This is a genomic window from Pannonibacter phragmitetus DSM 14782 (assembly GCF_000382365.1).
In the GTDB taxonomy this organism is placed as follows: domain Bacteria; phylum Pseudomonadota; class Alphaproteobacteria; order Rhizobiales; family Stappiaceae; genus Pannonibacter; species Pannonibacter phragmitetus.
In genome coordinates, this window is the sequence record NZ_KB908233.1 from 1 (window position 1) to 56,649 (window position 56,649).

A 56,649-nucleotide genomic window follows, 5' to 3' on the forward strand; every position below is an offset into this window, starting at 1 on the left:
ATCCGTCGGAAGCGTCGGTGATAGTTACGACAACGCCTTGGCCGAGACGATCAATGGCCTCTACAAGGCCGAGGTCATCTGGCGCCAGCGGTCATGGCCGAGCGCGTCGGCCGTCGAAATGGCGACCCTGCGCTGGGTCGATTGGTTCAACAACAACCGCCTGTTCGGCCCCATCGGGCACATCCCGCCCGCAGAGGCCGAAGCCAAATACCATGCAGCCCAAAAGACCCTCGATATGGTTGCATGACTCAAATGAAACTGCCTCCGGAAAACCCGGGACGGTTCAAGAGTGCAGATAAGAGAGATGAAAGTCTCACCCAGTTTTGAAATTTTTCAAAATTTCTCCGCCATTCTTGAATGCTTGGGGCAATGCGTCTGACGTCAGGCCCTGAAGCATGGAAAAGTGTCGCAGGCGTTGTTCCCAGCGTTGCATGTCGAGCTTGATGTTCACTACAACATGCCACAGGCACAAAAGACCAATAAATATCATTAATTTCAGTGTGATGATCTTTGAAGCGCGCATAAGCAAAGCTTCTCGGAAACCAACTATTCCATCGATCGAATCTCTGCATTATTGCGCACGCCTCCTTTGCAGATTTTAGAATTCAATCATATAAATTGCCTGAATTTGGAAATTTAGATTATAAATATTTATATGGCTTTAATTTGAGAAACAGGTAAGTTAGAGGAGAAATCATTTTTACACTAGATAATATTATCTAATACTTAGCCCTCCCGCTCACACCACCAGCACATCCACCTCCGCGCCTGCGTCCAGCGCCGGGGCATGCGGGGGGCGGAGGATGAGGGCGCCGGAGGCGGCGAGGAGCGAGAGCATGGAGCTGTCCTGCCGGGTGAAGGGCGTCACGCTGCGGGTGCCGTCCGGGTGGGTGGTGAGGCTGGCGCGCAGATAGTCCTGGCGCTGGTCGTTGGCTGGAACCGGGCCGGTGAGGGTGGCGGTGGTGCGCTTGCCCTTCATGGCGGCCTCAAGGCTTGTGCCCGTCATCACCGCCATCAGCGGGCGCAGAAACAGGAGGGCGCAGACGAGGCTGGAGACCGGGTTGCCGGGCAGGCCCAGAACCTTGGTGCGGCCAAGGTTGCCCGCCATCAGCGGCTTGCCGGGGCGCATGGCGATGCGCCAGAAATCCAGCTTCATGCCTTCCCCGCCCAGCACCGCCTGCACAAGGTCATGATCGCCGACGGAAGCCCCGCCGAGGGTGACGAGAATGTCGGCCTCTGCCGCCAGCCCCTCGCGCACGCGGGCGGCGATATCGGCGGGATCATCACTGGCAAGGCCGAGGTCCAGCGGAATGCCGCCGCAATCTTCGACGAGGGCCGCAATGCCGCAGTGGTTGGAGGCGATGATCTGGTCCGGCCCCGGCGTGCCGCCCGGCAGAACCAGTTCATCGCCCGTGGCGATGATGGCCACCTTCGGCTGGCGCCAGACGGGCAGGGCGGCGTGGTTCATGGCGGCCGCCAGCGCAAGGCTGCGGTAGTCGAGCTTCAGCCCTGCCTTCAGAAGCACATCGCCTTGCGCAAAGTCGAGCCCGGCGGGGCGGACGAACTGGCCGGGGCGCACTGGCTCCAGCGCGGTGAGGCGGTCGCCCTCGCGGGTGGCGTTTTCCTGAATGAGGATGGCATCCGCGCCATCGGGAACAGGTGCGCCCGTGAAGATGCGCACGGCCTCGCCTGCGCCGACCTTGCCGGAAAAGGCATGGCCCGCAGGAGCTTCGCCGATGACGGTGAGCACGGCACCGGCTGCGGCGCAATCGGCAGCGCGCAGGGCATAGCCATCCATGGAGGAGGCGGGGAAGGGCGGCTGGGTGCGGGTGGCGGCAAGGTCCATCGCCAGAATGCGGCCATTGGCCCGCGCCAGCGGAACGTTCTCGAGGCCCGGCGGCGCAACGCCGGTGAGAAGCTGCCGCAGCGCATCGTCAACCGGCATCAACGCCATGTCAGGGCTCCTTTGGTGCGTTTTCCGGTCCGGCAACATAATGGCCGGAGCGTCCGCCGAGCTTTTCGGCAAGGTGGATGCGGCCGATTTCCATGCCCCGGTCCACGGCCTTGGCCATGTCATAAATGGTGAGGCAGGCGACGGAACAGGCGGTCATCGCTTCCATCTCCACGCCCGTCTGGCCGGTAACGGTGGCGGTGGCGCTGACTTTCAGGCCGGGCAAGGCGTGATCGGGCTCGATATCGACGCTGATCTTCGACAGAAGCAGCGGATGGCAGAGCGGGATCAGCTCATGGGTGCGCTTGGCGGCCATGATGCCGGCAATGCGGGCGGTGGCGATGACATCGCCTTTCTTCGCATTGCCCGACAGGATCAGCGCCAGCGTGTCCGCATGCATCTTCACCTCGCCGGTGACAGTGGCGCTGCGGCGGGTGACGGCCTTGTCCCCCACGTCCACCATCGAGGCGCTGCCGCTGGAATCCAGATGCGTCAGGTGGTCCTGATCCCGTTCGGGGCCGCCGCCAGCCATGGCTCAGGCTCCGCTGCGGGAGAGCAGGGCGCGGGTGGCGCTTTCCACATCTGCCTGCCGCATCAGGCTTTCGCCGATGAGGAAGGTGGAGATGTTGCAGGCTTCCATGCGGGCGAGATCCGCCGGGGTGAAGAGGCCCGATTCGCCAACGATGATCCGTTCCGCCGGGATCATCGGCGCCAGCCGCTCGCTCGTCGTCAGCGACACGTCAAAGGTCTTGAGATTGCGGTTGTTGATGCCGAGCAGCGGCGAGGCGAGTTTCAGCGCCCGCTCCAGCTCCGCCTCGTCATGCACCTCCAGCAGAACGTCCATGCCAAGGCCGAAGGCGGCGTCTTCAAGATCCTTCGCCAGCGCATCATCAACGGCGGCGAGGATGATCAGGATGCAATCCGCGCCCCAGGCGCGGGCCTCGGCCACCTGATAGGTGTCGTAGAGAAAATCCTTGCGCAGGGCCGGCAGGCTGACGGCATCACGTGCGGCGGTCAGAAACTCCGGCTTGCCCTGAAACGACGGTGTGTCGGTCAGCACGGACAGGCAGGCCGCACCGCCTGCCTCATAGGCGCGGGCAAGGGCGGGGGGATCGAAGTCGGCGCGGATCAGCCCCTTGGACGGGCTCGCCTTCTTGATCTCGGCAATCAGCGCATAGTCCCCGGCGGCATGCTTGGCGCGGATGGCCCGCTCGAAACCACGCGGTGCCTCGACGGATTTTGCCGCCTCCAGCAGGCTGGCAAGCGTGCGTTCAGCCTTTGCAGCGGCGATTTCCTCGCGCTTGTAGGCTTCGATGCGGGTGAGAATGTCTGCCATGGCTTATCCGTTCGAAACTGCCACCAGCCGTTCCAGCCGGTCGAGGGCATCGCCCGTGTCGATGGAGCGGGCGGCCTGCGCCACCCCGTCCTTGAGGTCTGCCGCCTTGCCCGCAACGATCAGCGAGGCGGCGGCGTTGAACAGCACCACGTCCCGGTAGGCGTTCTTCGCGCCGGAGAGCACGGCGCGCAGGGCGGCAGCGTTCTCTTCCGGCGTGCCGCCCTTGAGATCCTCGAAACGGGCGCGGGGCAGGCCTGCGTCTTCCGGCGTGATCTCGAATGTGCGGATGGTGCCATCCTTCAGCTCGGCAACCTTCGTTGGGCCGGTGGTGGTGATCTCGTCCATGCCATCGCTGCCATGGACGATCCAGACGGCTTCCGAGCCAAGATTCTTCAACACCTGTGCAATCGGCTCCACCCAGCGGCCATCGAACACGCCGGTCATCTGGCGCTTGACGCGCGCCGGGCTCGACAGGGGGCCAAGCAGGTTGAAGATGGTGCGGGTGCCAAGTTCCATGCGGGTCGGGCCGACGTGTTTCATCGCCGCATGATGGAGCGGGGCAAACATGAATCCGATCCCGGCTTTATCCACGCAGGCGGCAATCTTGTCCGGGCCGATGTCGATGTTGACGCCGAGCTGCGCCAGAGCTTCGGAAGAGCCGGACTTGGACGACAGCGACCGGTTGCCATGCTTGGCAACGGGCACGCCGCAACCGGCGACAACCAGCGCGGCACAGGTGGAAATGTTGTAGGAGCCCGTGGCGTCACCACCGGTGCCGACGATATCGATGGCGTCAGAGGTGACCTCGACGGGCAGCATCCGGGCGCGCATGGAGGCAACGGCGCCGGTCACTTCGTCGACGCTCTCGCCGCGCATGCGCAGCGCCATCAGGAAGCCGCCGAGCTGGGAAGGCGTTGCCGCGCCGGACAGGATCACGTCAAAAGCCGCAAGCGCTTCCTCGAAATCCAGAGAAGCGCCTTCAGCCACCTTGGCGATAAAGGGTTTGAGCCCGCTCATGCCTGTCCCTCTTCCCGTTTTTCACGCGGCCTGCAGAAAGGCCTGCCGCAGTCCGGCTTGTGACTGTCCCGGCAGATTGCGGCCGGGACAGTGTTCTTTCATGCCATCAGTTCTGCGCAGGGGTGCCGATCACCATCTGCAGCGCCTGCTGGTTGATCTGGACGCCCTTGTCCGCCTCGACCTTGTTGATCACAAGATTGAGGAGCGAGGCGGAGAGCTGTTCGCTGATCTGGGTGTCGATCTGCTGGATGCTCTCTTCCTCGCGGAAGAAGGCAGGGGCAGACACGCTGTCGACCATCATCACCAGACGGCCGCTGTCCGCGCCCATGGTGTCCAGAACGGTGCCGGAGGGGCCGCTGAAGGCTTCCTCGACGGCTTCCTGCGGCAGGCCGGCCGGCTGGCCGTTGCGCTTGAAGCTGTCGGAGGTCTTGACTTCAAGACCTGCGGCAGCGGCTACGGCTTCCAGCGTTTCTCCGCCGCGCACTTGGGCCGCCATGCTTGCCGAAAGATCCAGCAGCTTCTGGTCACGCTCCTTCGCCGTCCAGGCCTGGACAACGGCATCGCGCACTTCGGACAGCTCGCGGTCGCGGGGCGGCGTGACCTTGGTCACGTCGAACCAGACGAAGCCGCGCTGGCCCAGCGGCAGCGGGTTGTTCTCGATGCCAACGTCGCTCTCGAATGCCTCGCGCAGCAGGCCGTCAGCCTCAGGCAGCGTGACCGGCTGACCGGCCTCATCGCGGCCATTGCTGTCCACTGCCGGGATTTCGGTGGTGGTCAGCGAGAAGCGTCCTGCGACTTCGGCAAGGGCGGCACCGCCTGCGCGGGCGTCCTCGATCTCGTCATGCAGATCCTGCACCTCCTGTTCGGCCTTCTGCAGGGCGATCTCCTGCTTCAGCTCCGCCTTGACCTCGTCGAAAGGACGCACGGCTTCCGGCTGGATCTGGGCAACTTCCAGAATGACGGTGGTGAACCGGCCCTGCACGGCACCGCTCACGCCACCCTCAGGCAGCGCAAAGGCAGCTTCCGCAATGGCCGGATCGAGGAACTTGTCTTTTTCCAGGAGGCCAAGGTCCACGTCGCTTTCCTTCAGGCCGCGCTCTTCCATCAGCTGGGCAAAGGTTTTGGCCCCGGAGGCAAGCTCGGCGGCGGCTGCTTCGGCTGCAGCCGAATCGGGGAAGGGCATCTGGCGCACGCGGCGCTGCTCATCGGTCCGGTAGCGGTTGCCGGAGCGGTCATAAGCCTGCTTGGCTTCCTCGTCCGTCACCTCATCCGGCTTGGCCAGAGACTGCGGCAGCAGCTGCAGGACGGACAGGCTGCGGAACTCCGGAGCGCGGAAGTCTTCCTTGCGCGTCTCGTAGAAGCTCTGCAGATCCGCGTCCGACGGGGCCGCGATTTCACCGGCTGCCGAGGGCGGCACGGCAACGAAGCGCACGGTACGGGTCTCGTTTTCGAAGATGTTGAAGGCGCTCAGCATTGCTTCCGGCGTCTTCAGGTTGTCGGTGAGGGCGCCTGCGATCTGCTGGCGGCCGGACAGGAGGCGCTGCTCGCGCACGAAGTCATCTTCGGAAATGCCGTTGGCGCGCAGCAACTGCACCAGGCTGTTGCGGTCATAGCCGCCGCCCGGGCGCTGGAAGGCCGGGTTTTCCTGGATCATCCGGCGCAGGCCGTCATCCGAGATGCCGAGGTTCAGGTCTGCGGCCATGTCATTCATGGCGGCTTCGGCAATCATCCGGGCAAGCACCTGCTGCGGAATGCCGAACATGGCGCCTTCCGTGGTGGACAGCGGGCGGCCGACCTGGCGGCTCACGGCATTCAGTTCGCGCCGGTAGGCGAGATCGAAGTCGGCCACGGAAATTTCCGTATCACCCACCTTGGCCACGACGTTGCTGCCGAAGTTGCGGAAAATGTCGGCGATACCCCAGACGGCAAAGCTCAGGATGAGCAGGGCGATGAAGATCTTGGCAACCCAGGTGCCGGCGCCCTTGCGCAGCGCGTCGAGCATGATGTCTCCCGTAATTCCATAGGCTCATGTCCGGAGCGAAAGGTCCCGGAGCGGTGGTTCTGAATAGCGGCTCAAGGGGCGGCGGACAATAGCCGGAAACTGGCAGATGTGCGCAGACAGGCAGAAATGCGCAGGAAGGGCGGGAAAGATGCGATGCCACTTGCACTTTGAGCCGCCGCTGGGTAGCGAAGTGGCCACCAGGAACCATGCAGCTGTCCCGCCAGCCTGTGCGCCGGACAGTCCTTGAGGAGACCGCCATGAGCCACGCCACCGCAATCCGCCCGCTTGTCGCCGGAAACTGGAAGATGAACGGCCTTGCCGCAGCTTCTGCCGAGTTCGAGGCGCTGGGGCAGGGGCTTGAGGCAGCGCTGGCGTCCAAGGTGGATGTGATGATCTGCCCGCCCGCAACACTGATTGCGGTTCTCGCCAGGTCTTCCTCTGCGCCGAAGGTGGCGCTCGGCGGGCAGGACTGCCATGCCAAGGCTTCGGGCGCCCATACGGGCGACATTTCGGCTGAAATGCTCAAGGATGCAGGTGCAAGCGCCGTGCTCGCGGGTCATTCCGAACGCCGCACCGATCACGGCGAGAGCGATGCCGTGGTGAAGGCCAAGGCGGAAGCTGCCTGGCGCGCCGGACTGACGGCCATCATCTGCGTTGGCGAAACCGAAGCCGAGCGCAAGGGCGGCAAGACGCTGGATGTGGTCGGCACGCAATTGGCAGGCTCGGTTCCTGATGGCGCAACGGCGGCCAATACGGTGATTGCCTATGAGCCGGTCTGGGCCATCGGCACCGGCCTGACGCCGACTGCAGCCGACGTTGCCGAAGTGCATGCCGCCATCCGCAGCGCACTGGAAGCCCGCTTCGGCGCGGAAGGTGCTGCGATGCGCCTGCTCTACGGCGGTTCGGTGAAGCCTTCGAACGCGGCAGAGCTGATGGCCGTGCCGCATGTCAACGGCGCCCTCGTGGGCGGCGCCAGCCTCAAGGCATCCGATTTCCTCGGCATCATTTCGGCCTATGCCTGATGCGGGCCGGGCCGGATGCTGGTTGTCCGGCCCCTGATGCCCATATAGCTGTTGCAGAGTGCTGCGCCGCAGGGGACCGCCCTCACAGGGCAGGTTCCGGTGGATTGCGGCCTGTGGGATGCCTTTTGTCACAAAGGATGCCAATCTCCCGGCCTTCAAGGGTGGAAACTCCGGCAAGGCTGGTGTAGAAGGCCGCAAAACTGAAACGAGTGATCGGTCCAAAATGGAAACGGTAGTTATCGTCATTCACTTGATGGTCGTGCTGGCCCTCGTGCTTGTCGTCCTCCTGCAGCGCTCCGAAGGCGGCGCTCTCGGCATCGGCGGCGGCGGTGGCGGCGGCTTCATGTCGAGCCGCGGAACAGCCAACGTGCTGACCCGCGCCACGGCGATTCTGGCAGCCATGTTCTTTGTAACGTCGCTTGGCCTGAGCATCATCGCGCGCATGGATGGTGGCCCTGGCTCCATTCTGGACGGCAGCACGGTTGTTCCGGGTGCCGCACAGCCGGCTGACGGCTCCGCGCCCTCGACGGGGACCGGTGTTCTGGATGTCCTGAGGCAGCAGTCTCAGCCCCAGGCGCCTGCAACGGCTCCGGCTCAGCCTTCCGGCCCCCAGGTTCCGGCAGCGCAGTAAGCGCAGCAGGCTAGCAGGTTGCGGCGGGGCATTCAGCGCCGCCACAAGCCCCTATCCGGCGGATAGACCGGAAAAATCTCTCAAGTGCCCTGCGCACATCTGCTGCAGGGCATTTTTGTTGTGTTTAACCACTGGACCCCGCTGGCCGATCCGGCAGGGACCACAGTATGGTGTTGCTCCATGGCGCGATACGTTTTCATCACTGGCGGCGTGGTTTCCTCGCTCGGGAAGGGTCTGGCATCGGCTGCGCTTGGCGCCCTGCTTCAGTCCCGCGGTTACAAGGTCCGGCTTCGCAAGCTCGACCCCTATCTCAACGTCGATCCGGGCACCATGAGCCCGTATCAGCACGGCGAAGTCTTCGTCACCGACGATGGCGCCGAGGCCGATCTTGATCTTGGCCACTACGAGCGCTTCACCGGGCGCCCGGCGACCAAGCAGGACAACATCACCACCGGCCGCATCTATCAGGACATCATCGCCAAGGAACGCCGCGGCGATTATCTGGGCGGAACCGTGCAGGTGATTCCGCATGTCACGGATGCCATCAAGGCCTTCGTGCTGGACGGCAATGACGATGTGGACTTCGTGCTGGTCGAGATCGGCGGCACGGTGGGCGACATCGAGGGCCTGCCGTTCTTCGAGGCGATTCGCCAGCTCGGCAACGATCTGCCGCGCGGACAGGCGATTTACATCCACCTGACGCTGATGCCCTATATCGCCAGCGCCGGAGAGATGAAGACCAAGCCGACCCAGCATTCGGTCAAGGAGCTGCGCTCCATCGGCATCCAGCCGGATATCCTGATGATCCGCTGCGACCGCCACATTCCGGAGAACGAGCGGCGCAAGCTGTCGCAGTTCTGCAATGTGCGGGAAAGCGCCGTCATTCCGGCCTATGACGTGGCGTCGATCTATGACGTGCCGATCGCCTATCACAAGGAAGGCCTCGACGAGGAAGTCCTCAAGGCTTTCGGCATCACCGGCGCACCTGCGCCGAAGCTGGACCGCTGGGAAGAGATTTCCCGCCGCATCGCCAATCCGGAAGGCGAGGTGACCATCGCCATCGTCGGCAAGTACACCGTGCTGAAGGACGCCTACAAGTCGCTGATCGAAGCGCTTGTCCACGGCGGCATTGCCAACAACGTCAAGGTGAAGCTGCAGTGGATCGAATCCGAGACCTTCGAAAAGGAAGATCCGGCGCCCTATCTTGAGGGCGTGGCCGGCATCCTGGTGCCCGGCGGCTTCGGCGAGCGCGGGGCGGAAGGCAAGATTGCCGCTGCCCAGTTCGCCCGCACCCGCAACGTGCCTTACTTCGGCATCTGCTTCGGCATGCAGATGGCGGTGCTGGAAGCGGCCCGCAACCTTGCCGGCATCACCAAGGCAAGCTCCACCGAATTCGGCCCCGCCGAAGAGCCGGTTGTCGGCCTGATGACCGAATGGACGCGCGGCAATGAGAAAGAGCAGCGCCAGGCTGGCGATGATCTCGGCGGCACCATGCGCCTTGGCGCCTATCAGGCCGCTCTGAAGCCGGGCTCGCGCATTGCCGAAGTCTATGGCAGCACCCTCATTTCCGAGCGTCACCGCCACCGCTATGAGGTGAACATCGGTTACCGGGAGCAGCTGGAAAGCTGCGGTCTCGTCTTCGCCGGCACCTCGCCGGATGGCGTTCTGCCGGAGACGGTGGAAATCACCGGCCATCCGTGGTTCATCGGCGTACAGTACCATCCGGAACTCAAGTCCCGGCCGTTCGAGCCGCATCCGCTGTTCGCCTCCTTCGTCGAGGCGGCCATCAAGCGCAGCCGTCTGGTGTGAGGGCCAAAGGCATCCGGCAGAGCTGGGCAGGGCAGGGAGTGAGGGGCATGGCAGCGGCGGCAAAGGCACGCGGACTGGATCACGTGGTGATCGCGGTCCGGGATCTCGATCGTGCAGCAGAGGCCTTCGAGGCGCTCGGATTCACGCTGACGCCCCGCGCCCGCCACCCCTGGGGCACGGAAAACCGTCTGGTTCAGCTGGACGGTGCTTTCCTGGAACTTCTGACGGTTCCGGCCGGTGCCTCCATTGTTCCGGCCACGGGAACGGCCTTCTCGTTTGGCCGGTTCAATCAGGATTTCCTGGAAAAGCGGGAAGGGGCCTCCATGCTGGTGCTGGACAGCACCAGTGCGGCGGATGACCGTGCGGCCTTTGCTGCAGCCGGACTTCCCGTATTCGATCCCTTCTCCTTTGGCCGGGAAGCAACCGCGCCCGATGGCTCCGTGCGCAAGGTAGGCTTCGACCTGACCTTCACCCGCGATGCGGATGCGCCGGAGACGGGATTCTTCGCCTGCCACAATCTCTATCCGGAAAACTTCTGGAAGCCGGAGTTCCAGCGCCATGCTAATGGCGCAACTGCCTTGGCCGAAGTGGTTCTGGTAGCCCGGGATCCGGCAGATCACCACATCTTCCTCGAAGGTTTCACCGGCGTGCGGGAACTCAGGGCCACCAGCCTTGGCATCGAGTGCCAGACGGCCCGCGGCAAGATCTCGATCCTGTCGCCCGTCGCTTACCGCCATCTCTTCGGCGATGCGGCTGCCAATGCGCTGCCAGGCGGACTGCCCTGCATTGCGGCCCTTCGGGTGACGGGGGCAGGTGTTGCCGCAAGGTCCGTCATTCCCGCTGAAAGCCTCTGCGGTGTGACGCTGGTGCTGGAGCCGGCTTGACGCGGGATGTGTCAGGCCTGCCGGACTGTCTTCACCGGATGTTGACAGCTTCGTGGATAGTCTCAGAAAGTGTTTTTTCCGGGTTGCGCCCAGCCGCCTTCCGGCATAAACACACCGCCAGCAGACGGGCGCTCCGGCGCATCTGTTTCCCTAGCGGGAGCGAGTAGCTCAGTTGGTAGAGCAACTGACTTTTAATCAGTTGGTCCAGGGTTCGAGTCCCTGCTCGCTCACCACTCTCCTTCGATCATCGAGTCGTTTGATGCTGTGTCCCGGACACAAGGCATGCAGTGCGTTCCGCGCGCGCCTGATTGATTTCGAGAGTGCCAGTTCGTTTCAGCCGCAAGAGCCATTCTTTCTGACAGGCACCGGTGCAAGATCTGATCTCTGACAAATTACACATCGTTAGTTGTGCAGATCTACGGATAAAATTGGGTGACAAGCCTGCAAAAGAGCCATTCGGTTAAAAATTGACTGGATTGTGTACTGGCTTACTCATAAAATCCAGCCACAGTAGGTGCGGTGGGTCACAGGGCCGTGCAATCCGTTCAGGGTTGCCGATAGCCCGAGGTTACATTTTTACCTAGCGCCAGATTGAAGTCTGGCAGATTGGCTCGCTCAATGCTGGAAAACCCCGCTTCGCAATCGATGACCTCGCCGGAGTTCGACTTCGTAAAGGCCAATATCGCCGCTACGCTGACCCTTGTGAATGCACTGATCCATCAGGGGGCGGTGAACCGTGACCTGCTCGACGAGTTCCTGGCAGGGGTGATTTGCCAGCTGCCGCACAACCGTCAAACCCTCGCCTTGCGGCTGGTTCTCGATCAGTGGCGGCAGGGGCTGCGCGATGGCCGTGATGTGGGCATCGTGATACGTCCGAGCTTTGAAGTCCTGGATGGCGGGCTTCAGGACAGCTGAGGCGCACTGCTGCTTTCAGGGCAAGTCAGGTTTTTTGATCAGGGCAGCCTTGTTGCAACGGCATGGATTGCCTGTATTTCGATTTGCAAGCATCACGGTTTCCTGAAAAAGGCACTGCCTCGCGGTAAGGTGATCGGCATGAGGCTGATTGCGCACGGGATGCGCGGTTCTGCCATCTTCATTTCATCCCCTGCAATGCGGTAAGACCTGTCCATGCATGGCGCAGGTCCTGGGCGGGGCCCGCATATTCGCTGACAAGGGTGGCGGGAATGATTCAGGAAGTAACACTGGCAGGCGCTGTTTTCGCCGGAGTTCTGTCCTTCGTTTCCCCTTGCGTGCTGCCGCTTGTGCCGCCCTATCTTGGCTTCATCGCCGGAACCAGCCTGGAAGAGCTTTCTGCCGATGACCGGACAGACGAAGCCGTGCGGCGCGTGTTCTTTGCCGCGCTTGCCTTCGTGGCAGGGTTCTCGACCGTCTTCGTGCTGCTTGGCGCCAGCGCTTCCTTTCTGGGCCAGATGGTGACGCAGCATATTCAGGTCCTCGGCTATGTCGCCGGTGTACTGACCATCGTCATGGGGCTGCACTTCCTCGGGCTCTTCCGCATACCGCTGCTCTACCGGGAAGCGCGGGTGCACCTGGACCGCAAACCGGCCGGCCTTGCCGGTGCCTATGTGATCGGCCTCGCCTTTGGCTTCGGCTGGACCCCGTGCGTGGGGCCGGTTCTGGCGGCCATTCTGTTCGTCGCGGGCTCCGAGGAAACCGTTGCGCGCGGCGCCATTCTGCTCAGCGCCTATGCCATGGGCCTCGGTATTCCGTTCCTGATCGCGGCGCTCTTTGCCGGTCCGTTCCTGCGTTTCATGCAGAAGGCCCGCCGCCACATGGGCAAGGTGGAGAAGGGGATGGGCGTGGTTCTGGTGCTCACCGGGGTCATGTTCCTGACCGGCCAGATGGCTGTCTTTTCCTATTGGCTGCTCGAGACATTCCCGCAGTTTCAGGTGATCGGCTGATCCATCGGTGACCGCAGGAACCCCTCATCTGCCTACCTGAAACTCTCCAGAAGTGGTTCGCCGGAGAAAAGCGTCGGCGCGCAGGTCTTCTGTTCCAGCTCAAGACGAAGGCAGGCAACCGAAGCCGCTGCTGCATTGGCGAAAGGTCCGGCCAGCAGCCGCACGGCCTCAGAGTCATCTCCAGCCGGCTGGGTCAAGGCGCGCAAACCGCTCATCTTGTCCGTATGGGCCGATGCGAAACTTTCCCAGCTGTCGCTTGCCGCAGAGCGGGAGGCATAACGCCCGATTTCAATGGCAAAGTCGCTGCGGCCGATACGGTCTGCGCTGCCAATGGTGCGTCCGGCCGGATCAACAGGCCGTATCATCAGGTCAGCAGCGGGATCCTCAGGCGCAGTCAGTGCTTCCTCCGGCGCGGGCTCCGGAGGAATGGCCGCAGTCGTTTCCGGGGCCGGGGTGCCGGGGCCCGGCAACCCGACGATCCGCACCGGACGTACCGCTTCCGGCGCCGAGGCCAGTGCAACGCTCCGCCCCTCATAGGAACTGCCGGGCGACTCTGACACGGCTCCTGCCGGTGACATGATGGCGCTGATGTCGGAGGCGGCAAGGGGCTTTGCAGCGGAAGGATTCTTGCCCGGAAGGGCTTCCGGCGCCGGCTTCGTCTCGACAGATGCCTGCACGGTCTTGCGCGGATCGGGCTTGGGCAGGCTCACCGCCGCCTTCGGGTGTTCGGCCTCGCCGGGCTCAAGCTTCGGCAGATCTCCCGTCTCATCGAGCGGTTCGCTCCGCTGCGACGTGCCTGCAGCAATGTCAGCAAGCCTGGGCTGGGCGGGCACGGGAACATTGTTCTCTGTCGATCCGGTGACAAGCGAGCCACTGGTGCCTGTCTCGAGCGAGTTGATCCTGTTCGAATGGCCGTCGCTGAGCTCCGTCATCTGCAGGACGCGGCGGCGCAGAGAGACCACTTCGCGCTGCAGCGTCTCCAGCCGTGCCTCAAGCAGCCGCATGGATTCCGCGCCGCCTGCACCAAGAGGAGAGGGGAGAATGCCGATGGATACGGTTTCCCCATCCATCACGACGGGGCCTGTCCGGCTGATGCTTCCGGTGGGGCCGGAAACCTCGCCTGCGGGCGGCAGCACGATGCCTGCATAGTCCTGTCCGCCGGCCGGGCGCGCGGGAGCAAACCAGTATGCCGAGAGCCCGACGGTGCCGAACAGGAGCGCAAAGAGAGCCCAGGCGGCAATGTCGAGCCGTGCCCGGGCCATATATGACCCAGACGCCCCGGCACCGGCATCGTTCTTGCGGCTCTTCACGGTGGGCTATCCTGCTCCCGCTACGGCGAATCTGTTGCTATCCATGAGATATCTTGTCCCTAAACATGGTTAACGAACAGGGAATTGCAGCCGTTCCCGGTGCTCTTCTGCAGGGAACTGTGGATCGGCGGCTTGCATCTTTTGCAAAAGGGCGGGAAAAGGCTGGGCAAGGGTTCAGGGGCCTGCGAAAGCGCGGAGCGAGGTGCGCGGGCAGCCTGTGCCAACCAGCAAGACCGGCAGAAAGATCCCATGTCCAACCGCAGCCTCCTTTCCATCATCCTGGCCGCAGGCCTTGGAACACGCATGCAGTCCAGCTTGCCGAAGGTGATGCACGAGATCGGCAACCTGCCGCTGATCGGCCATGTGCTGAAGGCCGTGAGCGGTGACGGCAATCGCGTTGCCGTCGTCGTCGGGCCGGACATGCCGGCGCTGGAAGCGCTTGTAGCAAAGCTGTCGCCCGGCGCGAGCTGCCACGAGCAGACCGAACGGCTCGGTACCGCCCATGCGGCGCTTGCTGCCCGCAGTGCGCTGACGCCGGCTGCCGACGATGTGCTGGTTCTGTTTGGTGATACGCCTCTGGTGACTGCAGATGCCATCGCCCGTGTGCGGGCGGGGCTGGCGGCAGGAGCTGACGTGGCGGTTCTGGGCTTCGAGGCCGCCAATCCCTTTGGCTATGGCCGCCTCTTGATGCAGGGCAATCAGCTTCTTGCGATACGTGAGGAAAAGGACGCAAGTGATGAAGAGCGAAAGGTAACTTTCTGTAATTCTGGCATCATGGGCTTTCAGGGCGCAATTGCCGTGGAGCTGCTGTCTGCGATCGGCAACGATAACGCCAAGGGCGAGTATTATCTGACCGACGCCGTGGAGATTGCCAATGCGCGCGGGCTGAAAGTGGTTGCGGCCACCACCGGCGAAGATGATGCGCGCGGGATTAACAACCGCGCTCAACTTGCTGAATGTGAAGAGATTTTCCAGAACAGGATGCGCCGTGCCGCGCTGGAGCGCGGCGTCACGCTGCAGGCGCCTTCCACCGTGTTCTTCTCCCATGACACGGTGCTTGAGCCGGATGTTCTGGTGGAACCCAATGTGGTGTTCGGCCCCGGCGTGCGTGTTGCCTCCGGTGCCCGCATCCGCGCCTTCAGTCATCTGGAGGGGGCAACGGTTGGAGCGGATGCGACTGTCGGCCCCTATGCCCGTCTGCGCCCCGGCGCGGAACTGGCCCGCGATACCCATATCGGCAACTTCGTCGAGGTGAAGAACGGCAAGATCGGCGAAGGCGCCAAGGTCAATCACCTCAGCTACATCGGTGATGCCGTGGTGGGAGCGAAGACCAACATCGGCGCCGGAACCATCACCTGCAACTATGACGGCTTCGGCAAGCATCTGACACAGATCGGGGCAGGCAGCTTCATCGGCTCCAATTCGACACTCGTCGCGCCGGTGACGATCGGCTCGGGCGCCTATGTGGCGGCTGGCAGCACGGTGACGGAAGATGTGGCGGATGACGCCCTTGTCATCGGACGTGCCCGCCAGACTGTGAAGGAAGGCCGTGCGAAAGAGTTGCGTGCCCGCTTTGCTGCCGCGAAGGCCGCAAGCAAGAGCTGACGCAAGGCAATCTGTCATCGTCTGAAACAGGGTTTGATTTCAACAAACTGGCCCGTCTCGTCTAAGGGAGGCGGGTCAGATCGTTTCAAAGGGATTCATTTTCATGTGCGGCATCATCGGTATCGTTAGCCTGAGCGGCGTTGCTCCGCGTCTCGTGGATGCGCTGAAGCGCCTTGAGTACCGTGGCTATGACTCGGCCGGCATTGCCACGCTGGAAAACGGCATCGTCACCCGCCGCCGCGCGGAAGGCAAGCTGCGTAACCTGGAAGCCGTGCTGGAAAAGGCACCGCTGCCGGGCGTCATCGGCATCGGCCACACCCGCTGGGCCACACATGGTGCACCGACCGTTTCCAATGCCCACCCGCACCAGAGCGGTGGCGTTGCCGTCGTGCATAACGGCATCATCGAGAACTATCAGGAACTGCGGGCCGAGGCGGTTGCCAAGGACTATCACCCGGTGACCGATACCGACACGGAAGTGGTGGCGCTGCTGGTCAATGCCGCGATGGATGAAGGACTTGCGCCGAAAGAGGCGGTGGCCTCGGTTCTGCCGCGCCTGCGCGGCGCCTTTGCGCTCGCCTTCCTGTTCGAGGGCGAGGAGAACCTTCTGATCGGCGCAAGACGCGGGTCGCCGCTGGCCATTGGCCACGGTGAGGGCGAAATGTTCTTCGGATCGGATGCCATCGCGCTGGCGCCTTTCACCGACCGGATCACCTATCTGGAAGAAGGCGACTGGGCCGTCCTCACCCGTGACAGCCTGGCCATTTTCGACCGTCAGAACACACCCGTCATGCGCCCGGAAAGCAAGTCTTCCGTCGGCGCAGCCATGATCGACAAGGGCAACTACCGCCACTTCATGGCCAAGGAAATCCACGAGCAGCCGGAAGTCATCGGTCACACCCTGTCGCGCTATCTTGACCTGAGCGCCCGCAAGGTGCGCCTGCCGGACGGCATGAATGTGGACTTCAGCAATCTGACCCGGCTGGTCATGTCCGCCTGTGGCACGGCTTATTATGCCGGTCTCGTCGGCAAGTACTGGTTCGAAAAATACGCCCGCCTGCCGGTGGAAATCGACGTTGCGTCCGAGTTCCGTTACCGCGAGTTGCCGGTCTCGAAGGGCGAGATGGCGCTGTTCATCTCCCAGTCCGGCGAAACGGCGGATACGCTTGCCTCGCTGCGCTATTGCAAGCAGGAAGGCCTGACAATCGGCGCCATCGTCAACGTGCCGGAATCCACCATTGCCCGCGAGGCCGATGTGGTGTTCCCGACCGTCGCAGGCCCGGAGATCGGTGTGGCGTCCACCAAGGCCTTCACCTGCCAGCTGGCGGTTCTGGCCTCGCTTGCGATCACCGCAGGCCGTCAGCGCGGGTTCATCAGCGAAGCGGAAGAGGCCGAACTGGTCGGCGCGCTTGCCGAAGCTCCGGGGCTCGCGGTGCAGGCGCTCGGGCTTGAGCCGCGCATCGAGAAGCTGGCTCCGAGCCTCTCCCGGGCTTCGGACGTGCTCTATCTCGGCCGCAGCACCAGCTTCCCGCTGGCACTGGAAGGGGCGCTGAAGCTCAAGGAGCTGTCCTACATCCACGCCGAAGGCTATGCCGCCGGTGAACTGAAGCATGGCCCGATCGCACTCATTGACGAAAACATGCCGGTGATCGTCATTGCACCGCATGATGCAATCTATGAGAAGACCGTTTCCAACATGCAGGAAGTGGCGGCACGCGGCGGCAAGATCCTGCTCATCACCGATGAGAAGGGCGCTGCGGCCTCCGGCCTTGCGGCCAATGATCAGGTGGTGATGCCCGAACTCTCCGGCATCGTCGCGCCGATCATCTACGCCATCCCGACGCAGATGATCGCCTATCATGTGGCGGTGTTCATGGGCACGGACGTGGACCAGCCGCGCAACCTTGCCAAGTCGGTTACGGTGGAATGATCACGAGCCCCAAGCCTGCCATCGATACCTTCACCGAGGGTGACCGCCACCGCGTGGTCACCCTGTGGGGAGAGTGCGGCCTGACAAGGGCCTGGAACGATCCGGACAAGGATATCGACCGCAAGGTCGCAGACAGCCTCTGGGGCTTCCTCGTGCTGCGTCTGGGCAATGTCATCATCGGCAGCGCCATGTTCGGCTATGACGGGCACCGGGGCTCGGTGAATTATCTCAGCATTCATCCGGCCCATCGCGGCAAGGGCTATGCCCGGCTGCTGATGGAGCATGGCGAAGCGCTGCTGCTGGCACGCGGCTGTCCGAAGATCAATCTTCTGGTGCGCGCCGGCAATGAAGAGGTGCTGGGCTTCTATGAGCAGACCGGCTACAGCCCCGACCCGGTCGTGGAGCTTGGAAAGCGCCTGATCAGCGATGAATAGATAGATTCATCAATGCCTTTAAGAGGCTTGTTGAATTTATCTATGAGGTTTGGCTGCGTCAGCTGCGCGGGTAAGATGGCCGCGACAGCACATAGGCAGCGCAAGCTGCCATGAATGCCAGAACGCCGAGGGCCAGCGGCCAGCCGGGGTGGGCGCCGAGCCAGAACATGCCATATCCGAAAGCCATCCCGCCCGTGGCATAGAGCTTGGCGCGCGGCGGGATGACGCCGTGCTCGCGCCAGGCGGTGACCTGCGGCCCGATGGACGGATGGGCCAGAATGCGCGCCTCGAGTTCCGGAGAGGACTTGGCGAACATGGCGGCGGCGAGAATGAAGAAGATGGTGCCCGGCATGACCGGCAGGATGGCGCCGATCACTCCAAGGATCACACATAAAATTCCTGCTATCCGGTATGCTGCACGCCGCAAATCATCTCTCCGGTGTCCGTTTTTGCCCTATGATGCACCGCATGATGGGCGCGGTAGAAGCTAAATCCGGAACTCTGCAATCCGGTTTACGCCCCTCAAGCCAAATAGGGAAGGCCGAATTCACGGCAAGTCAGGAGACCGTCGCGCATGGAAGATCCAGCCGTTACACCATCCCCGCAGCAGGACATGCAATCGCGGGCGCACAAGGGCTTTGGTGCAAGGCTGCGCAACTCCTTTCTGGCGGGACTCGTGATTGCAGGACCCGTTGGCATTACGCTCTGGCTGACATGGTCTTTCATCCAGTGGGTGGACGGGCTCGTGAAACCTGCTTTGCCGCCTGCCTACAATCCCGACACCTATCTGCCATTCCCCGTGCCCGGTGTCGGCCTCATCATCGCCTTTACGGTGCTGTCTTTGACCGGTTTTGTCGCAGCCAACTTTCTGGGCCGGACACTCATCGGATACGGCGAGCGCGCCGTATCGCGTATGCCGCTTGTTCGTAATCTTTATAATGGCTTGAAACAGATTTTTGAGACAATACTTGATGAAAAAGGGGCTAGCTTTAAAAAGGCTGCGCTGATCGAATATCCGCGTCCGGGCCTGTATGCGATCGTGTTTGTGGCCACATCTGCGAAGGGAGAAGTGGCGCAGAAACTCCCAGGTGGGGAAACTGCGGACTATCTCGCAGTGTTCCTGCCAACCACGCCGAATCCGACCTCCGGGTTCCTGCTCTATCTGCCGCGCAAGGACGTGATCGAACTGTCCATGACTGTCGAGGAAGCTGCCAAGCTGATCATCTCTGCGGGCCTGATTTCTCCGGAGCATCCGAAAATCGCAGAAGCTCTGCCGGTAGGCTCCTCACAGCCAAAGGACTGAAAGCCTGAGTGGCTTTTCGGGCCATTCCCATCTGAGTGAAGCTCACCCCGCCCGTAACAGGCGGATCGCCTCGTCGCGGGAGAAGAGATAAAGCAGGGTGCGCAGCGCCTGGCCGCGCGGGCCTTTCAGCTCCGGGTCGGTTTCGAGGATCAGGCGGGCATCGTCGCGGGCGGTTTCCATGAGGTCTGGCCGCGCCTCTTCGCCCGCAAGGCGGAAGCCGGGGGCGCCGGACTGGCGGGTGCCGAGGATTTCGCCTTCACCGCGCAGGCGCAGGTCTTCCTCGGCAATGAGGAAGCCGTCGTTGGTCTCGCGCATCACCGCAAGGCGGGCGGCGGAGGTTTCGCCCAGCGGCCCCTTGTAGAGCAAGACGCAGGAGGACGGCCTGTCGCCGCGCCCGACACGGCCGCGCAGCTGATGCAACTGGGCAAGGCCGAAGCGCTCGGCATGCTCGATCACCATGATCGTGGCATCGGGCACATCGACGCCCACCTCGATCACGGTGGTGGCAACGAGAACGCGGGCATGGCCTTCCTTGAAGGCGGTCATCGCCACATCCTTTTCCTCGGCGCTCATGCGGCCATGGACGAGGGCGACGGGCAGTTTCAGTTCCTGCGACAGGTGGCGGTGCCGGTCCTCGACGGCAGCAAGGTCGACCTTCTCGGACTCTTCTACCAGCGGGCAGACCCAATAGACCTTCTGCCCTTCAGCCACCGCCGCTTTGATGCGCGCCACCATCTCGCCCATGCGCTCCAGTGATACGGACACGGTGGTGATGGGCTTGCGGCCGGCCGGCTTGCCGATGAGGCGGGAGACGTCCATGTCGCCGAAATAGGTCAGAACCAGCGTGCGCGGGATCGGCGTTGCCGTCATCACCAGCACATCGACGCCCTTGCCCTTGGAGGAGAGCGCCAGACGCTGATGCACGCCGAAGCGGTGCTGCTCGTCCACCACGGCGATGCCGAGGTTCTGGAACTCGACCGAGCCCTGAAACAGCGCGTGAGTGCCGACGACCAGATCGATGCTGCCATCCAGCAATCCTGCCTGCGTCTCGCGCCGTGTCTTGGCGCTGTCGCGGCCCGTCAGCAGGGCGATGCGGATGCCGGAGGCTTCGCAGAGCGGGGCCATAGAGGCGAAATGCTGGCGGGCGAGAAGCTCGGTCGGGGCCATCATCGCTGCCTGCGCGCCGGATTCGATCACGGCCGCCATGGCCAACAGGGCGACTATGGTCTTGCCCGCGCCCACGTCACCCTGCACCAGCCGCAGCATGCGGTGAGGGCTCGCAAGATCCGCCTCGATTTCGGCAACCGCCTGCGTCTGGCCATCGGTGAGGGTAAAGGGCAGGGCAGCGAAGATCTTCGCCTTCAGCGCGCCATTTGCGATACGCGGCGCGCCATCCAGCTTGCGCATGGTGGCGCGCACCAGAGCCAGTGCCAGCTGGTTGGCGAGATATTCGTCATAGGCAAGGCGGGCGCGGAAAGGGGATTCGGGGCCAAGATCGCCCGCCTTTTCCGGCCGGTGCATCCGCGCCAGTGCCTCATCGAAATCCGGCCAGCCTTTGCGGGCGGCAAATTCCGGGTCGAGCCAGTCCGGCATCACCGGCAGACGGTCCAGCCCGGCGGCAATGGCCTTCAGCAGGGTGCGCGAGGCAAGACCGGCGGTCATCGGATAGACCGGCTCCACATCCGGCATGGTTTCGGCCTCTTCGGGCGTCAGCACATAATCCGGATGCACCATCTGCGGGCGCTCGTTGAACCATTCGACCTTGCCGGAGATGATCCGCCGCCCGCCCACGGGCAGGGTCTTTTCCAGCCAGTCCCTGTGGGCATGGAAGAAGACAAGGGCGATCTCGCCCGTCGGGTCGCTGGCAATGATGCGATAGGGCGCCTTGCCCTGGCGCGGCGAGGGCAGGTGCCGCTCCACCACCACGTCCAGCGTTGCGATCTCGCCATTCTCGGAATGGGCAATGCCCGGCCGGCGGCGGCGGTCGATCACGCCGTGCGGCAGGTGGAACAGCAGATCGAGAACGCTGGCCTCACGCCCCGGCGTGCTGCCTGTCAGCCCGTCCAGCAGCTTGGCGATCTTCGGCCCGATGCCGGGCAGCACCGAAACCGGAGCAAACAGGGGATCGAGAAGAGAAGGACGCATGGCACAGGAATCCGCAGGACCGATGCTGCGTTTTGGCATGGTCTGGCGGCAAGGGCAATGAAGCCTCTTGAACCTTCAGGACATGCACACCAAAACCTTGACCTGACAGAGCCGCACAGCGGCGCTATATAGCACGGACAACGTGCTGTCCCGTTTGCGCCGGGCGCGGAAAATCCGCGGTCCGGCTGCAGGCGTCAGGGCGGCGCAAGCCAAGCGATGCGGAGAGACATGATGAGCGGCACAAGTCCAGATACGGCGGCAGCACAGGATGATGCCCTGACCCACCGCAAGAAGCGTATCCTGTTCCGCACCTGGCACCGGGGCATGAAGGAAATGGACCTTCTGTTCGGCGGTTTTGCCCAGTCCGAACTCGACAAGCTGACGGCAGCCGAGCTCGACGAGATGGAAGAACTGATCAACGTCAATGATCAGGACCTCTTCGCCTGGATCACCGGCAGCAAGCCCGTTCCGGCAGAGTGGGACCGTCCGCTTTACCGGCGCATGCTCGCCTTCCACAACATCACGTCCAGCCGCACTGCGTGATCCGGACGGATCGTCAGTCCAGAGACGCGCCTTCGCGCCGCACAGCATTTCAGGGATAAGAACCGTGTTCGAGAGCCTTCTCCGCGACAAGGGCAACATCACGCTGGCCAGCGTGCCGGATGGTGCCGAGGCGCTGGCGCTTGCACGCATTCTGGACGAGGGGCCGAAAGAGGGGCTTTGTGCCGTCTTCGTCGCCCGCGATGCCACGCGGGCACAGGGGCTGATCGAGGCGTTGAGCTTCTTCGCGCCCGATGTGGAAGCCCTGTCGCTGCCCGCCTGGGACTGTCTGCCCTATGACCGTGTGTCTCCGAACCCGGCCATCAGCGCCCGGCGGCTGCTGGTGCTGGGCGAGCTGGCGCGGGGGCTGGAAGGGTCTGGCCGCAAGGTGCTGGTCACCACGGTCAACGCCGCCGTGCAGCGCCTGCCGGAGCGCAGCTGGGTGGCGGGCCAGACCTTCTCCTTGAGCGCAGGCACGAGGGCGGATCTCACCTCCATCGCCGCCTGGCTGGAGCTCAACGGCTTTTCCCGCACGCCGACCGTGCGTGAAACCGGCGAATATGCGGTGCGCGGCGGCATTCTCGATCTCTTCGCGCCGGGTGCGGAAGCTCCCGTGCGCCTCGATTTCTTCGGCGACACGCTGGAGACCGTGCGCGCCTTTGATCCGGAGAGCCAGCGCACCTCGGCGCCGGTGAAGCGGCTGGATCTGGTGCCGATGAGCGAGGTGGTGCTGACGGAAGAGGCGATCTCCCGCTTCCGCCGCAACTATATCGGCCGCTTCGGCGCAGCGCGGCGCGAGGATATTCTCTACCAGTCGGTCAGCGAGGGCCGCCGCTACGCCGGCATGGAGCATTGGCTGCCGCTGTTCCATGAAACGCTGGAAACCCTGTTCGACTATGTGGAGGGTGTGCCGCTCGTCCTTGATTCCCGCGCAGCCGATGCCCTGCGCGAGCGGCTGGATCAGGTGGCCGAGCACTACACCGCCCGCAAGGACGCGCTCGACAATGGCCATCTGGCAGGCTCCGTGCCCTACATGCCGGTGGAAACCGGCGGGCTCTATCTGGCGCCGGAGGAATGGACCTCGCGTCTGGCTGATGCCGCCAGCTGCCAGATGGATGTGTTCACGCCGCCGCCGGGTTCTGGCCGTCAGGTGGTGGACTTTGCCGGCCGCCAGGGCCGCAACTTTGCTGCCGAGCGCGCTGCCGGGGATGTGAACATCTTCGATGCGCTGGTGCGCCATGTGCGTGCCCTTGTGGCCGAGGAGCGCCGCGTGGTGCTCTCCTGCTGGAGCGAGGGCTCGCGGGACCGGTTGGGGCAGATCCTGTTCGATCACGGGCTGGAGCTGGCCGCACCGGCTGATACTTTCGCCAACATGCAGGCGCTGCCGCCGCGCACGGTGGCGCTGAGCCTTCTCGGCCTTGAGACGGGCTTCGAGGTGGACCGGCTCGTTTTCATCTCCGAGCAGGACATTCTCGGTGACCGGCTGGTGCGCAAGGGGCGGCGCAAGGCCAAGGGGGCCAATGTCCTCACAGAGGCCACCAGCCTGTCGGAAGGCGATCTTGTCGTCCACGTGGACCACGGTATCGGCCGCTTCATTGGCCTGAAGACCATCGAGGCGCTTGGTGCGCCGCATGACTGCCTGGAACTGCAGTATCACGGCGGCGACAAGCTGTATCTGCCGGTCGAGAACATCGAGCTTCTGACGCGCTACGGTTCGGAAGAAACCGATGTGCAGCTCGACAAGCTGGGCGGCGGGGCCTGGCAGGCGCGCAAGGCGCGCATGAAGAAGCGCATCCTTGAGATTGCCGATGGCCTGATCAAGACCGCAGCCGCCCGTGCGCTCAAGACCGCGCCTGTGATCGAGACGCCGGAAGGCGTCTATGACGAGTTCGCCACCCGATTCCCCTATGACGAGACGGAAGACCAGCTGACCGCCATCGACGCGGTGTTCGAGGATCTGTCCTCTGGCCGCCCGATGGACCGGCTGGTCTGCGGTGACGTGGGCTTCGGCAAGACGGAAGTGGCCCTGCGTGCGGCCTTTGTTGCGGCCATGTCCGGCCGGCAGGTGGCGGTTGTGGTGCCGACCACATTGCTCGCCCGCCAGCATTTCCGCACCTTCTCGACGCGATTCCACGGGTTGCCGGTCAATGTCGCCCATGCCTCGCGGCTCGTCAGTCCGAAGGAGCTTTCGGCCACCAAGAAGGGGCTGGAGGATGGCTCTGTCGATATCGTCGTCGGCACCCATGCGCTGCTGGGTACGGGTGTCAAGTTCCGGGATCTGGGGCTTCTGATCATCGACGAGGAGCAGCATTTCGGCGTGAAGCACAAGGAGCGGCTGAAGGAGCTGAAGTCGGACGTGCATGTGCTGACGCTTTCGGCCACGCCCATTCCGCGCACCCTGCAGCAGGCGCTGACGGGCCTGCGCGAGTTGTCGCTGATCGCAACGCCGCCGGTGGACCGCCTCGCCGTGCGCACCTTCATCTCGCCGCTTGATCCGCTTGTGGTGCGCGAGGCGCTGCTGCGCGAGCATTACCGCGGCGGCCAGAGCTTCTATGTCTGCCCGCGCGTGTCCGACCTTGCGGAACGCGCGGAGTTCCTCGCCGAAAGCGTGCCGGAGGTAAAGGTTGCCATCGCCCATGGCCAGATGGCGGCGGGGCAGCTGGAAGACGTGATGAATGCCTTCTACGAGGGCAAGTATGACGTGCTGCTGTCCACCACCATCGTGGAATCGGGCCTCGACATCCCCACCGCCAACACGCTGATCGTGCACCGGGCCGACATGTTCGGCCTTGCCCAGCTTTACCAGATCCGGGGCCGCGTCGGCCGTTCCAAGACCCGCGCCTATGCGCTGTTCACCGTGCCTGCCGCCGGCAAGCTGACGGCAACGGCAGAGCGCCGCCTCAAGGTGCTGCAATCGCTGGAAAACCTCGGCGCCGGCTTCCAGCTGGCGAGCCATGACCTCGACATTCGCGGCGCAGGCAATCTTCTGGGCGAAGAGCAGTCCGGCCACATCAAGGAAGTCGGCTATGAGCTCTACCAGCAGATGCTGGAAGAGGCTGTGGCGCAGCTGAAGGATGGCGGGAACGAGCTTGGTGAAGACCAGTGGTCGCCGCAAATCAATGTGGGCACGCCGGTGCTCATCCCGGAAGGCTATGTGCCGGATCTCAACCTGCGCCTGTCGCTCTACCGGCGCCTCGCCGATCTGACGGAAGCGCAGGAAATCGATGCCTTCGGTGCGGAAATGATCGACCGCTTCGGACAGTTGCCGGAAGAAGTGCAGCACCTGCTGAAGATCGTCTTCATCAAGGGCCTTTGCCGCAAGGCCAATGTGGAGAAGGTGGATTCGGGGCCGAAGGGGATCGTCATTTCCTTCCGCAACAGCGAGTTTGCCAATCCGGCAGGGCTTGTCGGCTATATCGCGGAGCAGGGCGTGCTGGCCAAGATCCGCCCGGATCAGAAGGTGGTTCTGTCACGTGACTGGGAGCGCGCGGAAGACCGGCTGAAGGGAACCGCCGTCATCATGTCCAAGCTGGCAAAGCTGGCCGGAGGTGGCAAGGCGGCAGCTTGAAACGGGCAGGGCGGGGCACTGGTCCCGCCTTTTCCTTGCGGTGCGGCTGCTGCACTCCCGCAAGGCTGCCAATTCAAGGCTTCCAGGGCAAACCATGCTGCTGCAACAGATTTTCGTTGCGGCGCCACAATTGCGCAAGACTCTGTTAAGCGAGTCCCGGCACACTGCGACCAAGTAGAGACCCCACGTGTCCAGTAGGTCGTCAAGTGTCCGCAACCACCCGTCAGCGCAAAAAATCCTTTCTCGGCAGTCTCGTTATACCGGTCGCCTCTGCTGCTGTGCTTGGCTATTTCGCCTTTCATGCGGTGAATGGAGAATTCGGCATGGCCGGGCGCGAGCGTCTGGACCGTCAGGTGGCTCAGCTTGAGGCGGAACTGGCAGACATCAAGTCTGTACGTGAGCATCTGGCCACCCGTGTGGCGCTGCTGCGCCCGGAAAGCCTTGATCCGGATATGGTGGATGAGCGCGCCCGCGTTATTCTCAACGTGGTGCAGGCAGATGAGCTGATCATCATGCGCAGCAGCTCCGTTGCGGCACGGTAACCGGAAAACGGTTTATATCGCCAAAATAACCAGAATCAGGTTAAGTTGTAAAAATCAAATCATTTCAGATGGTTGGTCAGTATTACTGCGCTGCACTCAACCTCTTGGATTGACAACGGCAAGCGGTTACCTTCCGCTTGCTGTCTAGGGGAAACGCCACGCAGAGACGAGGGACATGGCCGCTACAAAACAATCTTCCGCCGGTGCACGCGCGAAGGGCGCGTCCGGTCAGGGTGGTGCGGGCAACGCTGCTGCCGCCATCGCAAAATTCACGAAGGACGAAGAGCTTCACGCCTACCGTGAAATGCTCCTGATCCGCCGCTTCGAAGAAAAGGCCGGCCAGCTTTACGGCATGGGCCTCATCGGCGGTTTCTGCCACCTTTACATTGGTCAGGAAGCTGTCGTCGTCGGCATGCAGATGGCCAAGGTGGATGGTGACCAGATGATCACCGGTTACCGCGACCACGGCCATATGCTGGCCATGGATCTTGACCCGAAGGGCGTCATGGCCGAGCTGACCGGCCGCCGTGGCGGCCTGTCGAAGGGCAAGGGCGGCTCGATGCACATGTTCTCCAAGGAGAAGCACTTCTACGGCGGTCACGGCATCGTCGGTGCGCAGGTCGCGCTCGGCACCGGTCTTGGCTTTGCCAACAAGTACCGTGGCAATGGCAATGTTGCGATGGCCTTCTTTGGTGATGGTGCGTCCAACCAGGGCCAGGTCTACGAGAGCTTCAACATGGCCCAGCTGTGGAAGCTTCCGGTCGTGTATGTGATCGAGAACAACAAGTACGGCATGGGCACGAGCGTGAACCGCGCTTCGGCCAACACCGACCTGTCCCAGCGCGGCGCCTCCTTCGGCATCCCGGGCGAACAGGTGGACGGCATGGACGTGCGCGCCGTTAAGGCAGCCTCCGATCGGGCGCTCGCCTGGTGCCGCGAGGGCAATGGCCCGTTCATTCTGGAAATGGTGACCTACCGCTACCGCGGCCACTCCATGTCCGACCCGGCGAAGTACCGCTCCAAGGAAGAAGTCGACCGCATGCGCGGCGAGCACGACCCGATCGAACAGGTCCGTGCGCGTCTGCTCGAGAACGGCTGGGCCAGCGAGGATGACCTCAAGGGCCTCGACAAGGACGTGCGCGCCATCGTTGCCGAAGCGGCAGAGTTTGCGCAGAACGATCCGGAGCCGGATGTGTCCGAGCTCTACACCGACATTCTGCTTTAAGGCCGGGGGGAATACATGCCGATCGATATTCTGATGCCGGCTCTCTCGCCGACCATGGAAGAGGGCAAGCTGTCCAAGTGGCTCAAGGCCGAGGGCGACAGCGTGAAGTCTGGCGACGTGATCGCCGAAATCGAGACCGACAAGGCAACCATGGAAGTGGAAGCCGTGGACGAAGGCACCATGGGCAAGATCCTGGTCGCCGAGGGCACCGAGAACGTCAAGGTCAACACGAAGATCGCCGTTCTCCTCGCCGAAGGCGAAGATGCCTCTGCGATTGATGCCAGCGCTCCGACTCCGGCTGCTGCACCGGCTCCGGCCGCTGCTGCTGCGCCTGTTGCTGCCGCTCCGGCTGCCGCTGCGCCGGTTGCCGCGCAGCCCGTCACGTCCGGCACTGCCGACAGCGACGCACCGGCCGGCACCGAAATGGTGTCCATGACCGTGCGCGAAGCACTGCGTGATGCCATGGCCGAGGAAATGCGCCGCGACGGCGACATCTTCATCATGGGTGAGGAGGTTGCCGAGTACCAGGGCGCCTACAAGATCACGCAGGGTCTTCTGGACGAGTTCGGTGCCAAGCGCGTCATCGACACGCCGATCACCGAGCACGGCTTTGCCGGTCTTGCCACGGGCGCTGCCATGACGGGCCTGAAGCCCATCGTCGAGTTCATGACGTTCAACTTCGCCATGCAGGCGATTGACCACATCATCAACTCCGCTGCCAAGACGCTCTACATGTCCGGCGGCCAGCTTGGCGCTCCGATTGTGTTCCGCGGCCCGAACGGCGCTGCGGCCCGCGTGGGTGCACAGCACAGCCAGGACTATGCCTCCTGGTACGCCCACATTCCGGGCCTCAAGGTCATCCAGCCCTGGTCGGCTGCCGATGCCAAGGGCCTGCTGAAGGCGGCCATCCGCGACCCGAACCCGGTCATCTTCCTCGAAAACGAGATCCTCTACGGTCAGTCCTTCGAGGTTCCGAAAGTCGATGATTTTGTCCTGCCGATTGGCAAGGCAAAGATCGAGCGTGCCGGTACGGACGTGACCATCGTCTCCTGGGGCATCGGCATGACCTATGTCATGAAGGCCGTGGACGAACTGGCAGCTCAGGGCATCTCGGCGGAAGTCGTGAACCTGCGCACCATCCGTCCGCTCGACATCGACACGGTGCTCGCCTCTGTCCGCAAGACGGGCCGCTGCGTCACGGTGGAAGAAGCCTTCCCGGTCTGCTCGGTTTCCTCGGAAATCGGCTATCAGGTTCAGGAAAAGGCCTTCGACTTCCTCGACGCCCCGATCCTGCGCGTGACCGGCAAGGACGTTCCGATGCCCTATGCCGCAAACCTTGAAAAGCTGGCTCTGCCGTCTGTCAAGGAAGTCATCGACGCCGTGAAGGCTGTCACCTACAGGGACTGAGGCGAGGGAGGCCGCAATGCCGATCAACATCACAATGCCGGCCCTCTCTCCCACCATGGAAGAGGGCAACCTGGCCAAGTGGCTGGTGAAGGAAGGTGACAAGGTTTCTCCCGGCGACGTGATCGCCGAGATCGAAACCGACAAGGCGACCATGGAAGTGGAAGCCGTGGACGAAGGCACGGTCGCAAAGATCGTCGTCGCCGCTGGAACGCAGGGCGTGAAGGTCAACAGCCTGATCGCCGTGCTCGCCGGTGAAGACGAGGACGTTTCGGCGGTCTCTGCAGCTCCGGCTGCCGCGCCCGCCAAGGCGGAAGCTGCTCCGGCTCCGGCCGCTGCTGCACCGGCATCTGCCGGCCCGGCTCCGGTCAGCGCATCGGGCGAGCGCATCTTTGCCTCGCCGCTTGCCCGCCGTCTGGCGTCGCAGAGCGGTCTGGACCTCAAGGCCATCGCAGGCTCTGGCCCGCATGGCCGTATCGTCCAGCGCGATATCGAAGCCGCCCTGAAGTCCGGCACCGGCAAGGCCGCTCCGGCTGCTGCCGCCGCAGCTCCTGCCGAGGCTCCGAAGGCCGCTGCCGCTGCAGCGCCCGCCGGCCCCCCCAAGGAGCAGGTGCTCAAGCTCTTCGCCGAAGGCTCTTACGAGCTGGTGCCGCACGATGGCATGCGCAAGACCATTGCCAAGCGCCTCACCGAGTCCAAGCAGACGATCCCGCACTTCTACGTGTCGGTTGACTGCGAACTCGACGCGCTTCTGGCCCTGCGCACCCAGCTCAACGACGCTGCGCCGAAGTCCAAGGACGGCAAGCCTGCCTACAAGCTCTCGGTCAATGACATGGTCATCAAGGCCATGGCTCTGGCCCTGCGCGATGTGCCGGATGCGAACGTCTCCTGGACGGACGATGCCATGGTCAAGCACAAGCACGCCGATGTCGGCGTTGCCGTGTCGATCCCGGGCGGCCTGATCACCCCGATCATCCGCAGCGCCGAGCAGAAGGCCCTGTCCACCATCTCCAACGAGATGAAGGATCTGGGCCAGCGCGCCAAGGACCGCAAGCTGAAGCCGGAAGAGTACCAGGGCGGCACCACCGCCGTGTCCAACATGGGCATGATGGGCGTGAAGAGCTTCTCTGCCGTGGTCAACCCGCCGCATGCCACCATTCTGGCGGTCGGCGCGGGCGAGCAGCGTCCTGTCGTCAAGAATGGCACACTGTCCGTGGCCACTGTCATGACTGTAACGCTCTCCACCGACCACCGCTGCGTGGACGGCGCTCTGGGTGCGGAACTTCTCGGCGCCTTCAAGGGCTACATCGAGAACCCGATGAGCATGCTGGTCTGAGTGACCCTCAGCGAGGCCCCGGCAGGTCCGGGGCCTTTCTGTCTTGAAAACAGAACGCGACATTCTTGCGAAACAAAGGCGAGGGAACTTCCATGGCCGATAGCTATGACGTCCTCATCATCGGGTCGGGCCCCGGCGGTTATGTGACCGCGATCCGTGCGGCCCAGCTCGGCTTCAAGACTGCCATTGTCGAGCGCGAGCATCTGGGCGGCATCTGCCTCAACTGGGGCTGCATTCCGACCAAGGCGCTGCTGCGCTCCGCTGAAATTCTCGATCACGCCAACCATGCCAAGTCCTACGGGCTGAAGCTGGAAGGCAAGATGACGGCTGACATCAAGGATGTGGTTGCCCGTTCGCGCGGCGTTTCGGCCCGCCTCAACGGCGGCGTCGGCTTCCTGATGAAGAAGAACAAGATCGACGTCATCTGGGGTGAAGCCAAGCTCACCAAGCCGGGTGAGATCGTAGTCGGCAAGTCTTCCAAGCCCGCCGTCGAGCCGCAGCACCCCGCGCCCAAGGGCGTGAAGGGCGAAGGCACCTACGCGGCCAAGCACATCATCATCGCCACCGGTGCCCGTCCGCGTGCGCTGCCCGGCATCGAGCCGGATGGCAAGCTGATCTGGACCTATTTCGAGGCGATGAAGCCGGACTTCATGCCGAAGTCGCTGGTCGTGATGGGCTCGGGCGCCATCGGCATCGAGTTCGCGTCCTTCTACCGCTCCATGGGCGTTGACGTGACTGTCGTCGAAGTCATGTCCCAGATCATGCCGGTGGAAGATGCCGAAATCTCCGCCATCGCCCGCAAGGCACTGGAAAAGCGCGGCATGAAGATCATGACCGAAGCGAAGGTTGCCAAGGTCGAGAAGGGCGCCAATTCCATTACCGCCCATGTGGAGACCAAAGACGGCAAGGTGACCCAGATCACCGCTGACCGCCTGATTTCCGCTGTCGGCGTCCAGGGCAACATCGAGAACCTCGGCCTCGAGGCGCTTGGCGTGAAGACCGACCGCGGCTGCGTGGTCATCGACGGCTACGGCAAGACCAACGTTCCGGGGCTTTATGCCATCGGTGACGTGGCTGGCCCCCCGATGCTCGCCCACAAGGCCGAGCATGAAGGCGTCATCTGCATCGAGAAGATCGCAGGCCTGCCGGGCGTTCACGCCATGGACAAGGGCAAGATTCCGGGCTGCACCTACTGCAACCCGCAGGTCGCTTCTGTCGGTCTGACCGAAGCCAAGGCCAAGGAACTGGGCCGCGACATCCGCGTCGGCCGCTTCTCCTTTGCAGCCAACGGCAAGGCCATTGCTCTGGGTGAGGACAATGGCCTCATCAAGACCATCTTCGACAAGAAGACCGGCGAACTGCTGGGTGCCCACATGGTCGGCACGGAAGTGACCGAGCTGATCCAGGGCTTCGTTGTGGCGATGAACCTCGAGACGACCGAGGAAGATCTGATGCACACGATCTTCCCGCATCCGACCCTGTCGGAAATGATGAAGGAAAGCGTTCTGGACGCCTATGGGCGGGCGCTGAACGCCTGACGGAAACCCTGCAGGGCCGCCCTCGCATGAGAGGCGGCCCTCTTGGCATTATTACTAGGCCGTAGCTCTTGCGGAACCTCGATGGTGTCTTCAGTGTTGATAAGGCAGCACGTCAATAGGGAGACTGCATCATGACACTTCAGACCGTGATCATCTGGGCGCTGATTGGCCTTGTTGCCGGGTGGATCGCCAGCTTCATCACTGGCGGCGGCGGGTTGATCCGCTACATCCTGACCGGTCTTGCCGGTGCCGTCGTTGGCGGCTTTCTGATGCATTACTTCGGGTTTTCTCTGAACCTGGGCAATGCCATTGCCAACGAGATTGCCGTTGCGGCCATCGGCGCCGTCGTTGTTGTCTTCGTCGCCCGCATATTGGCCTGATCCTACCGGCCTGAGCGGAGGGTATTCCGGAGCAACTGAGCGCTTCCGGCGGCAGTGCCGGAAGCAGGGGAGGCACAGCGCATGATTTTCTGGATTATCATCGGGCTGCTGGCTGGCGCCATCGCCCACCGGGTGCTGGACAGCCGGGGCGGCTTTTTCGGCTCCCTCGTCGTCGGGCTGATCGGTGCGCTTGTCGGCGGCAAGCTCGCCGAAATGCTGCGGCTCAATCTGACCGGCGGCTTCATCGACCAGCTGGTTGTGGCGACAGTCGGGGCCATTCTGTTCCTGTTCGTCTGGCGCAAGATCAGAGGCCGCTGACAGGCGCACAGGAGAAGGGCGCCGCAGGATAAAGGTGAAGGGTAGGGGGCATTATGCCGGGTGATTTGCCAAGTCTGAGTGACTATCCGCTGCACAGCGAGGACAAGCTGCGCTATCGCGACACGGACCGTCAGGGCCATGTCAACAATGCTGTCTTCGCCACCTTTCTGGAGACCGGACGTGTCGAGGTCTTCTTCCAGGCCAGTGCGGGCGCGGCGCAAGCACTGGCGGATGCCGGGGCGAGCTTTGTACTTGCCCGTCTGGAGCTGGACTTTCTCGCTGAGGTGACATGGCCCGGCAAAGTGCAGACCGGCACGAGGGTCGTCTCCGTCGGCCGCAGTTCCATTACACTCGATCAGGCCGTTTTCCAGAACGGCAAATGCGTGGCGCGGGCAAGTTCCGTGGTGGTGCAGATGGATGAAACCACCCGGAAATCGCGTGCCCTCTCGCCCGAACTGGCTGCAAGACTGACCGCGCTGAGCGGATCTTCCGAAAACGCATGACACCGCGGCAAAGAGGCACTTGACCTTCGGCGCTGCTCACGACATTTGGATGCCATGGTAACGATCCTCGACACCCTGAACCGTCCGGCTCCCGCGCAGAGCGCAGACGATGCGAAGCCCCGGCATCCGGAAAAGGCCCACAGGCCCGACAATCCGGTGGCCCGGAAACCTGCGTGGATTCGCGTCAAGGCGCCGACGTCGCCGGTCTACCGCGAGACCCATCAGGTGGTGCGCGAGAACAAGCTCGTCACCGTGTGCGAGGAAGCGGGCTGCCCGAACATCGGCGAGTGCTGGTCAAAGAAGCACGCCAGCTTCATGATCCTCGGCGACACCTGCACCCGCGCCTGCGCCTTCTGCAACGTGCGCACTGGAATGCCGGGGGCGGTGGACAAGAACGAGCCGGAGGGAATCGCCACGGCAGTGGCCACCATGGGGCTTGAGCATGTCGTCATTACTTCGGTGGACCGGGATGATCTGGATGACGGCGGTGCAAACCATTTCGCCGATGTGATCGCCGCGATCCGCGCCAAGGCGCCGAAGACCACCATCGAGGTGCTGACGCCGGACTTCCTGCGCAAGGAAGGCGCGCTGGAGATCGTCGTGAAGGCCAAGCCGGATGTGTTCAACCACAATCTGGAAACGGTGCCGTCGAAGTATCTGAAGGTGCGCCCCGGCGCCCGCTATTTCCATTCCATCCGCCTGCTGCAGCGGGTGAAGGAACTGGATCCCACCATGTTCACCAAGTCCGGCATCATGGTCGGCCTCGGCGAGGAGCGCAATGAAGTGCTTCAGCTGATGGATGACCTGCGGACGGCGGACGTGGACTTCCTCACCATCGGCCAGTATCTCCAGCCCTCGAAGAAGCATCATCCGGTGCTGTCCTTCGTGACGCCGGAAGAATTCAAGGCCTATGAGAAGATCGCCTATGCCAAGGGCTTCCTGAAGGTGTCCGCCAGCCCCCTGACCCGCTCCTCCCATCATGCGGGTGAGGATTTTGCTGACCTGAGGGCCGCACGCGCTGCAAAGCTCGGCCATTGACACAAAGAACCGCGCCGGCGGGCTGCATGACAGTCTGCCGGGCCAGAAGAGACTTACATGCCGTCATTTGAATCGAGCCGGGACGTGGCCCACAGCGCCAGCGACATGTTCGACCTTGTTGCCGATGTGGAGAAGTATCCCCAGTTTGTGCCCCTGTGCCAAAGCCTCGTGATCCGTGGCCGCAAGCCGCTGGATGAAACGCGCGAGGTTCTGGTGGCCGACATGACGGTCGCCTACAAGCTGTTCAAGGAAACCTTCACCAGCCGCGTGGTGCTGGACAGGCCGAAGAACCAGATCCTCGTGGAATATCTGGACGGCCCGTTCCAGCATCTGGAGAACCGCTGGACCTTCCAGCCGCACGAGACTGGCGGCTGCAGCGTTGGTTTCTTCATTTCCTATGATTTCAAGAGCCGGACTTTTGCGGCCCTGATGGGCGCCATGTTCGACATGGCCTTCCGCAAGTTCGCTGCTGCCTTCGAGGCGCGTGCCGATGAAGTCTATGGCCGCAAGGCGGCTGTTCCGGTCACCGCCCGGTAAAGGCGCGGCGTATTTCCTGGAACCTGAACTCCCGTGGAGGAGGGGCTTCACCGGTCAGGCCCCGCTCCACATTGGTGGGCAGATTGAGATCCTGAACCTTCACCTGCTTGTGCGGATTGCGGCAGACAGCCTGCCACCGGCCGCTGGTGTTGCTCTCCAGATTGAGTTCAAAACCGTCGTCTGCCTCTTTCTGCGTCCAGGCAACTGTGGTGGGACGGACCCAGAATTGCGAGCCGCAATACTCCACGGCCATGAAACCCTGCTGTTCCCGGCGAAGCACCACATGGCTGCCGCGAAAGCGGCCCTTGTCTCGTGAAATAATGTGAAATTCGCCCGATTGCTGCTGCCCGGCCGTTTGTGTTGCAGTCTGGGCCAGGGCCGTCGCCGGCCAAAGGCTGACGGCAATAAAAACGGCCAGAAGAACACCAGCAAGGGTTGCCACGGCACAGTTCCCTGTGTTGAGCCAGGCGTGTGGTCGCTTGCAGGTTGCGCCGACCTGCCTGTCACTTTTTGCGACCAGAAGTTTTGCCTGCAAAGAAGGCAATATCAAGTCAATCCTGCGTCAGCCTTGCGGTAGGTGTGCGAAAGCACGCATTTGGCCGCTTGAGTGCGTGTTACTGCTGATGGTAGGAGCCCTTGGGCTTTCCGCCGGATTTGTTGGCGAAGGCTTCGCTGATGCGCGACAGTTTGCTGCCTGTCGGCGCCACAACGGCCGAACCTTCGTTGCTGAGAATCAGCGGGTCCTCGTCGCTGCCGATGTCCGCCATGGAGACGTGATTCTCTGCCTTGGCACAGACCTCCACCCAGCCGCGTCCGTTGCTGTATTCCAGCCTGACAAGGCGCTTGTTCTCAACTTCCACCAGGCTCCAGGCCACAGACTTGGGCCGGACCCAGACCCTGCGGCCGCAGTATGCAACGGCAACATACCCGGCTGCCTGCTCTTCAAGCACCTGATGGCTCCCATAAAAGGTGCCATCGGCTTGCCGCGAGATGAGATAGAAATCTCCCGCTTTCACCACTTCTTCGGCCCGTGCCGGAAGAAGGGATGCAAGAGCTCCCGCCAGAATAATCAAGACGCGCATAACAACCTGCCCCGTTGTCAGCGCCGGGCCAGCAGATACGCAGGCTCAGCACAAGTGCCATGCTATAGTATAGCCGTCTTGATATTCCCTTCTGTCAGTCGATCAAATTTGACAGAATCTCCAGGGCCGTTGCGGCTGACAAGGTGCGGACTGTGTCGCGCCCCTGATCACCGAAGCGGCAAGCCAGATGCCGTGTCTGCCTGCCTTTTCCTGCGGCTGCAAAATGGACGAGGCCGACCGGCTTTTCCGGCGATCCCCCGCCGGGGCCGGCGATGCCTGTAATGGCAACGGACACATCTGCACGCGAATGAGACAGCGCCCCTTCCGCCATCGCGCGCGCCGTTTCTTCGCTGACGGCACCCACGCGGGCGAGCACCTCTGCGGGCACGCCCAGCATCTCCATCTTCGCTTCGTTGGAGTAGGTGACAAAACCCCGGTCAAGAACGGCGGAAGATCCGGCGATCTCCGTCACCAGCGCGCAGACCATGCCGCCGGTGCAGGATTCAGCCGCCGTCATCATCAGCCCTTTGCTCTTCAGCTTCAGGACAAGCGCCTCGGCCTGCGGCCGCAACTGTGTCAGATCGGTCATGGGAGCCTCCGGAGGGGTCAGTCCCCCAAATCTGGCAGACGGACGGTTGCCGTGGCAAGCGCTGCAATGCCTTCGCGCCGGCCGGTGAAGCCGAGCTCTTCCGAAGTGGTGGCTTTCACCGAAACCCGTTCGACCGGCAGGGAGCAGATGGCGGCGATGCTGCGCCGCATATCCTCGCGCACCGGGCCGATCTTCGGCGCTTCGCAGACGATCGTCACATCCAGATGCGCCACCCGCCCGCCGCGGGCGGCCACCAGAGACAGGGCATGCTGCAGGAACCTGTCCGAGGATGCGCCCTTCCACTGCGGATCAGAGGGGGGGAAGTGACCGCCGATGTCCTTGCCGGCGATGGCGCCGAGAATGGCATCGGTAAGCGCATGCAGCGCCACGTCCGCATCGGAGTGGCCCTTGAGGCGCTTGTGGAAGGGTATGGCAATGCCGCCGAGAATGACTGCATCGCCCTCTTCGAAGGCATGCACGTCATAGCCGTTGCCGGTGCGGATATCCGGCAGTTCAGACCAGGGCTTCATGCTGGCTCCTATTCGCTTTGCGGCCGGCGGAGAAGCACGGCCATGGCGCGCGCCCGGTCAAGGTCCGCGCGGGTTGTCACCTTGAAGGTTTCGGCGGCCCCTTCCACCAGCTGAACGCGCAGGCCTGCCCATTCGGCCAGGGATGTGTCGTCGGTGAAATGGTCCTGCCCCAGAACGGCGGCCTTGCGGTGCGCTCCGAGCAGAGGCTCGAAGGCGAAGCCCTGCGGTGTCTGGGCGGCCCATAATCCGCTGCGGTCCACGGTTCCGGTGGCATAGCCGTCCGGCCCGGCGCGCTTCAGCGTGTCATGCACGGGCAGGGCGGCCAGCACGGCCTGTTCTCCGGCCTGAAGGGCAGCCGCCATGCGCTCAAGTGTGACGGCCATCAGAAAGGGACGGGCGGCATCATGCACCAGCACATGGGCGGGAAGGTGCTCTTCCGGCCGGGAGGCGAGCGCCTCAAGCCCGGCATGCACGGACGCCTGACGGGTGGCGCCGCCGATGGCGGGCGGCAGAATTCTTTCGCGCATGGCCGGTTGCACTGCCGCCAGCGATGCTTCATAGAGGCCGCCATCATCGGCATGGATCACGACAAGCGCATCAGCCACATGCGGGCTTTGCAGGATGGCCTCCAGCGTCCAGGCCAGCATGGGCCGGTCGTCGAGGGCAAGATACTGCTTGGGGCACCTGTCCTGTGGATCTGCGAGACGCGTTCCGCGTCCGGCAGCGACGATCAGGGCAGATGTCTTGCGCGTCATCGAGGGTTTCCGCTGGTGGCGCTGCCTCACGCGCCGGGGCAATCAGGACTGCCAGCCGCCGCATATGGACAGTTTTGAGGCAGGCCGCGTTTCGTGCCTGTCTCTTAAGGGTTTTCCGGGGTTGTTCTCAACTCATTTTCAGAAGCTGTTACAACTTGTCCCTTGCCGCAATGCAAAAAATGTCTAATGTGTAGGCAAATCGAGATATGCACACGATATGAGCACACCTGCAGCTGCACGTTTTGAGAGTTCCCTGAAGATCGGTCCGCATGTTCTGGCGAACCGGGCCTTCCTTGCGCCCATGTCCGGTGTGTCGGATCTGCCCTTCCGCAAACTGGCGGCGCGCTTCGGTGCGGGACTCGTCGTGTCCGAGATGGTGGCCTGCGAACAGCTGGTGGAAGGCGATGCCGAAACCCGCGCCCGGGCGGAAGGCGAGGGGCTGGACCTGCATGTGGTGCAGCTGGCCGGACGTGAGCCGCACTGGATGGCGGAAGCGGCGCGCATCGCGGAAGCTGCGGGCGCGGCCATCATCGACATCAACATGGGCTGCCCGGCCAAGCGCGTCACCACCGGCTATTCCGGCTCGGCCCTGATGCGCGATCTTGATCACGCACTGACGCTGGTCGAGGCGACCGTGGAGGCCGTCTCCGTGCCGGTAACGCTGAAGATGCGCCTAGGCTGGGACCGGGACTGCATGAATGCGCCGGAGCTGGCGCGCCGCGCACAGGACGCGGGCGTGCAGCTTGTCACCGTGCATGGGCGCACCCGCAACCAGTTCTACAAGGGCGAGGCCGACTGGCAGGCGATCCGCGCTGTGACCGAGGCCGTCAGCATTCCCGTTATCGCCAATGGCGACTGTGTGTCCATCGATGCGGCGGAGACGATGCTGGAGCAGTCCGGCGCCGATGGGGTGATGGTTGGCCGTGGTGCCTATGGCCGCCCCTGGCTGCCTGGGCAGATCGGCGCTCATCTCAACGGCACAGAGCCGCAGCCTGCGCCCGAGGGAGACGCCCTCGGCGATCTGGCGCTGGAGCATTACGACGCCCTCATTGCCCTTTACGGGCTGGAGCTGGGCCGGCGCATCGCACGCAAGCATCTGGGCTGGTATCTGGACCAGACCGCCGATGTGCCAGCCGCCCTGCGTCAGGAAATCCTGACCAGCGACAGCCCTGCCACCGTCACGCGGCTTGTCCGCAGCTGGTTTTCTGATCAACCCCAACGGAGCGCCGCATGACAGGACCGTCTGCGAAATCCGTGGAAGGACGCACCGAGGCCCTCGCCACCGACGGCCCGACCATTCTGGACTCCTTGCCACACCCCGTACTTCTGGTCGCTCCCGATGGAGTGATCGAGGCCGCCAACATGGCCGCCGAAATCTTCCTGCGCTCATCCGTATCCTTCCTGCGGCGGCACACGATTGATTACTTTGTGCCCTTCGGCAGCCCGCTCCTGACACTGATCGAGCAGGTGCGCGAGCGCGGGGCTCCGGTCAACGAGTACAAGGTGGACATCGGCTCGCCGCGCATCGGCGCCGAACGGGTGGTGGACATTCACGCAGCCCCCGTGGTGGAGCGTCCGGGTGCGGTGGTGCTGATGTTCCAGGAAAGGGGCATGGCGGAGAAGATCGACCGCCAGCTGACCTCGCGCGGGGCGGCCCGCACCGTCACCGGCCTTGCGGCCATGCTGGCCCATGAGATCAAGAACCCGCTCTCCGGCATCCGGGGCGCAGCCCAGCTGCTGGAACAGTCCGCGAGCGAAGAAGACCGGTCGCTGACCCGTCTGATCATGGACGAGACCGACCGGATCGTGAAGCTTGTCGACCGGATGGAAGTCTTCTCCGACGAGCGCCCGATCGAGCGCGAGCCGGTCAATATCCACGTGGTGCTGGACCACGTGAAGCGGCTGGCGGACACGGGCTTCGGGCGCGGCAAGCGCATCATCGAGGAATATGACCCGTCACTGCCGCCGGTCTATGCCAACCGCGACCAGCTGGTTCAGGTGTTCCTCAATCTGGTGAAGAATGCCTGCGAAGCCATCGGCGATGATCCCGATGGCGAGATCCGCATCACTACTGCCTTCCGTCCCGGTGTGCGCCTGTCGGTGCCCGGCACCTCGGAAAAGGTCAGTCTGCCGCTGGAATTCTGCGTCAAGGACAACGGCCCCGGCGTGCCGGAAGACCTGATGCCGCATATTTTCGAGCCCTTCATCACCACCAAGACCAACGGCTCGGGCCTGGGCCTCGCGCTGGTGGCCAAGATGATCAGCGATCACGGCGGCTTCATCGAATGCGACAGCGCGCCCCGGCGCACCGTTTTCCGCATCCTGATGCCTGCCTTTACCGAACCTGAAACCTCCTCCAGCGACAGGACCGCCTGACCATGCCGACCGGCACCATTCTTGTTGCAGACGACGATGCCGCCATCCGCACCGTGCTCAATCAGGCCCTGTCCCGGGCCGGCTACACCGTCCGCCTGACGTCCAACGCCGCAACGCTATGGCGCTGGGTCAGTTCCGGCGACGGCGATCTGGTGGTCACCGATGTGGTGATGCCGGACGAGAACATCTTTGACGTTCTGCCGCGCATCAAGAAGCTGCGGCCCGATCTGCCGGTCATCGTCATGAGTGCGCAGAACACCTTCATGACGGCGATCCGCGCTTCGGAAAAGGGCGCCTACGAGTATCTGCCCAAGCCCTTCGACCTCAAGGAACTGACCGGCATCATCGCCCGCGCCCTCGAGGAGCCCAAATCCCGCCGCCCGGCGGAAATGGATGACATGGGCGAGGCCATTCCGCTGGTCGGCCGCTCGCCTGCCATGCAGGAAATCTACCGGGTGCTCGCCCGTCTGATGCAGACCGACCTGACGGTCATGATCAACGGCGAGAGCGGCACCGGCAAGGAACTGGTCGCCCGCGCGCTGCATGATTACGGCAAGCGCCGCAATGGGCCTTTCGTGGCGATCAACATGGCCGCCATCCCGCGTGACCTGATCGAGGCGGAACTTTTCGGCCACGAGAAGGGCGCTTTCACCGGCGCGCAGGCCCGCTCATCCGGCCGCTTCGAGCAGGCCGATGGCGGCACGCTGTTCCTAGATGAAATCGGCGACATGCCGATGGAGGCGCAGACCCGGCTCTTGCGCGTGCTGCAGCAGGGCGAATACACCACCGTCGGCGGGCGTACGCCCATCAAGACGGACGTGCGCATCGTCGCCGCCACCAACAAGGATCTGCGTCAGCTGATCAATCAGGGCCTGTTCCGCGAGGATCTGTTCTTCCGCCTCAACGTGGTGCCCATCCGCCTTCCGCCGCTGCGCGAGCGCGTGGAGGATATTCCGGATCTGGTGCGCCACTTCTTTGCGCTGGCCGAAAAGGAAGGCCTGCCGGCCAAGCAAATCGATCAGGCGGCGATGAACCTGCTGCGCCGCTACCGCTGGCCGGGCAACGTGCGCGAGCTGGAAAACCTCGTCCGGCGTCTCGCCGCGCTCTACCCGCAGGATGTCATCGGCGAGGGGCTGATCGAGCAGGAGCTGAGCACGCCCGCCGTCACCAGCGCCATTGAGGAGCCCACCGGCGAAATCAATCTCGGTCAGGCGGTCGAGCGCTATCTCAACACCTACTTCGCCAATTTCGGCGATGCCCTGCCGCCTCCGGGCCTCTATCACCGCATCCTGCGGGAAGTGGAATATCCGCTGATCAGCGCCGCCCTTGCCGCCACGCGGGGCAACCAGATCAAGGCGGCAGAGCTTCTCGGCGTCAACCGCAACACCCTGCGCAAGAAGATCCGCGATCTCGACGTCCAGGTGATGCGCTCCAGCCGCTGAGGGGCTGGACAAGGGGACATGAAAGAAGGCCCGGATGCGTCAGGCATCCGGGGCATCAATTGGGGGAAAGACGTTTTCCTGCCTCTCCATCGTCATCCCGGACGCGCCCCGCGCGATCCGGGACCGGTGAGCCGGGGTGAAAGCTGGTTGTCCCCTGAACCACAGCCGATGGGCCTTGGCTCACCGGTCCCGGCTCTCGCGCTGCTCGGCCGGGATTGACGATGGAGAGGGCGTGCACAGCGAGGGCTGCGTTCCTGCAGTCCCTCAATGCGCTGCCGCGATCGATTTGCGGAAGCGGATGGCGGCGAGGGTGAAGAGGAGGAGGCCGACGAGGGTCATGGCAACGAATTTCGGCCAGACGATCCAGAAATCCGCCCCCCGGTAGAGCACCGCCTGCGCCATGCTGACGAACTGGGTGGAGGGCACCGCGCTCATCAGCGTGCGCAGCATCAGCGGCTGGCTCTCGATCGGGGTTTCGCCGCCGGACAAGAGGTTCATCGGCAGGATCGTGAGGATGAACAGCAGCCCGAACTGGGGCATCGAGCGGGCGATGGTGCCCAGCAGGATCCCCAGAGCCGAGGCAAAGAAGAGATAAAGGGCGGTGCCGCTCAGGAACAGGGCGACGGAACCGGCAACCGGCACGCCCAGAAGCTGCTCGATGACGATCTTCAGCGACAGCCCGGCGACCACGAGAATGACGAGCCCATTGGCCCAGACCTTGGCCATCATGATCTCGAAGGGCGTCAGCGGCATGGAGAGCAGATGCTCCAGCGTGCCATGCTCGCGCTCGCGCATCACCGCAGCACCGGTCAGAACCACGGTCAGCATGGTGATGTTGTTGATGATCTCCATGATGGCCGAGAACCAGGAACTGCTGAGATTCGGGTTGAAGGCATAGCGGATGATGAGATCAACCGGCATTGCCGCCGCCGCAATGCCCCGGCCGTGCTGATAGCGGGCGATCTCCTGGGCGAAGGCCTGCGCGATGTGATTGGCGCCCGTTCCGGCCTGCATCATGGCTGTGGCATCGATGTTGAGCAGGATTTTCGGAGCGTTGCCGCGCACCACGTCCGCCTCGAACCGCTCCGGAATGACCAGCACGAAGGAATAGGCCTGCGTGTCGAGGCCCCGGTCAATCTCCGCGAAGCTGATCAGTTCCGGCTTGCGGAACTCCGGCGGCCGCAGGGTGTCGATGAGCTGCCGGGACAGGGGCGAGCGGTCCTCATCAACTACGGCAACGGCCACGTTGTTGAGGTCCGAGCGCATGCCGTCGGCCGCCATATAGACCCCGGCACTGAAGGCCCAGAGAATGAGGATCAGCAGCACCGGATCACGCCGCAGGCTCTGCAGTTCCTTCAGTCCCAACCGGAAAATACTGGTCAGCCTGTCCATCTCAGCGCTCCTGCCTTGGCAAAAGCAGGGCGCAGGCGGCAAGCACGAGTGGGGCGACCGGGGCCAATGCCCAGAAATTTGCCGAGAGATCAGCAAAGCCCAGCCCCTTGGTGAAGGTGCCGACGCTGATGGTCATGAAATGGGTGGTCGGATAGAGCGAACCGATCACCGCACCGGCGCCTGTCAGCGAGGAGACCGGCTGCAGCATGCCGGAGAACTGCACTGCGGGCAGAACCGTGCCGATGGCCGTGCCGAAGATCGCGGCGACCTGCGTCGAGGTGAAGGTGGAGAACAGCAGGCCGATGGCGGTGGTGGCACAGACATAGAGCAGGGCGCCCGCCGTCAGTGTCAGCAGGCTGCCTTTCACCGGAACGCCGAAGACAACCGTCGCCATCAGCATCATCAGCGTGAAATTGACCATGGCGATGGCCACATAGGGAAGCTGCTTGCCCATCAGGAACTCAAGCGGCGTCACCGGCGTCACATAGAGATTGGTGATCGAGCCCAGCTCCTTTTCCCGTACCACCGAAACGGCGGTCAGGATCGCCGGAATGAACACCAGCAGCAGCGCCATCACCGAAGGGGCTATGGCATTGATGCTCTTGAAGTCCTGATTGTACCGGAAGCGCGGTTCAATGCTGGCAGCGGCAAAGACCGGGGTCTCGCCGAAGCGCTGGCGGTATTGCTCGGCGATATAGGACTGATGCAGCCCTGTGACATAGCCTGCAATCGTATTGGCCCGGAACGGCATGGAGCCGTCGATGGTGGCGGCGATCTCAGGCGTTTCGCCGCGCAGCAGCGCCTTGCCGAAGCCAGGCGGAATTTCGACGGCGAGCGAAATGTTGCCGGCCCGCATCCTTGAGAGGATCTCGGCCTCGCTGGTGAGCGGCGCCTGTTCCTTGAAATAGCGCGAGCCCGACATGCTTTCGGCATATTGCCGGCTTTCGAGGGTCCGGTCATGGTCCAGCACCGCATAGGTGAGATCATTCACGTCCGTGGTGATGCCGTAGCCGAAGACCAGCATCAGCAGCATGGTGCCCGCCAGCGCCACGGCAAGGCGTACCGGATCACGCCGCAACTCCTTCGCCTCGCGCAGGGAATAGGCCATGAGGCGGCGCTTCGACAGGAAGCCCTGCCGACGTTTCTGTGGCTTGGCGGGCGGCCCGGCTGCAGCAGCCAGCGCTGCCTGCGCCTCTGTTGCCGGCTGCGCGGGAGCGGAAGCGCCTTCAAGCGCGCTGATGAAGGCCTCTTCCAGAGTGGCAGCGCCGTAGCTGCGCACCAGCTCGTCCGGCGCGCCGCAGGCCAGCACCTTGCCCGCATGCATCAGGGAAATGCGGTCGCAGCGCTCACCTTCGTTCATGAAATGGGTGCTGAGGAAGATCGTCACCCGGTCCTTGCGGGCCAGGTCAATCAGAAGGCTCCAGAACTCGTCCCGGGCAACCGGATCAACGCCGGAAGTCGGCTCATCGAGAATGAGCACATCGGGCCGGTGGACGATGGCAACGGCCAGCGACAGGCGCTGGCGCACGCCAAGGGGCAGGGCGCCGGGCAGGGCATCGGCATGATCCGTCAGGCGGAAGGTCTGCAGCAGTTCATTGACGCGGCCAGGGATTTCCGCTGTGGGCATATGGAAGAGCTGGGCATGCAGCGTCAGGTTCTGGCGCACCGTCAGCTCGCCATAAAGCGAGAAGGCCTGCGACATGTAGCCAACCCGCTTGCGGGTGTTCAGGTTGCGCGCATCGATCTCCTCGCCGAAGAGCCAGGCCTTGCCTTCGCTGGGCGGTAGCAGACCGGTCAGCATCTTCATGGTGGTGGACTTGCCGCAGCCGTTGGACCCGAGAAAGCCGAAGATTTCGCCGCGCCGGATCTCGAAACTGACATGATCAACGGCAGTGAAGCTGCCGAAGCGCTGCACCAGATCCTGCGCAACAATGGCCGGGCCCTCGCCGTCGCCTTCATAAGGCGGCACGGTGAGGCTCTGGTGCGGCTGGCTCCGGTATTCCGGCAGCAGGTTGACGAAAGCGGCCTCCAAGGTTGCGGCCTGTCCTTTTTCCTTCAGGTCCGCCGCGCTGCCTTGCGCCAGTATTTTCCCGCCATGCATGGCCACCAGATGGCCGAAACGTTCCGCCTCGTCCATGTAGGCGGTGGCGACCACCACAGTCATCCCCGGGCGGGATGTGCGGATGGTGTCGATCAATGTCCAGAACTGGCGGCGGGACAGGGGATCAACGCCCGTGGTCGGCTCATCCAGAATGAGCAGGTCCGGATCGTGAATGAGCGAGCAGCACAGCCCGAGTTTCTGCTTCATGCCGCCGGAGAGTTTCCCTGCCGGGCGGTCAAGGAAGGGATCAAGGCCGGTCGCAACGGTCAGCTCCGCAATGCGGCGCTGGCGTTCCCGCCCGTCCTGACCAAAGAGGCGGCCGAAGAACTCCAGGTTCTCCGCAACCGTCAGGTCCATGTAGAGGTTCTTGCCAAGGCCCTGCGGCATGTAGGCGATGCGCGGCAGCACGGCGCGGCGGTGGCGGGCATTGGCCATATCGCCGCCGAGCGCCTCCACCGTGCCTGTCTGGATCTTGCGGGCGCCCGACAGCAGCGCCAGCAAGGTGGATTTGCCGACGCCATCCGGTCCGATGAGGCCGATCATGCCGCCTGCGGGCAGAGCGAGCGTCACCCCGTCCAGCGCCCGTGTCTTGCCGTAGAGGTGCGACACGCCGGTCAGACGCGCCACGGTGGAAGCGGGCGAAGCCTGCAAGGGGGCGTGTGTCATGGCCGCCTCACCGGGGTGCCGGCAGACGCACCGCCAGAGACTCCGGCCATGCCACGGGCGGCGCCATCATCACGTAGGCCTCGCCGGGCAAACCGGTGCGGACCATCTCCAGATATTCGGTCAGCAGGGCCGGATCGATGCGCAGCTTGACGCGGAACATCAGCTTGTCCCGCTCGGAGCGGGTCTCCACTTCGCGCGGGGTGAACTGGGCATCGGCGGCGACGAAGGAGACGCTGGCCGGGATCACCAGATCGGGAGCCGCATCCAGCACGATCCGCGCCTCGGCATTGATGAACACGCGGCCGACACTGGCGGTCGGCAGATAGACGGTCATGTAGACGTCGGTGAGATTGAGCAGTGTCAGCACACGGCCCCCGGCTGCCACCACTTCACCGGGCTCGGCCAGCCGGTATTGCACGCGGCCGGTGATCGGCGCGGTCAGGACGCTGTCGCGGATCAGGGATTCGATCCGGGCCACCTCGGCCTGCGCTGCCGTGACGGTGTTGCGGGCATTGGCAAGCTGTGCCCGGGCCGCTCTGAGTGCGGCTTCTGCGGTTTCGCGGGCGGTCTGGCGCTGGTCCAGCTCCTGCTGCGAGACGTGGCCGTTTTCCCGCAGGGTCTTCGCACGCTCAAGGGACTGATCCGCCAGCTTCAGTTCGCTCTCGCGCTGTGCAATCAGTGCTTCTGCCGTATTGGCCGCGTCACCGGCGGCGCTGACCTGTGCCACGGCGCCAGCCTTGCGGGCATCCAGTTCATCCGTGTCGATCCGGGCGAGAACCGTACCGGCCTCTACCAGATCGCCTTCCCGGACAGTCACTTCCAGCACCCGCCCGCCTGTCTTGGCCGCAATCTGGACGGTTTCGGCTTCGATGCGGCCGTTGGCTGTAGCGATCTCAGGCGGAAGTGTGGGGCGTGTTGCAAACCAGGCAAAGACGGACCCTGCAATGACGGCAACAACCGTTGCAACGGTCAAAAGGATTTTCTTCGTCATCTTTGCTTCAGCCCCTATGAAAGCAGATCACTGTTCAGCATATTATTTGAGGTTCACATCCGTCCTCCTGATTTATGGACACGGGTCCTTTGCTTATGCAACGGCGAAGAGGTCCGTAGTGACGCGGACCTGTTGCAGCTTTGGCCGCAATCTTGTCGCATTTAGGCAACAGTGTGTGGTACCAAAGCCGCGCATATGTGTTTGCGTTGCACTTCTGATTCTTCCCTTCGCCTTGCCTTGAGGACTGATGATACTGGAACGTGACCCGCCCGCGGATTTGGACCAGGGGTCGCGCGGCCGTGCTGGCCGCAGAGCCGGTCTGGCCGTGATGCTGGCCGCTCTCCTGGCGATTTCTGTCACCTTTGCCGTGCTGACGGGACTGACCCCGATTGCTCCGACGCCGGAAGTCGTCTGGGTTGCGATGATGGTCAATGGCGGGCTTGGCGCGGCTCTTGTCGGCATCATCGGCCGGGAAATCTTCAAGCTTGTGCAGGCACGGCGCAGGGGCAGGGCGGCGGCTCGGCTGCATGTGCGCATTGTCGCCATGTTCAGCCTCATCGCCGCAGTGCCGGCCATCCTGATGGCAATTCTTGCGGCCATCACGCTCGATCAGGGCCTCGACCGCTGGTTCGAGCAGCGCACACGCCAGATCATCGACAATGCCCTGACTGTGGCGCAGGCCTATCTGCAGGAACATGCGCGCGTGCTGCGCGGCGATCTGATCGCCATGTCGCAGGATGTGGATCAGGCCAAGGCGGTCTATGAGTTCGAGCCCACGCGCTTCGATGCCTTCTTCGCCGGTCAGGCACAGCTGCGCGGCATCGTGGCAGCGTTCCTGCTGAAGGCGGATGGCACGGTCGTCACCCGCGTCATCCTGGTGCCCGATGTCAACATCCTGCTGCCGCCAAATGACGTCTATGCCAAGGCGGATGAGGGAGAGGCGGTTCTGATCGCTCCGGGCCGGTCCAATCTGGTCGGGGGCATCGTCAAACTGGATGCCTATGACGGCATGTATCTCTATGTTGCCCGGACGGTGGATCAGCGTGTGCTGGATTACCAGCGCCTCGCCGAAGAAGGGGCAAGTGAATACAGCCAGCTGGAGCGCAGCCGCTTTGGCGTGCAGATCGCCTTCGCGCTCGTCTATCTGGGCGTGGCGCTGGTGCTGCTGCTGTCCGCCATCTGGATCGGCTTCGGCTTTGCCAACCGGCTCGTGTCGCCCATCCGGCGTCTGATTTCGGCGGCGGATCAGGTGTCCAAGGGCAATCTCTATGTGGAGGTGATGACCGAGAAGTCGGAAGGCGATCTCGCCAATCTCGGCACCACCTTCAACAACATGACCGGCCAGCTGCGCGGCCAGCGCGATGCGCTGCTGGCGGCCAACGAGCAGATTGACCGCCGCCGCCGTTTCACCGAAGCGGTTCTCTCCGGCGTTACCACCGGCGTGATCGGCATCGATGATGACGGTGCCATCACGCTCGTCAACCGGTCGGCGCGGGATCTGCTGAGGGTGGAGGAGAGCGAGATCCTCGACCGTCCGCTGGCTGATGTCATTCCGGAGCTGGCCGGGTTTGTCAGCGAGGCGCTGGCGAAGGAGAGCGAGCGGATCAAGGAAACGCAGATTTCGCTGCGGACAGGCGGGCGGGAGCGCACGGTGAATGCACGCATCACCACCGAGCTTTCCACCCGGCGCGAGCATGGTTTTGTGGTGACCCTCGACGACATCACCGACCTTGTGTCAGCACAGCGCAATTCGGCCTGGGCGGATGTGGCAAGGCGCATCGCCCATGAAATCAAGAATCCGCTGACCCCGATCCAGCTGTCTGCCGAGCGCATCCGCCGCCGCTATGGCAAGAAGGTGGAGGACGACCGCTCCGTCTTCGACCAGTGCATCGACACGATCATCCGGCAGGTCGGCGATATCGGCCAGATGGTGGACGAGTTCTCTTCCTTTGCCCGCATGCGCAAGCCCGCCAAGTCCATGGCTGACCTGCGCAACACGGTGCGGGAAGCTGCTTTCATGCAGAGCGTCGGCAATCCGGAAATCGAGGTGAAGACCGATCTGCCGGAAGAGAGCATCGAAGCCTGTTTTGACAGCCGCCTGATCGGTCAGGCACTCACCAACGTGATCAAGAATGCCGCCGAGGCCATCTCCGGCCGCAGCGGAGACAATTTGCCCAAGGGCCGCATCCGCATCCGGCCGAGGCATGACGACGGCAAGGCCGTGATCGATGTCATCGACAATGGCATCGGCCTGCCCAGCCAGGAGCGGCAGAAGCTGCTGGAGCCCTACATGACGACGCGCGAAAAGGGCACCGGCCTTGGCCTCGCCATCGTGCGCAAGATCATGGAAGACCACAATGGCAGCATCGAGCTGCTGGACGCGCCGGACCTTGCCCCGGACGAAACCGGCGCCATGGTGCGCCTCATCATCGGACAGCCCGCCACCGAAGACAGCACGGCGCAAGCCGGAAGAGCGGAGTCCGGAACCCCATCCGACATCAAAGAACAAGTGACGAGCCATGGCCTATGACATCCTGATCGTCGATGACGAGACCGATATCCGTGAGATGATCGCCGGCATCCTTGATGACGAGGGCTATGGCACGCGCACGGCCAGCGATAGTGACACGGCGCTTGCCGCCATCAAGGAGCGGCGGCCGTCCCTCGTGGTGCTGGACATCTGGCTTCAGGGCAGCCGCCTCGACGGGCTGGCGCTGCTGGACGAGATCAAGGCCCAGGACAAGGATCTTCCGGTCGTCATCATTTCCGGCCACGGCAATGTGGAAACCGCCGTTTCCGCCATCAAGCGCGGCGCCTATGACTATATCGAGAAGCCGTTCAAGGCCGACCGGCTGCTGCTGATCACGGAGCGCGCGCTGGAAGCCTCCATGCTGAAGCGCGAGATCCGCGACCTGAAGCAGCGCAGCGGCGATGCCTCCCGCTTCATCGGCGAGTCCTCGGCCATCAACCAGCTGCGCCAGACCATCGAACGGATCGCCGGCACCAACAGCCGCATTCTGATTTCCGGCCCGTCGGGCGCGGGCAAGGAACTGGCCGCGCGTCAGGTGCACGAGCTGTCGCCGCGCGCGAAGGGGCCGTTCGTTGCCATCAACGCTGCCACCATCACCCCCGACCGCATGGAGGAGGAACTCTTCGGCATCGAGGATGAAGGCGGTAACCTGCGCAAGGTTGGCGCGCTGGAAGAGGCGCATGGCGGCACGCTCTATCTCGATGAAGTGGCCGACATGCCGCGCGAGACGCAGGGCAAGATCCTGCGGGTGCTGGTGGACCAGACCTTCACCCGCCTTGGCGGCTCCACCCGCGTGCAGGTTGACGTGCGCATTCTTTCCTCGACCGCCCGCAATCTCGAAGAGGAAATCGCCAACGGCGCCTTCCGCGAGGACCTCTACCACCGCCTTGGCGTCGTGCCGCTGCGCGTGCCGGGGCTGGCCGAGCGGCGCGAGGATGTGCCGATCCTGGTGCGGCACTTCATGGAGCAGATTTCCGCCTCCGCAGGCCTGCCCATGCGCCGCATCGGCGATGATGCCATGGCAGTGCTGCAGACCCACGACTGGCCGGGCAACATCCGCCAGCTGCGCAACAATGTGGAGCGGCTGATGATCCTCACCCGGGCAGACCCCGAGGCCGTGATCACGGCGGATCTCCTGCCTTCGGAAGTCGGCTCCATGGTGCCAAGCCTTCCGGCCAATGGCGGCGGCGAGCATCTGATGTCCATGCCGCTGCGCGATGCACGCGAAGTGTTCGAGCGCGAATATCTTCAGGCGCAGATCAAGCGCTTTGGCGGCAACATCTCGCGCACCGCAGAATTCGTGGGCATGGAACGTTCAGCCTTGCATCGCAAGCTGAAGTCGTTAGGTCTATCGTGAGACTAGCGCAGTGAAAGCGCTTCAAACGGGGACATGTGACCGATGAAGGTCGTCATTTGCGGGGCAGGACAGGTCGGTTACGGCATCGCCGAACGTCTGGCTGCGGAACAGAACGATGTGTCAGTGATCGATTCGTCGTCGAAGCTGATTGCTGCCATCGGTGATCAGCTTGACGTGCGCGGTTTCGTCGGCAACGGCGCCCATCCGGATGTGCTGGCGCAGGCTGGTGCAGACGAAGCGGACATGATCATCGCCGTCACGCTCTATGACGAGGTGAACATGGTTGCCTGCCAGGTGGCCCATTCCCTCTTCAATGTGCCGACCAAGGTCGCGCGCGTGCGTGCCCAGAGCTATCTCCAGGGCCGCTGGAGCAATCTCTTTGCCCGTGAAAACCTGCCCATCGACGTGATCATCTCGCCGGAGATCGAGGTGGGCGACATGGTGCTGCGCCGCCTGTCGCTGCCCGGCGCAGTGGAGACCATGCGCTTTGCCGATGATCAGGTCGTGGTTATCGGCGTCAATTGCGAGGAAGACTGCCCAGTTGTCGACACGCCGCTGCGCCAGCTGACAGACCTCTTCCCTGATCTTGGCTCCGTGGTCGTCGGCATCAACCGGGGCGGCAAGCTGTTTGCCCCCAAAAGCTCCGACAGCATGCTTGTGGGCGATCTTGCCTATGTGGTGGCCCGCCGCGATCAGGTGCGCCGCACCCTCGGAATCTTCGGTCACGAGGAACCGGAAGCCACCCGTGTCGTCATTGCCGGCGGCGGCAACATTGGTCTTTACGTTGCCCGCGCCCTTGAGCAGCGCCAGACATCCACCCGGGTGAAGATCATCGAATCGTCCCGCGAGCGCGCTGTCGGCATCGCCAATGAGCTGAAGCGTACCGTGATTCTTCACGGCAGCGCGCTGGATCAGGGGATCCTGGAAGAGGCGGATGTAGAAACCGCCGATACCATGATCACGCTGACCAATGATGACGAGGTGAACATCCTCTCCTGCGTCATGGCCAAGAAGCTTGGCTGCAAGCGCAACCTGTCGCTGCTCAACAATCCGAGCTATCCGGCCTTTGCCAATGCGCTGGGGATCGATGCCTTCATCAATCCGCGTGCGGTGACGATTTCCCGCATTCTCCAGCATGTGCGCCGGGGCCGCATCCGCGGCGTCCAGTCGCTGCACAATGGCGCGGCGGAGATCATCGAGGCCGAAGCGCTGGAAACCTCGCCGCTGGTCGGCCGTCCTTTGCGCGAAGTTGACCTGCAGGACGGTATCCGCATTGGTGCGGTGTTCCGCAATGGCAAGGTTCTGACCCCCAATGGCGATGTGCAGATCCAGGCGCGCGACCGGATCGTCATGTTTGCCATGGCTAACCGGGTGCGCCAGGTGGAGCAGATGTTCCGCGTCAGCCTTGAATTCTTCTGATCCGCCGGTCAGGATGTGCTGAAAGGGTATTCTCCCGCACCCGCCTCCCGCCTTGCCCGCCCAACGTTCCGGCCTTTGCCGTAAGGAGTTCTCATGAGCCGCATTGCCTATGTGAATGGACAGTACCTGCCACACTCTTCGGCCGCCGTGCATGTGGAAGACCGTGGCTACCAGTTTGCCGATGGCGTCTATGAGGTCTGCGAGGTCTGGCAGGGCAATCTGGTGGATGGCCCGCGCCATCTGGCGCGTCTGGAGCGCTCTTGCAGCGAGCTGCGCATCCCCATGCCGATGGAACATAAGCCGCTGACGCTGGTTCTGAAGGAAGTCATCCGCCGCAACAAGGTGCGCAACGGCATTGTCTACATGCAGGTGACGCGCGGTGTGGCCCGGCGCGATCACTTCTTCCCGCTGACGCCCATCGCACCGGCGCTGGTGATCACGGCCAAGCCAACCAATCCGGCTGCCTCCGACAAGCAGGCAGAGACGGGTATCGCCGTTGTCAGCCACCCGGAAAACCGCTGGCCGCGTGTGGACATCAAGACCGTTGGCCTGCTGCCGAACGTGCTGGCCAAGCAATATGCCCGCGAGCAGGGCGCCAAGGAAGTCTGGTACGTGGATCAGGACGGCTATGTCACCGAAGGCGGTTCGACCAATGCCTGGATCGTCACGAAGGACGGCGCTCTGGTGACGCGCCCGGCCGAAAGCGGCATCCTGCGCGGCATCACCCGCAGCGTGGTTCTGGATCTGGTCGAGCGCGAGGGCCTGCGCTTTGAAGAGCGTCCGTTCTCGCTGGAAGAGGCGAAGACAGCGCGCGAGGCTTTCGTGACGGCCGCCTCCACCATCTGCATGCCGGTGGTCAGTCTCGATGGGGTCTCGGTCGGCAACGGCCATCCTGGGACTGTTGCGACGGAGTTGCGCAAGCAGTTCCATACAGCAACCCATCTTGATGAAATATATTGATGATATGAAATAGTGCTGGGGTAACGGACGAGACTTGTTGTAAACTTGACCATCGGCGCCCGGTTCATCCGGGAGAGGCGCTTACGTTTGTGTTTTTTGCCTCGTTTGCCGGTCGCACAACAAGATCATGTCAGATGCCCCGGCCGCGGACGACAGAAACAGGATAAGAAGACTCATGGCTGAGCGTGCACAGAATCTGCAGGACACCTTCCTCAACTACCTCCGCAAACAGAAAGTTCCGCTGACGATCTTCCTCATCAATGGCGTGAAACTTCAGGGCGTGGTGACGTGGTTTGATAATTTCTGCGTTCTTCTGCGCCGGGATGGTCATTCGCAGCTTGTCTACAAGCATGCCATTTCGACCATCATGCCGAACGGCCCCGTGCAGCTGTTCGAAGGCGGTGAAGAAGGCGCCGAAAAAGCAGGCGCCTGATTGGCTCGCAAGAACAGACAGGCCGGAGAGGGCAGCTCCGGCAACGATTTTGGAGATCAGGACTGGCTGGACGGGGAAGACAGCCGGGGCAGGCGTGATGGCCATGGTGAGCCCGCCGCCCCCGGTGGTGAACTTGTCTTCAAGGGACCGTCTTCCCGGGCGCTGGTGATCGAGCCGGTTCTGCCGGAGCGGCTTCCCAAAGGCTTTGAAGGCACGCCGCCGCCCACGCGCACGCCCGAGGCGCGGCTGGAAGAGGCCGTAGGCCTGTGTGCCGCCATTGAGCTTGAGATCGTTTCCGCCTCCATCGCGCGCATCCACACGCCGCGTCCTGCGACGCTCCTGGGTCCTGGCAAGGTGGAAGAAATCGCGCGCGCAGCGGAAGAGGGCGAAGTGGACGTGGTCGTGATCGACCATGCACTGACGCCGATCCAGCAGCGCAATCTCGAAAAGGCGATGAAGACCAAGGTGATCGACCGGACCGGTCTGATCCTGGAGATCTTCGGCGCGCGCGCCCGCACCAAGGAAGGCCGTCTGCAGGTGGACCTTGCCCATCTGACCTGGCAGAAGAGCCGCCTCGTGCGCTCCTGGACCCACCTTGAACGCCAGCGCGGCGGTGTCGGCTTCATGGGCGGCCCCGGTGAAACCCAGATCGAGGCGGACCGCCGCCAGATCCAGGACAAGATCATGCGGCTGGAGCGGGAACTGGATCAGGTGCGCCGCACCCGTGACCTGCACCGCAAGAAGCGCAAGAAGATCCCCCAGCCGGTCATCGCGCTGGTCGGCTACACCAACGCCGGCAAGTCGACCCTGTTCAACCGGCTGACGCAATCGGATGTTTTCGCCAAGGACCTGCTGTTTGCCACGCTGGACCCGACGCTGCGCCGCATCCGCCTGCCGCACGGGCGCGAGGTGATCCTCTCCGACACCGTGGGCTTCATCTCCGAACTGCCGACACATCTGGTCGCCGCCTTCCGCGCCACGCTGGAAGAGGTGCTGGAAGCCGATCTCATCCTGCATGTGCGCGACATTTCGCACGATGACAGCGATGCCCAGTCGGTGGATGTGGGCCGCACGCTGGCCGACCTTGGCGTCAATCCGCAGACCGGTGCGCCGGTCGTGGAAGTGTGGAACAAGATCGACAATCTCGATCCGGAACGCCGCGCAAAGCTGCTGGAAGCCAACGGTCCGGAAGGCGCCATCGCGCTGTCTGCCCTGACAGGCGACGGCATCCCGGCGCTGTTGTCACGCATCGAGGCCTTCATGGCCGTGGGCGATGACCGCTTCGAGCTTGCCCTGCCGGTGACGGACGGCGAGTTGCTGGCCGGTCTCTACCAGATGGGCGAGGTGCTGGAGCGGGTGGACGGTGAAGAGGTCATCGAACTGACGGTGCGCATCTCCGACAAGCAGAAGGGCCCCTTCCGCAGCCGCTACGGCGCCTATATTTCCGGGGCGGATTGAGGCAGGGCTCAATCCAAGGTTCTGAGATGCTGACGCATCACGCCTTGGAAATGCTCAGGCGCCACACGGGCTAATCCCGGAAACAGCCGGTGCCTTTGCCACACGAACAGCGGTCATCCCGGGCCGAACGCAGTGAGGACCCGGGATCCACTCGCTTGCAGAGCGCTTGAGAGGCTCTCAAGTCAGTTTGCCTGACCCTTTCGGCAACACATCCACCGCTCTGGAAACGAGTGGTTCCCGGCTCGCGCTGCGCTTGGCTAGGATGACACTGAATTTAATTAGCCGTCTTATTTCTTCTTCGCCGCCTGCCAGATTTCTTCCATCTCGTCCAGAGTGAGCGCCTCCAGCGTGGTGCCGCGCCGGGTGGCTTCGGCTTCGATGGCGGCGAAGCGGTGGCGGAATTTGGCGTTGGTGCGCTTGAGGGCCGCTTCCGGTTCCACTTCGAGATGACGGGCAAGGTTGGCAACGGCAAAGAGCACGTCACCCAGTTCGTCCTTCACAGCATCGGGCACGGAGCCGGTGACGGCTGGCGGCGTGTGGTCCTTGAGTTCGGCTTCAAGCTCGTCCAGCTCCTCGCGGATCTTGGCAAAGACGGGGCCGAGCGTGTCCCAGTCAAAGCCGGCCTTCGCCGCTCGGCGCTGGATCTTTTCCGCTTCCATCAGGGCCGGGAAGGCGGACGGCACCGCGTCGAGATAGCCCGGTTCGGTGTCCGGCAGACCCTGAGCGGCCCGGCGGGCCTTGCGCTCGGCCTTTTCCTCCGCTTTGATCCTGTCCCACATGCCCTTGGCCATGCCGGAGGAGCGGGCCTCCTCGCTGCCGAAGACATGCGGATGGCGGCGGATCATCTTCTTCGTGATCGCCTCGACCACATCGGGGAAGCTGAAGGCGCCTTGCTCCTCGGCCATGCGGGCGTGATAGATGACCTGCAGCAGCAGATCGCCCAGTTCCTCACGCAGATCATCCAGATCATTGCGGCTGATGGCTTCGGCCACCTCATAAGCCTCTTCCACCGTGTAGGGCGCGATTGTGCCGAAGTCCTGCTCCAGATCCCAGGGGCAGCCGGTCACCGGCGTGCGCAGCGCGGCCATGATGTCGATGAGAACGGAGATATCGCGGCCATGTTTCATGAGAGAATCCGGTAGGAGAGTGTCTTTTGAAACCGGACCTTACCGGCTGGCAGGCCCCGCGTGAAGCTGCGGGGCCTGTTTTCGCTCACCCTCTCTGGGACGGATGCCAGAAGGTGGCCCAGCGCTCGACCGCCGAAACACCGGCATAGAACAGGGAACCAGCCAGCGCCGCCACGGCAATTTCCGCCCAGACCATGTCGAGGTTCATCCGGCCCACTTCCGTCGAGATGCGGAAGCCCATGCCGACGATGGGCGTGCCGAAGAATTCCGCCACGATGGCGCCGATGAGGGCGAGGGTGGAGTTGATCTTCAGCGCGTTGAAGATGAAGGGCATGGCCATGGGCAGGCGCAGCTTCAGCAGCGTCTGGCCGTGACTGGCCGCATAGGTGCGCATCAGGTCCTTCTGCATGGCATCGGCAGCGGCAAGGCCTGCGACCGTGTTCACCAGCATGGGGAAGAAGGTCATGATGATGACGACAGCGGCCTTCGACGGCCAGTCGAAGCCGAACCACATCACCATGATGGGCGCAACGCCGATGATCGGCAGGGCGGAGACCAGATTGCCGATGGGCAAAAGGCCGCGTTTCAGGAAGGGCACCCGGTCGGCAATCAGCGCCACCAGAAAGCCCGAGCCGCAGCCGGCCACATAGCCGAAGATCACCGCCTTGAGGAACGTCTGCTGAAAGTCCGCCCAGAGGATCGGCAGAGATCCGGCAATGCGCAGGCCGATGGCGGATGGGGCGGGCAGCAGCACCTGCGGCACCCCGGCGCCAACGGTGATCAGCTCCCACAGGGCCAGCAGCGTCAGGCCGAAGACGAGCGGGATGGCCAGATTGACGAGTCGGCTTGCCGTTATGCCGAGACCGCGCCAGGCCGACAGGCGGCTCGCCAGCAGCCAGGCCGACAGCCAGATGGCGATCACCAGCGCCCAGAAGCCGGGAGCGGCCTGCCCGCGGTGATGATGCGCCACGCCAATCAGCAGCAGGGCCGAAATGCCGGTGACGATGCCGATGGCCACATCGCCGATGCGGTTCTGCTGGAAGCCGAGCATGATGCGCACGCCCATGATGGCCATGAGGCTGACTGCAATGGCAACACGCGGCATTTCAACCACGCCGAGATCTGGCGCGAAAATGATGCTGGTGAGGCCAATGAGCGTGAGAAGCAGGCTGGCACCGGCAAGGAGCGCCGTGCTGCTGAAGGAGGTGTTC

At 63.3% G+C, this 56,649-nt stretch carries 49 protein-coding genes, 1 tRNA gene and 1 pseudogene (1 of these 51 only partly in view); 33 read left to right on the forward strand and 18 right to left on the reverse strand.

The genetic code is table 11. The features are described from left to right. Positions 1-247, forward strand: a 247-nt coding sequence (locus H163_RS0119365; RefSeq protein WP_019966279.1) for an integrase core domain-containing protein, incomplete at its 5' end; no start/stop codon positions are given. A 1-nt stretch (position 248) separates the two neighbouring features. Here H163_RS0119365 and H163_RS24470 read toward each other — a convergent pair. The 6 genes from H163_RS24470 to H163_RS0119395 all read right to left on the reverse strand — a co-directional run bounded on the left by H163_RS24470 (position 249) and on the right by H163_RS0119395 (position 6,306). Then, complete coding sequence (locus H163_RS24470; protein ID WP_147290421.1) at positions 249-572, reverse strand: hypothetical protein; 324 nt, start codon at positions 570-572, stop codon at positions 249-251. Positions 573-739: 167 nt separating this feature from the next. Continuing rightward, on the reverse strand, positions 740-1,954 hold the full coding sequence (locus H163_RS0119375) for a molybdopterin molybdotransferase MoeA (protein ID WP_019966281.1): 1,215 nt from the start codon (positions 1,952-1,954) through the stop codon (positions 740-742). Between the two features lies 1 nt (position 1,955). Further along, positions 1,956-2,483, reverse strand: coding sequence for a cyclic pyranopterin monophosphate synthase MoaC (gene moaC / locus H163_RS0119380; RefSeq protein ID WP_019966282.1), 528 nt, complete (start codon positions 2,481-2,483; stop codon positions 1,956-1,958). 3 nt (positions 2,484-2,486) lie between these two features. Continuing rightward, positions 2,487-3,287 (reverse strand): indole-3-glycerol phosphate synthase TrpC, encoded by an 801-nt coding sequence (trpC, locus tag H163_RS0119385; protein ID WP_019966283.1) that lies wholly within the window; start codon positions 3,285-3,287, stop codon positions 2,487-2,489. 3 nt (positions 3,288-3,290) lie between these two features. Continuing rightward, the gene (gene trpD / locus H163_RS0119390; protein WP_019966284.1) at positions 3,291-4,304 is read right to left on the reverse strand and encodes an anthranilate phosphoribosyltransferase; all 1,014 of its coding nucleotides are present in this window, start codon (positions 4,302-4,304) and stop codon (positions 3,291-3,293) included. A gap of 106 nt (positions 4,305-4,410) precedes the next feature. Next, positions 4,411-6,306, reverse strand: a complete 1,896-nt coding sequence (locus H163_RS0119395) for a peptidylprolyl isomerase (RefSeq protein WP_019966285.1) — start codon at positions 6,304-6,306, stop codon at positions 4,411-4,413. Positions 6,307-6,563: 257 nt separating this feature from the next. Here H163_RS0119395 and tpiA point away from each other — a divergent pair, with 257 nt between their 5' ends. From tpiA to H163_RS0119430, 7 genes are all read left to right on the forward strand, one after another. Further along, positions 6,564-7,328 (forward strand): triose-phosphate isomerase, encoded by a 765-nt coding sequence (gene tpiA, locus H163_RS0119400; protein WP_026356076.1) that lies wholly within the window; start codon positions 6,564-6,566, stop codon positions 7,326-7,328. 223 nt (positions 7,329-7,551) lie between these two features. Next, positions 7,552-7,959, forward strand: coding sequence for a preprotein translocase subunit SecG (gene secG, locus H163_RS0119405; protein ID WP_026356077.1), 408 nt, complete (start codon positions 7,552-7,554; stop codon positions 7,957-7,959). 180 nt (positions 7,960-8,139) lie between these two features. Continuing rightward, entirely contained in the window at positions 8,140-9,768 is a 1,629-nt protein-coding gene (pyrG, locus tag H163_RS0119410; protein WP_019966288.1) for a CTP synthase, read from the forward strand. 47 nt (positions 9,769-9,815) lie between these two features. After that, the gene (locus H163_RS0119415; RefSeq protein ID WP_019966289.1) at positions 9,816-10,652 is read left to right on the forward strand and encodes a VOC family protein; all 837 of its coding nucleotides are present in this window, start codon (positions 9,816-9,818) and stop codon (positions 10,650-10,652) included. Between the two features lie 157 nt (positions 10,653-10,809). Further along, positions 10,810-10,885 (forward strand) — tRNA-Lys (locus tag H163_RS0119420). 385 nt (positions 10,886-11,270) lie between these two features. After that, entirely contained in the window at positions 11,271-11,567 is a 297-nt protein-coding gene (locus H163_RS0119425) for a hypothetical protein (RefSeq protein ID WP_019966290.1), read from the forward strand. Between the two features lie 269 nt (positions 11,568-11,836). Next, a complete protein-coding gene (locus H163_RS0119430) occupies positions 11,837-12,574 on the forward strand; it encodes a cytochrome c biogenesis CcdA family protein (protein ID WP_019966291.1) in 738 nt (245 codons plus the stop codon). 32 nt (positions 12,575-12,606) lie between these two features. On the opposite strand, the gene H163_RS0119435 is transcribed toward H163_RS0119430, so the two are convergent. After that, entirely contained in the window at positions 12,607-13,884 is a 1,278-nt protein-coding gene (locus H163_RS0119435) for a hypothetical protein (RefSeq protein ID WP_147290422.1), read from the reverse strand. A 249-nt stretch (positions 13,885-14,133) separates the two neighbouring features. Here H163_RS0119435 and glmU point away from each other — a divergent pair, with 249 nt between their 5' ends. The 3 genes from glmU to H163_RS0119450 all read left to right on the forward strand — a co-directional run bounded on the left by glmU (position 14,134) and on the right by H163_RS0119450 (position 17,853). Continuing rightward, a complete protein-coding gene (gene glmU / locus H163_RS0119440; RefSeq protein WP_026356078.1) occupies positions 14,134-15,489 on the forward strand; it encodes a bifunctional UDP-N-acetylglucosamine diphosphorylase/glucosamine-1-phosphate N-acetyltransferase GlmU in 1,356 nt (451 codons plus the stop codon). A gap of 103 nt (positions 15,490-15,592) precedes the next feature. Beyond that, positions 15,593-17,419: a glutamine--fructose-6-phosphate transaminase (isomerizing) gene (glmS, locus tag H163_RS0119445; RefSeq protein ID WP_019966294.1), complete on the forward strand. Its 1,827-nt coding sequence runs from the start codon at positions 15,593-15,595 to the stop codon at positions 17,417-17,419. Further along, positions 17,416-17,853 carry a GNAT family acetyltransferase gene (locus tag H163_RS0119450; protein WP_019966295.1) on the forward strand — a complete coding sequence of 146 codons (438 nt, stop codon included), beginning with the start codon at positions 17,416-17,418 and terminating at the stop codon, positions 17,851-17,853. The genes glmS and H163_RS0119450 overlap by 4 nt, the downstream gene beginning before the upstream one ends. A 58-nt stretch (positions 17,854-17,911) precedes the next feature. Here the strand turns inward: H163_RS0119450 and H163_RS0119455 are convergent, their stop codons facing one another. Continuing rightward, complete coding sequence (locus tag H163_RS0119455) at positions 17,912-18,280, reverse strand: YbaN family protein (RefSeq protein WP_026356080.1); 369 nt, start codon at positions 18,278-18,280, stop codon at positions 17,912-17,914. Between the two features lie 147 nt (positions 18,281-18,427). Between H163_RS0119455 and H163_RS0119460 the strand changes: the two genes are divergently transcribed. Further along, positions 18,428-19,156: a DUF502 domain-containing protein gene (locus H163_RS0119460; protein WP_019966297.1), complete on the forward strand. Its 729-nt coding sequence runs from the start codon at positions 18,428-18,430 to the stop codon at positions 19,154-19,156. A 42-nt stretch (positions 19,157-19,198) separates the two neighbouring features. On the opposite strand, the gene recG is transcribed toward H163_RS0119460, so the two are convergent. Next, on the reverse strand, positions 19,199-21,301 hold the full coding sequence (gene recG / locus H163_RS0119465) for an ATP-dependent DNA helicase RecG (protein ID WP_026356081.1): 2,103 nt from the start codon (positions 21,299-21,301) through the stop codon (positions 19,199-19,201). A 228-nt stretch (positions 21,302-21,529) separates the two neighbouring features. On the opposite strand from recG, the gene H163_RS0119470 reads away from it, so the two are divergent. From H163_RS0119470 to H163_RS0119525, 12 genes are all read left to right on the forward strand, one after another. After that, on the forward strand, positions 21,530-21,844 hold the full coding sequence (locus tag H163_RS0119470; protein ID WP_019966299.1) for an FAD assembly factor SdhE: 315 nt from the start codon (positions 21,530-21,532) through the stop codon (positions 21,842-21,844). Between the two features lie 64 nt (positions 21,845-21,908). Continuing rightward, entirely contained in the window at positions 21,909-25,409 is a 3,501-nt protein-coding gene (gene mfd, locus H163_RS0119475; RefSeq protein ID WP_019966300.1) for a transcription-repair coupling factor, read from the forward strand. Positions 25,410-25,615: 206 nt separating this feature from the next. Continuing rightward, positions 25,616-25,951, forward strand: a complete 336-nt coding sequence (locus tag H163_RS0119480) for an FtsB family cell division protein (protein WP_026356083.1) — start codon at positions 25,616-25,618, stop codon at positions 25,949-25,951. Between the two features lie 175 nt (positions 25,952-26,126). Next, complete coding sequence (gene pdhA / locus H163_RS0119485) at positions 26,127-27,176, forward strand: pyruvate dehydrogenase (acetyl-transferring) E1 component subunit alpha (protein ID WP_019966302.1); 1,050 nt, start codon at positions 26,127-26,129, stop codon at positions 27,174-27,176. A gap of 15 nt (positions 27,177-27,191) precedes the next feature. Next, a complete protein-coding gene (locus H163_RS0119490) occupies positions 27,192-28,583 on the forward strand; it encodes a pyruvate dehydrogenase complex E1 component subunit beta (RefSeq protein ID WP_019966303.1) in 1,392 nt (463 codons plus the stop codon). A gap of 16 nt (positions 28,584-28,599) precedes the next feature. Continuing rightward, positions 28,600-29,916 (forward strand): pyruvate dehydrogenase complex dihydrolipoamide acetyltransferase, encoded by a 1,317-nt coding sequence (locus H163_RS0119495; protein WP_019966304.1) that lies wholly within the window; start codon positions 28,600-28,602, stop codon positions 29,914-29,916. 92 nt (positions 29,917-30,008) lie between these two features. After that, on the forward strand, positions 30,009-31,454 hold the full coding sequence (gene lpdA, locus H163_RS0119500) for a dihydrolipoyl dehydrogenase (protein ID WP_019966305.1): 1,446 nt from the start codon (positions 30,009-30,011) through the stop codon (positions 31,452-31,454). A gap of 131 nt (positions 31,455-31,585) precedes the next feature. Next, positions 31,586-31,834, forward strand: coding sequence for a GlsB/YeaQ/YmgE family stress response membrane protein (locus H163_RS0119505; RefSeq protein ID WP_019966306.1), 249 nt, complete (start codon positions 31,586-31,588; stop codon positions 31,832-31,834). An 81-nt stretch (positions 31,835-31,915) separates the two neighbouring features. Further along, entirely contained in the window at positions 31,916-32,152 is a 237-nt protein-coding gene (locus H163_RS0119510; RefSeq protein WP_019966307.1) for a GlsB/YeaQ/YmgE family stress response membrane protein, read from the forward strand. A gap of 53 nt (positions 32,153-32,205) precedes the next feature. Further along, the gene (locus H163_RS0119515) at positions 32,206-32,655 is read left to right on the forward strand and encodes an acyl-CoA thioesterase (RefSeq protein WP_026356084.1); all 450 of its coding nucleotides are present in this window, start codon (positions 32,206-32,208) and stop codon (positions 32,653-32,655) included. A 54-nt stretch (positions 32,656-32,709) separates the two neighbouring features. Next, positions 32,710-33,693 (forward strand): lipoyl synthase, encoded by a 984-nt coding sequence (gene lipA, locus H163_RS0119520; RefSeq protein WP_019966309.1) that lies wholly within the window; start codon positions 32,710-32,712, stop codon positions 33,691-33,693. 57 nt (positions 33,694-33,750) lie between these two features. Further along, a complete protein-coding gene (locus H163_RS0119525; RefSeq protein ID WP_026356085.1) occupies positions 33,751-34,230 on the forward strand; it encodes a type II toxin-antitoxin system RatA family toxin in 480 nt (159 codons plus the stop codon). On the opposite strand, the gene H163_RS23250 is transcribed toward H163_RS0119525, so the two are convergent. The 4 genes and pseudogenes from H163_RS23250 to H163_RS24840 all read right to left on the reverse strand — a co-directional run bounded on the left by H163_RS23250 (position 34,217) and on the right by H163_RS24840 (position 37,186). Continuing rightward, positions 34,217-34,672, reverse strand: coding sequence for a hypothetical protein (locus H163_RS23250; RefSeq protein ID WP_051105435.1), 456 nt, complete (start codon positions 34,670-34,672; stop codon positions 34,217-34,219). The two genes, H163_RS0119525 and H163_RS23250, sit on opposite strands and share 14 nt — an antisense overlap. A 172-nt stretch (positions 34,673-34,844) precedes the next feature. After that, positions 34,845-35,312: a hypothetical protein gene (locus tag H163_RS23810; RefSeq protein WP_019966312.1), complete on the reverse strand. Its 468-nt coding sequence runs from the start codon at positions 35,310-35,312 to the stop codon at positions 34,845-34,847. Positions 35,313-35,406: 94 nt separating this feature from the next. Next, on the reverse strand, positions 35,407-35,901 hold the full coding sequence (locus tag H163_RS0119540) for a CinA family protein (protein ID WP_019966313.1): 495 nt from the start codon (positions 35,899-35,901) through the stop codon (positions 35,407-35,409). Positions 35,902-35,918: 17 nt separating this feature from the next. After that, positions 35,919-37,186 (reverse strand): annotated as a pseudogene (locus tag H163_RS24840) (bifunctional 2-C-methyl-D-erythritol 4-phosphate cytidylyltransferase/2-C-methyl-D-erythritol 2,4-cyclodiphosphate synthase). Positions 37,187-37,403: 217 nt separating this feature from the next. Between H163_RS24840 and dusB the strand changes: the two are divergent. Genes dusB through ntrC form a run of 3 tightly spaced genes read left to right on the forward strand, consistent with a single transcriptional unit; the run spans position 37,404 to position 41,004 of the window. Beyond that, positions 37,404-38,420 (forward strand): tRNA dihydrouridine synthase DusB, encoded by a 1,017-nt coding sequence (gene dusB, locus H163_RS0119550; RefSeq protein ID WP_019966314.1) that lies wholly within the window; start codon positions 37,404-37,406, stop codon positions 38,418-38,420. Continuing rightward, positions 38,417-39,562, forward strand: a complete 1,146-nt coding sequence (locus H163_RS0119555; RefSeq protein ID WP_026356087.1) for a two-component system sensor histidine kinase NtrB — start codon at positions 38,417-38,419, stop codon at positions 39,560-39,562. The genes dusB and H163_RS0119555 overlap by 4 nt, the downstream gene beginning before the upstream one ends. 2 nt (positions 39,563-39,564) lie before the next feature. Beyond that, positions 39,565-41,004, forward strand: a complete 1,440-nt coding sequence (ntrC, locus tag H163_RS0119560; protein WP_019966316.1) for a nitrogen regulation protein NR(I) — start codon at positions 39,565-39,567, stop codon at positions 41,002-41,004. Between the two features lie 264 nt (positions 41,005-41,268). Here the strand turns inward: ntrC and H163_RS0119565 are convergent, their stop codons facing one another. The 3 genes from H163_RS0119565 to H163_RS0119575 are packed head-to-tail and all read right to left on the reverse strand — an operon-like array spanning position 41,269 to position 46,154. Further along, entirely contained in the window at positions 41,269-42,396 is a 1,128-nt protein-coding gene (locus tag H163_RS0119565; RefSeq protein ID WP_019966317.1) for an ABC transporter permease, read from the reverse strand. Between the two features lies 1 nt (position 42,397). Beyond that, on the reverse strand, positions 42,398-45,163 hold the full coding sequence (gene rbbA / locus H163_RS0119570) for a ribosome-associated ATPase/putative transporter RbbA (RefSeq protein WP_026356088.1): 2,766 nt from the start codon (positions 45,161-45,163) through the stop codon (positions 42,398-42,400). A gap of 7 nt (positions 45,164-45,170) precedes the next feature. Then, positions 45,171-46,154: an HlyD family secretion protein gene (locus H163_RS0119575; RefSeq protein ID WP_019966319.1), complete on the reverse strand. Its 984-nt coding sequence runs from the start codon at positions 46,152-46,154 to the stop codon at positions 45,171-45,173. Between the two features lie 247 nt (positions 46,155-46,401). Between H163_RS0119575 and H163_RS0119580 the strand changes: the two genes are divergently transcribed. The 6 genes from H163_RS0119580 (at position 46,402) to hflX (ending at position 54,311) form a co-directional block, all read left to right on the forward strand. Then, positions 46,402-48,684, forward strand: a complete 2,283-nt coding sequence (locus H163_RS0119580) for a sensor histidine kinase NtrY-like (protein WP_019966320.1) — start codon at positions 46,402-46,404, stop codon at positions 48,682-48,684. Next, positions 48,674-50,041, forward strand: coding sequence for a nitrogen assimilation response regulator NtrX (gene ntrX / locus H163_RS0119585; protein WP_019966321.1), 1,368 nt, complete (start codon positions 48,674-48,676; stop codon positions 50,039-50,041). Before H163_RS0119580 ends, ntrX begins: the two co-directional genes overlap by 11 nt. A 42-nt stretch (positions 50,042-50,083) precedes the next feature. After that, positions 50,084-51,460 (forward strand): Trk system potassium transporter TrkA, encoded by a 1,377-nt coding sequence (gene trkA / locus H163_RS0119590; protein WP_019966322.1) that lies wholly within the window; start codon positions 50,084-50,086, stop codon positions 51,458-51,460. 93 nt (positions 51,461-51,553) lie between these two features. Then, positions 51,554-52,420 (forward strand): D-amino-acid transaminase, encoded by an 867-nt coding sequence (locus H163_RS0119595; RefSeq protein ID WP_019966323.1) that lies wholly within the window; start codon positions 51,554-51,556, stop codon positions 52,418-52,420. Between the two features lie 175 nt (positions 52,421-52,595). Then, on the forward strand, positions 52,596-52,853 hold the full coding sequence (gene hfq, locus H163_RS0119605) for an RNA chaperone Hfq (RefSeq protein WP_019966324.1): 258 nt from the start codon (positions 52,596-52,598) through the stop codon (positions 52,851-52,853). Continuing rightward, entirely contained in the window at positions 52,854-54,311 is a 1,458-nt protein-coding gene (gene hflX / locus H163_RS0119610; RefSeq protein ID WP_019966325.1) for a GTPase HflX, read from the forward strand. 287 nt (positions 54,312-54,598) lie between these two features. Here the strand turns inward: hflX and mazG are convergent, their stop codons facing one another. Together mazG and H163_RS0119620 are read right to left on the reverse strand one after the other, a co-directional pair. Next, on the reverse strand, positions 54,599-55,438 hold the full coding sequence (gene mazG, locus H163_RS0119615; protein WP_019966326.1) for a nucleoside triphosphate pyrophosphohydrolase: 840 nt from the start codon (positions 55,436-55,438) through the stop codon (positions 54,599-54,601). A gap of 85 nt (positions 55,439-55,523) precedes the next feature. After that, a protein-coding gene (locus tag H163_RS0119620; protein WP_019966327.1) for an ABC transporter permease crosses the window boundary here: on the reverse strand, positions 55,524-56,649 show its 3' portion. The gene runs 17 nt beyond the window's last position; 1,126 of the gene's 1,143 nt are visible here — the last part of the coding sequence; the start codon falls outside the window, past its right edge; it ends in the stop codon at positions 55,524-55,526.

What these genes read in the sequence shown, in the direction of transcription:
- H163_RS0119395 (WP_019966285.1), bottom strand. Translation starts at nt 6,306, where the DNA reads ATGCTCGACGCGCTGCGCAAGGGCGCCGGCACCTGGGTTGCCAAGATC.
- H163_RS0119425 (WP_019966290.1), top strand. Translation starts at nt 11,271, where the DNA reads ATGCTGGAAAACCCCGCTTCGCAATCGATGACCTCGCCGGAGTTCGAC.
- ntrX (WP_019966321.1), top strand. Translation starts at nt 48,674, where the DNA reads ATGGCCTATGACATCCTGATCGTCGATGACGAGACCGATATCCGTGAG.
- H163_RS0119540 (WP_019966313.1), bottom strand. Translation starts at nt 35,901, where the DNA reads ATGACCGATCTGACACAGTTGCGGCCGCAGGCCGAGGCGCTTGTCCTG.
- recG (WP_026356081.1), bottom strand. Translation starts at nt 21,301, where the DNA reads ATGCGTCCTTCTCTTCTCGATCCCCTGTTTGCTCCGGTTTCGGTGCTG.
- H163_RS0119525 (WP_026356085.1), top strand. Translation starts at nt 33,751, where the DNA reads ATGCCGTCATTTGAATCGAGCCGGGACGTGGCCCACAGCGCCAGCGAC.
- pyrG (WP_019966288.1), top strand. Translation starts at nt 8,140, where the DNA reads ATGGCGCGATACGTTTTCATCACTGGCGGCGTGGTTTCCTCGCTCGGG.
- dusB (WP_019966314.1), top strand. Translation starts at nt 37,404, where the DNA reads ATGAGCACACCTGCAGCTGCACGTTTTGAGAGTTCCCTGAAGATCGGT.
- H163_RS0119415 (WP_019966289.1), top strand. Translation starts at nt 9,816, where the DNA reads ATGGCAGCGGCGGCAAAGGCACGCGGACTGGATCACGTGGTGATCGCG.
- moaC (WP_019966282.1), bottom strand. Translation starts at nt 2,483, where the DNA reads ATGGCTGGCGGCGGCCCCGAACGGGATCAGGACCACCTGACGCATCTG.
- trpC (WP_019966283.1), bottom strand. Translation starts at nt 3,287, where the DNA reads ATGGCAGACATTCTCACCCGCATCGAAGCCTACAAGCGCGAGGAAATC.
- H163_RS0119565 (WP_019966317.1), bottom strand. Translation starts at nt 42,396, where the DNA reads ATGGACAGGCTGACCAGTATTTTCCGGTTGGGACTGAAGGAACTGCAG.
- ntrC (WP_019966316.1), top strand. Translation starts at nt 39,565, where the DNA reads ATGCCGACCGGCACCATTCTTGTTGCAGACGACGATGCCGCCATCCGC.
- H163_RS0119495 (WP_019966304.1), top strand. Translation starts at nt 28,600, where the DNA reads ATGCCGATCAACATCACAATGCCGGCCCTCTCTCCCACCATGGAAGAG.
- H163_RS24470 (WP_147290421.1), bottom strand. Translation starts at nt 572, where the DNA reads ATGCAGAGATTCGATCGATGGAATAGTTGGTTTCCGAGAAGCTTTGCT.
- mazG (WP_019966326.1), bottom strand. Translation starts at nt 55,438, where the DNA reads ATGAAACATGGCCGCGATATCTCCGTTCTCATCGACATCATGGCCGCG.
- pdhA (WP_019966302.1), top strand. Translation starts at nt 26,127, where the DNA reads ATGGCCGCTACAAAACAATCTTCCGCCGGTGCACGCGCGAAGGGCGCG.
- trkA (WP_019966322.1), top strand. Translation starts at nt 50,084, where the DNA reads ATGAAGGTCGTCATTTGCGGGGCAGGACAGGTCGGTTACGGCATCGCC.
- glmU (WP_026356078.1), top strand. Translation starts at nt 14,134, where the DNA reads ATGTCCAACCGCAGCCTCCTTTCCATCATCCTGGCCGCAGGCCTTGGA.
- secG (WP_026356077.1), top strand. Translation starts at nt 7,552, where the DNA reads ATGGAAACGGTAGTTATCGTCATTCACTTGATGGTCGTGCTGGCCCTC.
- H163_RS0119505 (WP_019966306.1), top strand. Translation starts at nt 31,586, where the DNA reads ATGACACTTCAGACCGTGATCATCTGGGCGCTGATTGGCCTTGTTGCC.
- H163_RS0119450 (WP_019966295.1), top strand. Translation starts at nt 17,416, where the DNA reads ATGATCACGAGCCCCAAGCCTGCCATCGATACCTTCACCGAGGGTGAC.
- H163_RS0119470 (WP_019966299.1), top strand. Translation starts at nt 21,530, where the DNA reads ATGATGAGCGGCACAAGTCCAGATACGGCGGCAGCACAGGATGATGCC.
- H163_RS0119510 (WP_019966307.1), top strand. Translation starts at nt 31,916, where the DNA reads ATGATTTTCTGGATTATCATCGGGCTGCTGGCTGGCGCCATCGCCCAC.
- H163_RS0119460 (WP_019966297.1), top strand. Translation starts at nt 18,428, where the DNA reads ATGGAAGATCCAGCCGTTACACCATCCCCGCAGCAGGACATGCAATCG.
- H163_RS0119375 (WP_019966281.1), bottom strand. Translation starts at nt 1,954, where the DNA reads ATGGCGTTGATGCCGGTTGACGATGCGCTGCGGCAGCTTCTCACCGGC.
- glmS (WP_019966294.1), top strand. Translation starts at nt 15,593, where the DNA reads ATGTGCGGCATCATCGGTATCGTTAGCCTGAGCGGCGTTGCTCCGCGT.
- H163_RS0119555 (WP_026356087.1), top strand. Translation starts at nt 38,417, where the DNA reads ATGACAGGACCGTCTGCGAAATCCGTGGAAGGACGCACCGAGGCCCTC.
- H163_RS0119575 (WP_019966319.1), bottom strand. Translation starts at nt 46,154, where the DNA reads ATGACGAAGAAAATCCTTTTGACCGTTGCAACGGTTGTTGCCGTCATT.
- H163_RS0119515 (WP_026356084.1), top strand. Translation starts at nt 32,206, where the DNA reads ATGCCGGGTGATTTGCCAAGTCTGAGTGACTATCCGCTGCACAGCGAG.
- hfq (WP_019966324.1), top strand. Translation starts at nt 52,596, where the DNA reads ATGGCTGAGCGTGCACAGAATCTGCAGGACACCTTCCTCAACTACCTC.
- H163_RS0119430 (WP_019966291.1), top strand. Translation starts at nt 11,837, where the DNA reads ATGATTCAGGAAGTAACACTGGCAGGCGCTGTTTTCGCCGGAGTTCTG.
- lipA (WP_019966309.1), top strand. Translation starts at nt 32,710, where the DNA reads ATGGTAACGATCCTCGACACCCTGAACCGTCCGGCTCCCGCGCAGAGC.
- rbbA (WP_026356088.1), bottom strand. Translation starts at nt 45,163, where the DNA reads ATGACACACGCCCCCTTGCAGGCTTCGCCCGCTTCCACCGTGGCGCGT.
- lpdA (WP_019966305.1), top strand. Translation starts at nt 30,009, where the DNA reads ATGGCCGATAGCTATGACGTCCTCATCATCGGGTCGGGCCCCGGCGGT.
- tpiA (WP_026356076.1), top strand. Translation starts at nt 6,564, where the DNA reads ATGAGCCACGCCACCGCAATCCGCCCGCTTGTCGCCGGAAACTGGAAG.
- H163_RS0119595 (WP_019966323.1), top strand. Translation starts at nt 51,554, where the DNA reads ATGAGCCGCATTGCCTATGTGAATGGACAGTACCTGCCACACTCTTCG.
- H163_RS23810 (WP_019966312.1), bottom strand. Translation starts at nt 35,312, where the DNA reads ATGCGCGTCTTGATTATTCTGGCGGGAGCTCTTGCATCCCTTCTTCCG.
- trpD (WP_019966284.1), bottom strand. Translation starts at nt 4,304, where the DNA reads ATGAGCGGGCTCAAACCCTTTATCGCCAAGGTGGCTGAAGGCGCTTCT.
- H163_RS0119490 (WP_019966303.1), top strand. Translation starts at nt 27,192, where the DNA reads ATGCCGATCGATATTCTGATGCCGGCTCTCTCGCCGACCATGGAAGAG.
- H163_RS0119580 (WP_019966320.1), top strand. Translation starts at nt 46,402, where the DNA reads ATGATACTGGAACGTGACCCGCCCGCGGATTTGGACCAGGGGTCGCGC.